Origin of the sequence: Tangfeifania diversioriginum (assembly GCF_900141875.1) — a bacterium.
GTDB lineage: Bacteria > Bacteroidota > Bacteroidia > Bacteroidales > Prolixibacteraceae > Tangfeifania > Tangfeifania diversioriginum.
Genome location: NZ_FQZE01000028.1, coordinates 1 through 57,671 on the forward strand (window position 1 = coordinate 1; position 57,671 = coordinate 57,671).

Genomic DNA, 57,671 nt, shown 5'->3' on the forward strand with positions numbered 1-57,671 from the left:
CATTAAGATACTGATTATCAGGGGTTTAATCAAATATTCCGATGGTTTATTTTGCTCATTTTCAAATAGTTATCCACATTTTTAACGAAGTATTGAAAATTTCACCTGTTAAAAATATTGCAGAAATCCCTTAAAAAATGGGATGTAAAAATTACCTTTGAAAAATTTGTAAGCATCAGGAATGGAAAAAAATAATAACCCAATCTTTGTAACTCAACCCGCGTTACCTCCCTTGGAAGAATTTACAGGGTATCTGGAACAAATATGGGACAGCAAAATACTCACAAATAACGGTCCGTTTCATCAACAGTTTGAACAAGCGCTTGCTGACTACCTCGGGGTAAAACACATTTCACTTTTTGCCAACGGCACTTTGGCGCTGATGACTGCCCTTCAAGCTTTACGCATTACCGGGGAGGTAATTACAACTCCTTTTAGTTTTGCAGCCACTACCCACTCATTATGGTGGAACAAAATTCAGCCTGTATTTGTGGATATCGAACCTGAAACATTTACGCTCGACCCCGAAAAAGCGGAAGCAGCCATTACACCGCAAACTACTGCCATTATGCCGGTTCATGTTTATGGAAATCCTTGTAAACTTGAACGACTTCAGGAAATTGCCGACATTTACGGCCTGAAACTAATTTATGATTCAGCTCACACATTCGGAGTGAAAGTTAAAGATAAATCTCTTGTAAGTTTTGGCGATCTTTCCATATTGAGCTTTCATGCAACCAAAGTTTTCAATACGATTGAAGGAGGCGCTATAATTTGCCCGGATAAGAAAACAAAAAAACGTATTGATTACCTGAAAAATTTTGGATTTGCAGGAGAAACCACGGTGATAGAACCGGGTATTAATGCAAAAATGAACGAAATACAAGCAGCATACGGATTATTGCAGCTTAAGTATGTGGATGAATACATTGCAAGACGTAAAACTGTGGCTGATACGTACCGTAAACAACTGGAAGGCATTCCGGGGATTCACTTCCTCGACGACATTCAGGAAGTACACCATAATTACGCGTATTTTCCAATCCTGGTAAATGCTTCTGAATATGGAAAATCCAGAGATGAGCTTTACGAAGAACTAAAACGTAATAATATTTACGGACGCCGCTATTTCTACCCGCTTATCAGTCAATTTCCAACATACCGCGGGTTGTCTTCAGCCAAGCCAAGTAATCTGCCTGTTGCAGAGAAAATTGCCGCAGAGGTAATTTGTTTGCCAATTTATCCCGAGTTGGCGTTAACAACTATAAATAAAATTATGAATTGCATTAAAAGCTATGATTGATTTTCAAATTTCGGATAAACCTTTTAATGAAGATAAAATTGCAGAAATTCTAACCCACTACGATGATTACTTTATCCCAAAAATTAGTGATAGAAAAAATATAGTCGAATACGCCAGGAAATTATCGTCTAATGCAACTTTTATTTTAGCAAAGAACAAAAGAAAAATTGTAGGTTTTACAGCTTTTTATTTTAATCCTGTCCCAAAAACTACATATCTTACTTTAATAGCCACTGATAGAAATCTCCAGGGAACAGGAATCGGAAAATCAATGATTTACAAATTGATAGAATTTTGCACTACGCATAATTCCGCCGGCATTTTGTTGGAAATGAGAGCAAATAATTTAAAACTATTTAATTTTTACGATAGTTTGGGGTTTGAAGTAAAAGAAAAATTTTCCAGTTCACTTAATGGAGAAACAAGGTACCACATGTATTTGCCAATAACAAAATAATTGACCATGAATGGAACACCAATAAACTTTATTTATAATATCAGTAAAATCCTTGGAATTAATATTTGGGTAAAACACGATGACTTTTATCCATTCCCCGGCGGCGGAAGCAAAGCAAGAAAACTGAATTATATTCTTAATGAAGACATACAAAAGAAATTCAATGCAATAGTTACCGCCGGAGGCAATCAGTCAAATCATTTACGTTCAACTGCTCTTTTTGCGGCGAAATTGGGATGGAAATTGATCTGTATAATACATGACGATGAACCGGAAAAGTATGAGGGCAATTTGAAAATCGTAAAATTAACCGGGGCAGAATTAAGGTTTGTACAAAAAGCTGGAGTTAAAGAAGCAATGGACAAGGCAATGGCTGATTTAAGCAATGAAGGCTATAACCCATTTTATATATGGGGCGGCGGCCATTGTGTAGAGGGTACACTGGCCTATTACGATGCAGCTAAAGAACTTAAAGCCCAGTTAAAGGAAGTTAAACCTGATTATCTGTTTGTTGCAAGTGGAACCGGTACCACACAGGCCGGGATTGAAATTGGCATCCGTGAATTTTTACCTGATTGCCAGGTAATTGGTATCTCAGTAGCCCGGGAGGAAAAGCGAGGAAAGGAAGTAATACTGGACAGTATGAAGAAACTTAATAATCATTTGGGTAATCCTATTGTAATGCCTGCTGATATTCAATTTGATGATCGCTGGACCGGTGGAAGATATGAAGCAACCTTCCCGGAATTATTAAATACCATTAAATGGGTAGTCCAACACGAAGCGCTTGTCTTAGATCCCACATATACCGGTAAAGCTTTCCATGCTCTTAAAATTTATGCACAAAATGGAAAAATTGCTCCCGGAGCCAATGTAATTTTTTGGCACACCGGCGGACTTCTTAATTTAATGGCATCAAAAGATTTGTAAAACGATGAATATTCTGCTTACATCCGTTGGCCGGAGAACTTACATGGTCAATTATTTCAAAGAAGCTTTGTCTGGTATGGGAAGGGTTCATGCGGCAAACAGTGTGGAAACCTATTCGATGAAAATAGCTGATAAATCAGTATTAACCCCTTTGATTTATGACAGTAACTATATTGATTTTCTACTCGATTATTGTTTGGAAAATAATATTACAGCTGTAATTTCTTTATTTGATATCGATTTACCCATATTAGCCAGGAATAAAATAAAATTCGCAGAAAAAGGAATTACTGTAATTGTCAGTGATTTAGAATTAACTCAAATATGCAACGATAAGTGGCTAACTTATAATTTTCTTATTGAGAATGAATTTCAAGCTCCTGCCTCATTTCTGACAATTGAAGATACACTAACTTCAGTTAAAAACAAGGCAGTAAAATATCCGTTAATTATTAAACCTCGCTGGGGTATGGGCTCAATTGGAATCTTTCAGGCCGAAAGTAACAAAGAGCTACAGCTTTTTTTCAAAAAAACACAGGAAAAAATTGCTAAAAGTTACCTAAAATACGAATCACAAAATGCCCCAACTGAAAATGTAATTATCCAGGAAAAGTTACCGGGAGATGAATTTGGATTGGATGTATTCAATGATTTAAAAGGAAACCTTCTCGCCTGTATCCCTAAAAAGAAATTGGCTATGCGTGCGGGAGAAACTGATGCAGCCGAAATAATCAATAATACAGAACTGGTTGAGTTAGGAAAAAAACTTTCAAAAAAAACAAAACACATAGGAAACCTCGATGTGGATTGTTTCTACAAAAACAATCAGGTTTATATTCTGGAAATGAATTGCCGTTTTGGAGGACAATACCCCTTTGCGCATCTTGCTGGTGTCAATTTCCCTAAAGCAATCGTACAAATGCTGACGGGAGCCAGAGTTGAAAAAAAACTACTGCGTGCAAAAGCCGGAACCATTGGAATAAAAGACTTATTGCCTGTGAAGTTAGTTTAAGATTCAAATACAACTCAATTCGTTTCAAATTTCAATAAATTTTAAGCAGATGCTATGACACAAGCCATAAAAACAATTCATATTTACACTGGGCACACTTTTATGGGAAACTCAGATAGATTTGAGGGAAATCTTTTTGAAAACACGATAGTTATTTTTTCTAAAGAAAGAAAAGAATACAAGCCCGGAAAAAAAATTATTCAACTTAACGGTTCTAAAAAAGATATTGAAAAAGTTATCGGCATCTGCCAAAAAGCAGAGTTGGTTGTTTTATATGATTTGGATCAGGTGAAAATAAAAATTGCATTAAGCCTGCCCAATCACATTAAAATTGCCTGGCGTTTTTTTGGTCATGAATTATATGATCGCCAAAGACTTAAATATTTAAGCAAAACAACTCAAAGAACATTGGGTGTTAAACTTATTCTTGAAAAATTTTGGGAAAAGAAAAATATAACACAGTTTACAAAAGCACTAAACCGTATCAACTTTTTTCTCGGACTAAGTGAAGCAGAATACCACCTATTAGTAAATAACTGGAGAAGATTACCAAAATTTATACAGCTTTCATTTCCCTCACTCGATCTGAATCCAAGCTCCATTAATTTTAAATTAAAAATTAATGAACCTTCTCCTCTTATTCTAATAGGAAATAGTATGGCCATGTATAACAACCATATAGATATCATAAAATTAATTGAACAGCAGCCCAACCGCCAACAATTTAATTTCACACTGCTTTTTAATTATGGATTGGAAAAATACTATACAAAAAAAATAAGAAAACTAACCAGAGGGAAAAACTATTTTCATTTGATTGAAGATTTTATGTCTTTAGATGAATTCAATAGTCTATATGAAAGGACAAGTGCTTTAGTAGTCAACAGCCATCGTCAAATGGCAATGGGGAATATTTTTACGGCTTTCAAGAAAGGAGTAAAAGTATATTTAAACGAAAAAAATTTAATGTTGCATTGGCTTAAAAAGGAAGGTTTTAGGGTATTTAGCATTAAAAATTTTCAAAATGACTTACAAAATAATAATGCCTCGTTAACACAAAACCTAGCCATCAATAATTTTCAACAACTAAAAAAACTTTCAGGGAAATATTCCGATGAAAAATTCCAGGAAAATTTATATGCTGAATGTACTTTAAACAAAAAATGAATAAATAGATTTTAGACAGATAAGTAGTTATTTCAATCATTCTAAATAGAAATTGCTTCACTTATTATTTTATAATATTCCTTATTTTTTGATATCGTTCTTTTAACACTCTCCTTTTCTTCTGTTGTCAATTGCTTCTTCCACTTTTCCAGAGGTTCACCTTTAGTTGTGGCGTTTATAATATTCACCTTGCTTTTTGCAATTTTTTCAATATGATGTTCATGTTTTTCATCCAATTTGAGGAATTGGAATATGCGCTTAATGGTATTCTCCTGGTCATTGACCAGATTTTCGTAAGAAACAATTAAAACTTGTTCTTCGGCTAAAGTTTTTACAGTTTCTAATGCAAGAATATTTAATTTGAACCACATTTCAGGGATAAGCTCAAAATTTTCAGGATAATATTTCACCCCGGTAATAGTATTTTTATTTGAGGTATTGCTCCAACAAGCGTGTTTTTCATTTGGCACATAGTAAAGTAATGACTTTGTTCTATGCAATTTTAAAAAATGGTGCTTCATACTTGCCGAATGCCCATATATATCGCGAATAATTATAATAAATTTCGATTGTGGAAATAAACTTCTAACATAGCCTATTTTATTCATCAGATGAGGTGATTTATTTACCGGAATGATGTTCGGCCAGTCATAAAAAACCCTACCTGTTTTGTAATTTAATCTTGAATTGGCACGCATTAGATGCCTTTTTAATGTTTTACTTTCATGGATAAAATCCGAAAAATAATTTGTCATCTGATACGTATAATATCCACTGGCATCAGTTGCATTTTTATAATCGCAATGCCCCTTTATACTTGCACCACCTATTTTAGTCCATACATCATTTAGTTCAACTCCAATCTTGAGAAGTTGGGGGTGAGTTGATAATTTATCAACCAACAAAGTTGTACCACTTCGCATGCAACCAGTAACAAATAGTGGCATATTATATTCTTTTGGTGCAGGTTCACCATAAGTTTTAAAAACTCTTCTCAAAAAAGGATTCAGCTTAATCATGAAATGTTTCAATTTTTATCCACTAACTTTTTCAGTGAATTAAGAATTTTTGTAATATCTTCTGAAACCGGGAAAAATAATATAAAAACCAATGTTAATAACACTATCAACCCGCCCCGCACAAATAAATCGATTATTAATGGAAATTCCGGAATTAATTGCAATACAAAATATACCAAAACATTGAACCCAATAATTGCCGAAAACTTCCAGTTAAATGGCTGCATTTTATATTTCCAGAACAGAAAAATATAACGCATCAAATTATTTAACATTAACGATGAGGCGATTGCGACAGCTGCTCCTGAAATGCCCCAAATGGGTATCAGTAAATACATTAAAGTAATTACCAAAGCAATAAGTAATGAAATAAAAACCAAATTAACACGGTAATATTTAGAGAAAGCTATAATTTGGCCATTCGACCCGGTACTCATATCAAACAAATACCCCAACCCAATAAAAAATATTACCCATTTGGCTCCCGAATAATCATCACCAAGTATGATCAGGATATTGTCAATATTGGCCCAGATTCCTAAAAACAAAAAACCACCAATAATTAATTGGTTCAAACAGCTTTTGTAATAAATTTCCTCAATAGTTTTTATGTCATCTTTCCTCCATGCATCGGCAATGAGTGCTCCTGAAATTCTCAACAATGTTCTTGAAGGCATTACAACCAGTGAACCAAAATAAAATGCAATTGTATAAACTCCGGTGTTTGTCAAATCGAGCATCTGGTTGATTATAATTTTATCAATATTGAATACAATCATTGACCCCAAACCAGTTATTAACGAAAACAAAGCAACATTAACAATTTCCTTTTGCATACTTTTCCCAACGCGCCGGGTGGGTGGCTTCATCTTTATTTCCTTTTTTCTGAGCAGAAAAAAAGTTATTATCAGTGCTTTTAGTGAAATTGCCACAGCATAACTAATAATTAATTGTTCGAGGCTGATGAGCTTAAAAACAAACAACAGAGTAACTCCAAATACCAAAACCCGTTGAAAAAATTCCTGCAAAAAGGTGCCAAAAACTGCATCATAAAGCATTTTATTAAATGCATCGAGAAAGGTGAAAACCATCGTGGCAATGGTTAGTGGAACCAGCAAGTAAAGGTATTCAACAAATAAAGGGGAATCCTCTATATTTGTTTCAACCAGATGAGGTTTTAAAAGCACAAAAGCACTAAGAAAAAGAATCAGACCAACAATATGGAAAAGCAAAGCAATACGTAAAAAACCATTATGTCCGTTTTCTGAGTCTCTGAAATATGAAAATAAACGGTTAGTAACACCTGGTAATCCCAATAACGACAATCGTCCCATTAGTGTTGACCAGGAAACCAGCAATCCAAACAAACCAACAACCTCCGGGGTCAAATAATTAGGAAAAAGGTAAGCCGTAGTCACAAACCCAACACCTACACCCAAATACGACCAGATGCTGCCTTTAATACTTTGTTTAATGATTATCCCCATTTATTTGCTGAAAGTGTTGTTAATTATACCTAGAAAAATCGTTTAATTCACTGGCAAAGATAAGCGGCTTCTGTTAAAAATCCATTTATCACGCAATTATCCTGAACAAAATTATCAACCAGAAAAATTGCTTTGAATCCAAAAATTATCCAATTTCCAAAAAAAATTCATTTTTTCCCTAATATTAACAAACAACAAACCCACTCATTACTACTGTTTTAAATATTGTTCGAAAAAATAATTTAAAAAATATGGTACTATGTGTTGCATGGTACTTATATTTTTATATATATTTGTATAGCCAATAACAATGTAATTAAAAGTAGTTTTTTAAAAAAAGTTCTATTCATTTTGTAACGATTAGTAAAAAGCAACGTCTTAAAGTCAGAAAAACAGAAAACAGAAAAACAGAAAGCCATGAAAACGAACAAAGCCATGAAAACAAATTCAACATCCCGGAGGGGGCACAAGTCCCCCCGGGAAAACAATGTTCAGAGAGCAGTTTTACGCTCAGTTGCTGTCATTATTAGTTTCGTGCTGGTGAGCTACACCGTTAGCGCCCAGGAATTCTGGAAAAAATTAATTACAAACAGCAGCTTTAACGAAATTGCAATTGCCATGATTGAAACAAACGGAAAAATTTCTGCCACGAACCATGCCCCAGGGGCAAAGCTGAATTTCTTCTACCTCGAAGAAGCAAATGACCCGGCTTTGGAGGTGGAAAACTGGATGACAAACAGCAAGCTTTTTGAAACCTTCAGCTTACCTTTGCAAAACGAAACAGAAGTTCCGCTTGCACTTGAAAACTGGATGCTTGACGATACGGGTTTTGAAGCCGGTGACAACAATTAAGAAACTGATAGCTGAATGCTGAGTGACTGCTGAAGGTTGCGGGGAGTTCAATAAGGCAACACGGAAAAGTGAGGATAAACACGGATAAATACAAACCATTTAGAGAGAGGGAGAAAATAAAATGAAACTAGAAAACACAAAGGCGCAAATGCGGAAAGGGGTACTGGAGTACTGCATCCTGCTGGTACTGGATGGCAAGCCACTTTATGCCAGCGACATCATTAAGGCGCTCAAGGAAGCTAAAATGATTGTGGTGGAAGGCACCCTTTACCCGTTGCTTACGCGCTTAAAAAATGCCGGGTTGCTGGCCTACCGCTGGGAGGAATCAACCCAGGGGCCCCCGCGTAAATATTATGAGTTGACCGACACCGGACGAAAATTTCTTACCGAGCTCGAAGGTTCATGGTCGGAGTTGGTAAAGGCAGTTGAAAAAATTAAAACAAACAAAGCTTAAACAGAAAACGAAATGAAAAAGACATTCACTATCAATATAAGCGGTACAGTTTTTCATATTGAAGAAGATGCCTACGAAATTCTGCAAAAATACCTTGTTAACCTGAAAAACCATTTTGGTGCCAATGAAGAAGGCAAAGAAATATTATCGGATATTGAAGCACGAATTGCTGAAATTTTTACAGAAAAATCGGATGATGAAAAAAAAGTGGTGACCATCGATTGGGTAAACCAGGTAATAGAAACCATGGGCACTCCCGAAGATTTTGCTGAAGAAGAAGGCGAAGAGGAAGAAGTTTATGTAACCTCACCCAAACGCAAAAGAAGACTTTACCGCGACCCCGAACGCCGTGTGTTGGGCGGAGTTTCTGGCGGACTGGGTGCTTATTTCAACATGGACCCGGTTATTTTGCGAATTATTTTTGTGGTGCTGTTTTTTGTCACAACCGGTGCAGCACTGCTGGCCTACATAGTGCTGTGGATTGCAGTGCCCAAAGCCCGCACCACTGCCCAACGGCTCGAAATGCGCGGCGAGGAAGCCACAGTGAAAAATATTGAAAAATCGATTCGCGAAGAAGTAAACGAAGTAAAAAAAAGCTATCACAAATTTAAAAATTCGGACACCTACGCCAAGGGCAAAAAATCAATGGAAGGCGCCGGCGACGTAACATACAATGTTTTTAAATTAATATTGAAAGTGGCCGTTGTCATAATTGGTGTCATATTAATTTTGTCCGGTTTCTTCGGATTGCTTGGTATGATTTCTTCACTTGCCATCGGACAATCATTTGTTCAGGGATGGCCGCTGGTCTGGGGACCGGAAATTCATTTCCCCGACTTCTTCAACTATTTTGTTGAACCCGGAACCGTAACCTTCGGAATGATTGCGGTTGGCCTGCTCGCCGGTATCCCGCTGCTGGCCATGCTCTACATCGGGTCCAAGCTGGTTTTCCGCTACAAATCAAACAATACTGCAATCGGTTTATCAATGGTTGGTGTGTGGCTCATCGCACTGGTTTCCCTGGTTGTAGTTTCAGCCAGCCAGTTAGGGAACTTTAAAGACCAGGGCTCCGCAGTAATCAGCAATACGCTTCCGTGTGACAGCTGCCAAACATATACGCTCGACATGGCGGAAGACAAATACGAAAACTACGCCGAACTCGATTGGGATTTGAACAACCTGAAAGCAGTAGTTGTAAACGGTGATGAAGTAATCCTGGGCAAACCAAAATTAGATGTTGAAAAATCAGGTGGCGACTCCTTTGTAGTGTCTGTAAAAAAATCCTCACGTGGACGAACCCGCGGCGAAGCCAGGGAATACGCCTCAGACATCATCTATAATTACCAGGTTAACGATTCCACACTACTTTTCGATCCATGGTTTTTGCTTGAAGAAGACGGCAAGTGGCGCGATCAGGAAGTGCAGATTACCATTAAAGTTCCTGAAGGAAAAGCCATCCACCTGAGTGAGGAAATGATAGAAATTATCTACGATATCGAAAATGTATCGAATACTTGGGATGGCGACATGGTAGGAAAAACCTGGGAAATGAAACCCGAAGGACTCACCATGAAAGAGTTGTCAGAAAGCACAGAAGACAGGAAAGAATTACCCGAAAATACTGAAGAATTGTAATCCTTAAAAAATTCAATCTCATGGATTTCATCACGAAAGTAATATTTATCATCGGCTTTTTACTGGCATCCCTGCTGCTGTCGGCACAAAGCAAGTCAGACAAAATCTACGATACCTTTTCAGGAAAAGAAGGTGTAACCAATTTTTCATTCAATAAAAATATGATTGATGCGGTTGACATCGATTTGAATGATGAAAACCAACATGTTTCAGGCGATCTGCATGAAATTCGATTCCTCTCGTACAATCCCGAAAAAGGCGAATTGAGCGGTCCCGAATTTCTTGAAAAAGCCATAGCGCTCCTGCCATCCTCTTATAAAAAATACGAAGATCCGGAAGACGACGATTCCGATGCAGAAATCTGGCTGCGTGGCAGGGGAAAGAAGTATTCGGAATGCCATGTGTTTATCAAAAACGAAGACCCGGAAGGCAACCGGTTTGTGATTTCATTTTACGGCGATTTTAATGTGGACGACCTCGACGGACTAAAAAAAGTAGGTAAAGATTTTTCCGAAAAATGATTTATCAACCTGTCAGAAACTTTAATAATAATCCGGGGCAAACAAGCTACCGGATTTTTTATTTCATTACCCTGCTGGATTGAGGATATTTCAAAAACCAAAACATTTTTCACTGATTTTGGTTGTATTGATTATTAATCAAATACAATAATAAAATGAATCAAAAAAATAGTTTTAGCAAATTAATGGCGGCCTTGTTGGTGGTTTTTGTTTTCACATCCTGCCAGGCAACTGGTCAGCAAAATAGAAACCTGAAAGTTTACGAAAGCAGTGAACAAATGTTAGCTGCCGCCAAAGAAGTTATCACCGAAATAACGGTTGAAGATTTCAAAAATACCTACACTCAAGCTGATATTTTTATCATTGATGTTCGCACAGCCGGCGAACACAAATCAGGTGCAATTCCCGGTGCTGTGAATATTCCACGGGGTGTGCTTGAATTCAAAATTGACATGCCCGGAATTTGGGAGAACACAGGGAAAAATCCACCTCAAAAAGATGACCGTATTTTCGTTTATTGCAGTACAGGTGGCCGCGGAGCATTGTCGGCAAAAGCGTTAATGCAGCTTGGGTACGAAAATGTTCAGTCGTTGCAGGGTGGTTTTGGCGCCTGGAATGCGGCTTATCCCAACATCAGGGAATAACTTCCTGCAACAACTGAACATTTCTCCAACACAAATTTCTTATTGGCGGTTAACCGGTGCATTTACCGGTTTTACCGTTTCTAATTTTTGTATCATTTCAGGTTTTACTTCAAGCGATTTCATCATCATATTGTAATCGCTTACATCCAGGTTCTTTTGGGCCACAAAATCGGCCGGCAGCACAACAATCCTGAAAATCTGATCCTGGGCTTCCGCAGGCAGCAGCGTGTTAAAATCAATGGTTCCTTCCAGAAAAACCTGCACATCGGCAAATGTATGGTCGTAATTGTATTGTAATACCTCGTTATTTCCTGTATTATCATCATACAAAACAACCGTTTGTGGCAGCAGGCGCCAAACATCCAGCCATTCGCCGTTGTTGTCTTCTGCCTGTTCCCAAAGAATGTAAACCAGCACCACATCGCTTTCGTAAACTGTTATACTTGAAGGGAATTCAAAGTACAACGAGTAATCGTTTTGCGAAGTAAAATCGCCTTCAATTTCAAAAACGGAACCTAAAAAAGATTCTCCGTCTTCCCCCGGAGGTCCGGGAGGTCCTTCTTCACCAATGCAACTGGTCAAAAATGCAAGTGCAAACATTAAAAAAATTCCTGTAATTGTTTTCATGGCTTTTAAATTTAAAGTTATGACTTATGGTTTCTGTAAAACAATATTAATGCCAACTCGGCTACCACCTGTAAAATTAGCTTCAGGATTATTCAGTAATTAACCTGTAAATTCAATCCATTGTTTTTGCTGTGTCCGAAAATAGCAGCGTTTTAATATTTCAACCCGCCATTGGAAAAATCGGACCGGGTACTTCCATAACGTTCCATAATAATGCTGTCGAGAATTGCCAACACTTCTCCATTAGTTTTAGATTACCAAAACAGTGTTTACCACTATTTTCTGAAATACGGAGATAAAAGGAGCCCGTCGAAAAAGCTGGTGGTGCAATGAATTAGCAGGAATATTATCTGTGAAAATTCGTGTAATCTGTGGCAAAAATCCTCTTCAAGAAAATATTCCGGGAAATTATTCCTCATAAACCGGTCGCACACTGCCATACCTTTCCACAATCTCATCCAAAATTCCGGTGACTTCGGTATTGGTTTCAGCACGCAGAAGTTTGATTTTCAGTTCGCGAAAGTTGGGCAATCCCGGAAAATATTTGGCAAAATGACGACGCATCATCAGAATAGCCGATCGCTCGTTGTCTTTCCATTCGAGGTTGAGCTGCATTTGTTCCTTTACATTTTCCACCACTTCGGCAACAGTTGGCGAGGGAAGTGTTTCGCCGGTTTGCAGGTAGTGTTTCACTTCCCGGAAAATCCAGGGGCGGCCAATTGCCGGGCGGCCAATCATCAGCGCATCCACACCGGTTTGCTCCAACAGATTTTTGGCCTTTTCGCCACCGGTAATATCGCCATTCCCAATGATTGGGATTTGAATTTGCGGGTGGTTTTTCACTTCGCCAATCAGCGTCCAGTCGGCCACGCCGGTGTACAATTGCTCGCGGGTACGTCCGTGAATGGCCAGTGCGGCAATGCCGGCATCCTGAAGGCGCAGTGCAGCTTCCACAATAGGTTTGTCGTTTTTGTCCCAGCCCAACCGGGTTTTGGCGGTTACCGGAACTTTCACCGCCTTAACAATTTCAGCAGCCATTTGCTGCATCTTAGGCAGGTCGCGCAGCATGGCCGCCCCGGCACCGTGACGAATTATTTTTTTCATGGGGCAACCGAAGTTGATGTCTATAAAATCGGGCTGCAGCTCTTCGGCAACCTGTGCCGCACGTACCATAGAATCAATGTTGTGCCCGTAAATCTGAATGGCTACCGGGCGGTCGAAATCGAACAAAACCATTTTTTGTTTCGACTTTTTCACGTCGCGAACCAGCGCCTCTGACGACACAAACTCGGTGTACATCACATCGGCGCCGTATTTTTTACACATCCAGCGGAAGGACTTGTAAGTCACGTCTTCCATGGGTGCCAAAAACAGTGGGGTTCCTTCCAGTATAAGCTTTCCGATTTTCATTCCGGGTACAAAATTAAAAATTGCCGGAATATATATTTATAGTTCCTTGTTTTCAGCAAGAAATAATTTTCAAAAAGAAAACTATTGAAAAGCTGTCATTTCACAAAAAAATGGCATTGCCCAAAAGACAATACCACTTTTTAGAATCATTTAGCCTGAAAAGAATTTCAGTATTCTTACCCTGAAATTCTATTTCTGCATGTGTACATCCATTTGCGGGAACGGAATGTTGATACCTTCCTTGTCGAATGTTTTATATACTTTTTCATGCATGTCGAAGAAAATTGCCCAGTAATCTGAAGCTTCGGCCCAGGCACGAACCACAATATTTACCGAGCTGTCGCCAAGTTCCTTAACGGCAATAAATGGTTCAGGATCCTGCAAAATTCGTTTGTCATCGTCAATTAATTTTCTCAACACAGCTTTGGCTTTGTCCACATCGTCGCCATAACCAATTCCAAAAAGAAAATCTACCCGGCGGCGTTGTTCAGTGGAATAATTTACCATTGAGTTGGTTGCAAGCCCACCATTAGGAATTATGATGGTAACATTATCAGGCGTTTTTAATATCGTGTTGAAAATCTGGATTTCGTTAACTGTACCTGAATGTCCCTGCGCTGTTATATAGTCGCCGGCTTTAAAGGGTTTAAAAAGCAGCAGCATTACACCTCCTGCAAAATTTTGCAAAGTTCCTGAAAGTGCCATGCCAATGGCAAGGCCGGCAGCACCAAGTACCGCGATAAAAGAAGTCATTGCAACTCCAAGCATTCCCACAACACTAATCAGCAGCATGATTTTCAACAGAATGCCTATCATGCTGTTCAGAAAACCCCGCAACGAGGGTTCCATGTTACTTTTCTCAAATTTTTTCCGGAGAACATTCAGGATAATGTTGATTATCCACCAACCGATAATAAGCGTAAGCAGAGCGCCTATCAAACGGGGACCAAAAGTCACTATTGCATCATAAAACTTTTGCCAAAGTGCGTCAATTGATTCCATAATATAAATTTTTTATTGATTAATGTTGAAAGTTACAAATTCTGTTGCAATATGTTCAAATAAAAAGGGATCAAAAATTTTGATCCCTTTTAAACTATAATTCAATAATCACCCAAAAAATACTAAGCTGTATTTTTTAAATATCGCAATGTGTCATTTACACTACTCTGCCTTACCAGTTCTTCGTCGCGTATTGAGATATTAAAAATCCCTTCGAGGTAAAAAGTGAATATTTTCCAGTCAACTGAATCGAATCTCAAATCGCGCTGATAGAACGCAGTCGGCTGTATATCACTTTTTTGAACTCCTGTTTTACGAAGCACACGGTATAGGTTTCTTCTGATTTTCTTGTCTTCCATAGCTTCCATTTTCCTAAAATCATTACCTCTGTTTCAGTTATTCAATTGTTGAAAAACCGAACAAACGAATTTACGGGTCAAATATATGAATAAACATTAGAACACAAATTACTATTAACACAAATTAACCTGTAATTAACGAATAAGTAATTAATGATCAGATGAATGAACAAAAGTTATATATGGTGTTTCCGGTCGGATTTCAGCAAACTGTACACTTCCAAATCAAAAATTTTATTGCGATGTAACTCTCCTGCCCGCTCTGTGCCCTCGTATTGAAATCCGAGTTTTATCGGGATAGCCGAACTTTTGGAGTTGCCTTTTGCCACCTTTATTTGAATGCGGTTCATCTTTAATTTTTTAAACGCATAACCAATCAGTTTTTCAACGCTTGAGGTTATAATACCTTTTCCTTGCATATTTTGGGCCAACCAGTAACCCAATTCGGTTTTGCGGTTCACCCAATCGGTGTCTTTAAAACCTATAAGCCCTGCAAATTCGTTCTTATACCAAATGGCAAAAACCTTATCCCGTTTTTTCCCGGGTTGGGTTACAAGGCTATTTATAAAATTTTCAGTGTCAGATAATTTTTGGGTGTATTCAACAAATGGGAGCCATTGTATTAAAAAATCGCGGTCCCGATCTATTGTTTCAAATATAACCGGAGCCATCGACAAGTTAACTGCTTCCAGACGAACTTTCGGGTTTACACGCAAGTGGTCCATTTTTAAATTTCTTTAAGCAACAAAATAACTACTTTACGCGAAAGCATTAACGTCATTTTTTACAACTTTTTATCTTTACAGCGATTTTTTAATTATAAAGGTCAATTTATACAAAATTCAGAAGAATGAAGAAACGGGTATTATTTATTTCAGCAGCATTAATAACTTTGCTGGGGTCCTGCTCCAATGCAACCCAAAACGATGATGAAACACTGGCAGTAATACAAACTGAATTTGGCGATATAAAAGTGAAACTCTACGAAAAAACAGCAGAACACAAAAAGAATTTTGTAAAGCTCGTGGAAGAAGGATTTTACGACGATCTCCTGTTTCACCGGGTTATCGAAAATTTTATGATCCAGGGAGGCGATCCCGAGTCGAAAAATGCTGAGCCGGGAAAAATGCTGGGAGGTGGTTCGCTCGATTACACTGTTCCGGCAGAATTTGTACCGGAATATTACCACAAACGAGGAGCGCTGGCAGCGGCCCGCCGGGGTGGTCCTTCCAATCCGGAGAAACGATCGAGTGCCACACAATTCTACATTATACAGGGCGAAATTTTCACGCACGGAAAACTCGATACACTGGAAATGATGAAAAATTCGCGCCTGAAAAAGGAACTATTACAGCAACAATTGCAATCCATTGAAAACGAACTCAATGAATTTCAACAAAACAACGACCGCGAAGGCTTTGAAATAAAAGTAGCTCAGGTAAGGGAGGAAGTTGACAGCCTGATAGAAGCACAGGGCTTAAAATTTGAACTCACCGACGAGCAACGCGATATTTATACTACCATTGGCGGTTATCCATCGCTCGATGGCGATTACACAGTCTTTGGAGAAGTAGTGGAAGGAATGGAAGTGGTGGATAAAATTGCCGCTATGGAAACCGACAAAAACAACCGCCCGCTGAAAAATATTAAAATGGAAATTGAGTTGATGAAATAAAATATGGTCAGATTTTTCACAATATTAATAACTTTCCTTTTGGCAGCCAACGCAGGTTTTTCGCAGTCCACGGTTGTTCAGGTTTCGACCAACATGGGAAATATGAAATTCCGGTTGTACGACGACACGCCCAAACACCGCGATGCTTTTATTGAACTGGCGAAAGAGGGCTACTACAACGAAACACTGTTCTACCGTGTCATTCAGAATTTTCTGATTCAGGGAGGCTCAAAAAGTTCGAAAAATGCGGCACCGGGCAAACGAATCGGCTACGGCGACCCGGATAAAACAGTTGACGATGAAATTCTGCCGCACCACTTTCATAAAAAAGGTGCCCTTTGCGCACCCCGCCAGCCCGATGAAGTAAATCCCTGGCAGCAGTCCGATATTTCGCAGTTTTATATTGTGAAAGGAAGGGTCCATTCTGAAGGCGAACTTGACACGATGGAAATGGCTGTGAACCGCCCTATCCGAAAAAAAATTGTAGCAAAATACCTGACAGACGATGTAAGAAACGAACTACAAATGTTGCGGGAAGAAAAAATGGTGGATGAATTCCGGGAAATTGCCGACAGGGTAAAACAGCAAATTGAAACAGAATACAACCTGCAAACCGGAACCCTGGAATTTTCGGATGCTCAGCGCGAAGCCTATACAACCATTGGCGGCTATCCCGATTTGGACGGGAAATACACCGTTTTCGGCGAATGCATTTCAGGGTTCAAAACCATCGACAAAATTGCGGCACTTAAAACCGATGAAAACCACCGGCCTTTTACCGATGTAAAAATTAAAGTTTCCATTCTGAATGAATAAATTAAAACATATTATCATTTTCTTTTTGCTTTCAGCACTGGCTTTATCGTGTGGCAACAACGCACAGAAAAAGGATATTGAAACCGAACCTGAAGCAAAAGAAAAAACGGCCCAAAATCAGGAAACCGGCTGGGAAGATATTATGCCTTCCATTGTCACCATCGATTCGTACGATGACAACCGGATTCTGGAATCGGGGCAGGGATTTTTTATTGCTGAACACCTGGTGGTTACCAAGTATTCTTTAGTAAACGCTTCCAACAATGTGCTGATTTCCCCGTTCGACACCGATGAAAAATTTAAAACCACCAAATACGTGGCAGTTGACCGGATCAACGATTTAATCATCCTTCAGATTGACAACCTGAAACGGAAACCCATCGAACTCTTCGACGGCACAGCGCCAAACTCCGCCAAAACATCTTACATCGCTGAATCTCCGGGAAAAACAATACAGATTTTTACCGGCAAATTATTGAACCAGACAAATGTTAAAGGAAGCCGGCTCTACCGCATTACCAACCGAATCCGAAAAGCCACTTTTGGCACGCCCGTTTTTGTATCGAACAAAAAAACCATTGGCATTGCATTTTCCGATGTAGCCAATTACCAAACGCAAAGTTTCGCCATTCCTTCCACATTTATCGCGCAATTGCTCAGCAATAAAAACAGCGAACCTCAAACGCTTGAATCGCTGCGTTCGTTTACCAATGAGGAAGTGGCCGCCGAAAACAAAAAAATTAAAGGACTGATCCTGGAAACCGATATGGGCGACATTACCATTCGCCTGTTTAACGAAACCCCGCAATACCGCGACAATTTCATCCGGCTGGTAAAAGAAAATTATTACGACAGCCTGCTGATTCACCGCGTAATTACCAATTTTGGCATCCAAACCGGGGCTGCCGATACACGTTATGCCGAAAAAGGCGACATTGTGGGTTACAAAGGACCGGGCTACACATTGCCGGCACACATTGTTCCGGGGTTGTTTCATAAACGCGGGATGATTGGCTCACCACGAAAACCCGACACAAAAAACCGGCGCCGCCGGGCCGACGGATCACAGTTTTATATTGTTTCGGGCCGAAAATATTTCGATAAAGAACTGGATGGAATCGAGGAAGAAAACGATTACACTTTTTCGTCCGAGCAGCGCCGGGCCTACAAAACAGTTGGCGGAGCGCCTCATCTCGACGGTTCGTACACCATCTTTGGCGAAGTGATTTCGGGAATGGATGTGGTAGATGAAATTGAAAAAGTGGAAACCGACCGGCAATGGAGGCCCGTGGAAGATATCCGGCTGAAAAATATTCGGATTTTAAAGTGACCCGTTGAATACTTTTGTCATTTCCATCCCCTTTTTTAGCCAGAATGTTTTCAGGCCTGCCTCGTGGGCTGCATCAATATTATTCTCCAAATCATCAACAAAAAGGGTTTCTTCCGGCTGCACTCCCGAAAGACGGATAACCTTCTGATAAGCACTCAAATCGGGTTTCCGTTCACCTATTTCATGCGAATAAAAATCATTCACAAACAGCGAAGGGAAATCGATACCATGATCGTTTTTAAACTCCGCATGAAGCCGGTTAATGTGAATCTCGTTGGTATTACTGAACAGATAAATATTGAATTTCTCCCGTAGTTTTTTTACCACCTCCACCCTTTCGGCCGGGATGTCGAGAACCATGGCACACCAAGCATCGTCAATCTGTTCATCCGGGATTTCCGGATTATTCAGTATCTCACGTATTCTTTCCCGGAAACCTTCCGCTGAAACTTGTCCCGTTTCCAGTTCATAAAAAACCGGGTCGGAGTAAGCCTGCCCGCTGTCCACCACTTCATCTGCCAGTCCCAGTTTCCGGAAAGCTTCAATGGATGCATTAAAATCGAGATTCAGCAAAACATTGCCCAAATCAAAAATGATATTTTTTACAGCAGCTAAATCAATTGGCATTTTATTTATTTTAGCCTTCGAAGATATAGATTTTATATGAATGAAAATAAAAGGCAAACATTACCATACTATCTGGCTGAAAAAAGATGACCCACAAACCGTGCAGGTAATCGATCAGCGTAAAATTCCATTTCAGTTTGAGGTATTTAACCTGAGAACTGTTGACGACACCTACTTTGCCATTAAAGAAATGGTGGTGCGCGGGGCACCGTTAATTGGCATTACAGCTGCCTTCGGCATGTACCTTGCGTTGTTAAACACGAAACAGAAAAACCTGGAAGAACACCTTCAAAAAACAGCAGATTACCTGAAATCCTCGCGGCCCACTGCGGTTAACCTGGCATTTGCCATTGACGAAATGCTGGAATTCATTCTGAAGGAAAAAGAAAATCCGCAACTCATACAGGAAACGCTTGAGAAAGTCCATTCATTTAAAGAAAAAGAGATTCATTACAGCGAAAAAATTGGCGAGTACGGGCTGCAAATTATCGAAGAAATTTACGCCAAAAAGCAAGATACTGTAAATATCCTGACGCACTGCAATGCCGGCTGGCTGGCCTGCATCGACTGGGGAACTGCCACCGCACCCATTTACAAAGCCCACCGCAAAGGAATTCCGGTGCATGTGTGGGTGGATGAAACCCGTCCGCGCAACCAGGGTGCCCGGCTTACCGCGTATGAGCTGGGAGAAGAAGGTGTGCAGCATACCGTGATTGCCGACAATACCGGCGGCCATTTGATGCAACACGGCAAAGTGGATTTGGTGCTGGTTGGCAGCGACCGCACAACCGTTACCGGCGATGTGGCCAATAAAATAGGCACCTATTTGAAGGCGCTGGCAGCCCGCGACAACGGAATTCCATTTTACGCCGCCCTGCCCTCTTCCACTTTCGACTGGAAAATGGAAAACGGACTGGCTGAAATTCCGGTAGAAGAACGCGGGACTGAGGAAGTAGCCGAAATTGAAGGCTGGACAGGAACAAAAATCCGGCGGGTGCGGTTAATTCCTGAAAACAGCCCGGTAGCCAATTACGGTTTCGATGTTACACCAGCCCGGTTGGTAACGGGGCTTATTACAGAACGTGGAGTTTGTAAAGCAAACAAAAAAAGCATTTTAAAACTGTTTCCTGAAAAAATACAGCTATGAATAAAATTGCAATTATAGGCGGATCGGGATTAGAAGATCCGGGCATTTTGAAAAATCCGGGCAAAACTGAAGTTGAAACGCCCTACGGAAAACCCTCTTCTTCTTTTAAAACCGGAAAGATTGAAGGTGTTGACGTTGTGCTGCTTTCACGCCACGGGCGCGATCATTCCATTCCGCCATCGCAGGTAAACAACCGGGCCAACATCTGGGCAATTCGTAAACTGGGCTGCACCCACATTTTAACAACCACTGCATGTGGCAGCCTGCGCGAAGAGATCCAACGAGGTGATTTGGTAATCCTCGACCAATTTATCGATTTTACGCGGCACCGCGAGATCACATTTCACGATACATTTGAAAACGGAAATCTTCAGCACGCGGCCATGGCCGAACCGTTTAACCAACTGCTGCGCGATAAACTTATTAAAAATGCTGATGATTTAAAATTGAACTTCCACCCGCGCGGAACAGTAATTACCATTGAAGGGCCGCGGTTTTCAACACGTGCCGAATCGAACATGTTCCGGATGTGGGAAGCCGATGTGATAAACATGTCCATTGCCCCGGAGTGCATCCTGGCCAACGAACTGGAAATTCCTTATGCGTCCGTTGCCCTCAGTACAGATTATGATTGCTGGAAAACCGATGAAGAGCCGGTTACCTGGGAAGCGGTGCTGAAAGTATTCAACCACAATGTGAAAAATGTAATTGAATTGCTCTCGAAAACCATTGCATCTTTCCGGTGAAAAATATTCCGTCAGCGAGATTACTTGATTTCCGAACCGTTTTTCACTTTCTGGTCAGGCGAAACAATCGACAGTTTACCGTCGGCATCTTCGGCGCACAAAATCATTCCCTGCGACATGATTCCACGCAACTTTTTGGGTTCCAGGTTCACCAAAATGGAAACCTGTTTGCCAATCAAATCTTCGGGTTTGTAAAACTCTGCTATTCCCGAAACAATGGTTCGTTTATCAATTCCGGTATCCACTTTCAGTTTCAGTAGCTTTTTGGTTTTCGCTACTTTCTCTGCCTCCAGAACCGTGGCCGAGCGGATGTCCATTTTCCCAAAATCGTCGAATTCAATGCTCTCTTTTGCCGGTTTGGCTTTTGCTTCAGCCAGTTCGTTGGCTTTGCGGGCATCGAGCAGTTTTTGCAACTGCGCCTCAATCACCTTGTCGTCAACTTTTTCGAAAAGCAATTCCGGCTTGTTGGTTTTGTGTCCGGGTCGCAGCAAATCGGTTGCGCCCAGTTTTTCCCAGTTCATTTTGTCGAAATTGAGGAATCCGCGCAGTTTCTCCATGCTAAACGGAAGGAACGGTTCCAGGATGATGGTGAGGTTGGCCGAAATCTGCAGGCAAACATTCAAAACGGTTTTTACCCGTTCTGGATCCGTTTTGAACACTTTCCAGGGTTCTTCGTCGGCGAGGTACTTGTTGCCGAGGCGAGCCAAATCCATGGCATATTTGAGCGCTTCACGGATCCGGAAATTACCGAGACTTTTATCCACCTCAGCTTTTATGGCAGAAATTGATAAAAGTGTCTCCTTGTCGTAATTCGAAAGTTCGCCTGCTGCCGGCACTTCACCATTGAAATATTTATTGGTGAGCACCAGCGCGCGGTTTACAAAGTTGCCGAGGATGGCCACCAGCTCGTTGTTATTCCGGTTCTGGAAATCTTTCCAGGTAAAATCGTTGTCCTTGGTTTCCGGGGCGTTGGCGGTAAGCACGTATTTCAGCACATCCTCTTTCCCCGGGAAATCTTCTAAGTATTCATGCAGCCAAACCGCCCAGTTACGCGAGGTGGAAATTTTATCGTTTTCGAGGTTTAGAAATTCGTTGGCCGGCACATTGTCGGGCAAATTATAGGTTCCCTCTGCTTTCAGCATGCTTGGGAAAATGATGCAGTGAAAAACAATATTGTCTTTCCCGATGAAATGCAATAGCCGTGTTTCCGGGTCTTTCCAGTATTTTTCCCAGTCGTCGGTGAGCTCTTTTGTGGCCGAAATATAACCAATGGGTGCATCAAACCAAACGTACAGCACTTTTCCATCGGCCTCTTTCAGCGGAACAGGCACCCCCCATTTCAGGTCGCGGGTAACGGCACGGGGCTGCAGCCCGCTGTCGATCCACGATTTGCACTGCCCGTAAACATTGGGTTTCCACTCTTTGTGTTCCCCGAGGATCCATTCCTTCAGCCACGGTTCGTACTGGTCGAGTGGCAGGTACCAGTGTTTGGTTTCTTTCAGCACCGGCTTGTTGCCGCTAATCATAGAAGTGGGGTTAATCAATTCAGTCGGACTCAGCGAAGTGCCGCAGCTTTCGCACTGGTCGCCGTAAGCTTTTTCAAACCCACATTTCGGGCAGGTGCCGATGATGTACCGGTCGGCCAGGAATTGTTTGTTTTCTTCGTCGTAATATTGCTCGGACGTTTTTTCAACAAATTTGCCTCCGTCGTATAATTTTTTAAAAAATTCAGAAGCCGTTTCATGATGCACTTTCGCGCTGGTGCGCGAATACACATCGAACGAAATGCCGAATTTCTCAAACGATTCTTTAATGATTTTATGAAATTTATCCACCACATCCTGTGGTGTCACGCCTTCGTTTTTCGCTTTTAAAGTAATGGGTACACCATGTTCGTCCGAGCCGCCAATCAGCAGCACATCTTCATTTTTCAGCCGCAGGTAGCGGGCATAAATATCGGCCGGAACATAAACGCCTGCCAGGTGGCCAATGTGAATCGGGCCGTTGGCATAAGGCAGTGCAGTGGTTATCAGTGTACGTTTAAAATTACCCATGTTTAAATATTTTACTTGAAAATGGTTCTTTTTTATTAAGGGCACAAAGATAAGGGAATTGAGGGAAAACGGATTTTACAATAACATTTTTTAGCTATATAGGATCGGGATTTGCCGTTTGCAGCTATGCATTTATAAAATGTTGACTTGGTTCTAACAGTTAGAAATCTTTGCATTCATGAAAATTTTACTCAACAGAATACGAAATGAAACTGTTAAGAGTTCAACTTTGAATGAAAAGGTTGTTCAAATAGAATTCACAATACTATTGAATTCACTGTACTTAACTACATTCGTATTTTGTATCTTAACCAGATCAAGCAAATCGTAATCACCAGTAAGCAAATAATCAGCTTGAGAATCAATGGCTAAAGCAATCAGATAATCATCTTTACTGTCCCTGCAAATTTTTACTTTAGTCTGTAGTGTCACTTTTTCTGAGGCCTCATCAAGTAATTCAAAAAAATCCAGAATTTGTTCTTTGCTGAAATATTTTCTGATTTTGGGTTTATTAAATACTTCGCGAAGTTCATGCAATTGTTCTTCACAAGTTACAATGCTAATCAAATTTGAATTAATATGAATTTGCAATCCCTGTAGGCTTCCTCCAATCAGGAAAGATATCCAAACGTTACTGTCAACAATTATTTTAATAGATTTGTCTGCCATTTTCAAATCTTTCCTTTCTTACTGATTCAACCTCCCTGGTTATTTCGCCAAAAGTTAAATCATCAGTTTTGGCAGATTTTAAAAGTTTATTAAATCGTTTGAGGAACAGTGATTTCTTTAGTTCGTTGTATAATTGAAATCTATCATTTTCATCTAATTCTTTTATGATTTTTATGAATTGTTTTTTATTTAATTCTATTTGTACTGTTTTCATAATTGCCATTATTTATTAAACAAATCAAGTCAAAATTTCAAATTGATTACTCTCTCAAAAATACAAAATGTAAATACAAAACGGCCTTTTTCAAATGATTATTTTTCAAACACATACTGTATTGAAATGAGAAATGCACCAATTATTCAGGACGAATAAAATCGGTATATAATATGTTATATTTGTCAAAAAATTATTGAGATGCCATACTTTTCCCACATTATTTTCGACCTCGATGGAACGCTGACCGACAACACCCGCGGAATTGGCAGTTCCATAAAATATGCACTGGATAAAATACAACTGGATGGTTTTAACGGCGTGGTACCCGATGAATTTATCGGTCCGCCACTACAACAGGGTTTCAAAAAACTGTTTGGGCTGAATGAACGCAACACGGAACTGGCCGTGGAGTATTTCAGAGAGTATTACTCTGTGCACGGTTTGCTGGAAAACGATCCGTATCCGGGCATTTTTGAAATGCTGGAAGAATTGCATTTTGCCGGAAAACACTTATACATTGCCACATCGAAACTCGAAAAGTTTGCCCTGCAAATCAGCGATCATTTCGGGTTCAACAAATACATTGTTCAGCTCAAAGGGGCCGATTACAAAGGGGAACATGCCACCAAAGCCACCATTGTTTCTCACCTCTTGGAATCGCGTCAACTGCAGTCGTCAAAAAAAATTGTGATGATTGGTGACACGCTTTTCGATATTGAAGGTGGCATAGAAAACGGTTTATCAACGATTGCGCTCACCTACGGTTTTGGGAAAAAGGAAGACCTTGAAAAAGCCGGCCCTGATTATTTGATTGACAGCGTGGAGGAGTTGTACGAGGTGTTGGTGTGATCCTTTCAAAATTTTAGGAACTCAGAAACTTTCTAAAAAAATTTCAGGATTATGGCAAATCCCTAATTTTGTTGCCATTCAAGTTAATTCATAAAAATGACAAAAACCATCCTGTTTATATTTATCGCAGCACTGTTTTTAGTAAGCTGCCAAACTGAATCCGTTAATAATTCAAAAGAAATAATATCACTCAAAACCTGGCTGGCGGAAGCCTCCGGAAAGGGAAGTAATTTGCCCGCACAGCCTTTTGCGCAAAAAGCAATTTCGGAAGAAGAAGCCGATACGGCGGTTCAAATGATTCATCAGTTCCTAAATAAAAAGCTAAAAGAAAAATACGCGGGCCTTTGGCAAGACAGTACATTGAAAATCGGTAACCGAGAACTTCAGTTCCGATACAAAAAATTTGGCAAAAAACCTGTAAAAGGCTGGAGCCTTTACATTTCGATGCACGGGGGTGGTGGCACAACAAAAGAGATGAACGATCAGCAATGGAGAAACCAAATCGGTTTGTACGAGCCGGAAGAAGGAATTTACATGGCGCCGCGCGCGCCCACCAACTCGTGGAACATGTGGCACCAGGCGCATGTCGATTCTCTTTTCAGCCTGTTTATTGAACTGGCCGATGTGTTTGAAGACATCAACACCAACCGGGTTTACCTCACCGGCTACTCCGCAGGCGGCGACGGCACTTACCAGCTTGCTCCGCGCATGGCCGATCAGTTGGCGGCGGCAGCCATGATGGCCGGCCACCCAAATGATGCTTCGCCGCTGGGATTGCGCAACCTGCCGTTTGCACTCCACATGGGTGCCGAAGATGCGGCTTACGACCGCAATAAAATTGCTGCCGAGTGGAAAAAAAAGCTGGATAAACTTCACCAGAATGATCCGGAAGGTTACATGCACGATGTCCAGATTCATGAAAATATGGGCCATTGGATGGAGCAAAAAGACACGGTTGCCATCGGCTGGATGGCTCAATTCAACCGAAATCCGTACCCTGAAAAGGTAGTTTGGAAACAAAGCAGCGTAATTCACAACCGATTCTACTGGCTAGGTGTGCCTGAAAATGAAGCTGTAAAAGATGCGCTGGTGGTAGCCAATAGAGATGGCCAAACTATTACCATTGAAAAAGCTGAACTGGTAGATACGTTCCTTATCAACCTGAATGATAAAATGGTTGATCTGGACGAGAAAGTAAAAGTGGAATACAACGGCGAAATAATTTACAACAATACACCGAAACGTGACATCGCACAAATTTGGCAGTCGCTCACCCAAAGGAATGATCCGCAGCAGGTATTTTCTGCAAAAATTGAAGTAACTTTGAATTAAAACAGAGGTATGATTGTTCCACCTGCATTGAAAAAAGGAGATAAAATCCGCATCGTTTCACCTGCCGGAAAGGTAAAGGAGAAATATGTTTTGCCAGCTGTTGACTGGCTGCGCAAACAGGGATACCGCGTAGAATTAGGGAATCATGTTTTTACCACTCATTACCAGTTTGCCGGAACCGATCATCAACGATTGGAAGATTTACAAACAGCACTCGACGACCCCGAAACTTCGGCCATAATTTGTTCTCGCGGTGGCTACGGAACCGTGCGCATCATCAGCAAACTCAATTACGATAGATTACTGAAAAATCCAAAATGGGTTGTGGGTTTCAGTGACATCACCATTTTGCACACCTGCCTGAACAGCCAGGGAATTGCCACTATCCACGGAGCAATGCCGCGCTATTTTTTCGAAAAAAACGGGCAGCCCAACGAAAATTTAAAGTCGTTGATGCAACTGCTCACCGGGGGCAGTGCCTCGTACAACATACCCGCAGCCAAAGGTGATCATCACGGCAAAACAACCGCTGAACTGGTGGGCGGAAATCTTTCCATTGTATCCAGCATGCAGGGAACCAGTTGTGAGTTGAATACCGATGGTAAAATTCTTTTTCTCGAAGATATCGATGAATACCTTTACCACACCGACCGAATGATTCATCAACTGAAACTGAGCGGGAAACTCGACAACCTGGCAGGGCTGGTACTGGGAAATTTTACCGACATGAAAGACAACGAATCGCCTTTCGGTAAAACAGTCCATGAAATTATTGCCGAAGCAGTTGATGAATACGATTATCCTGTTTGTTACGATTTCCCGGCGGGCCACAACGGTAAAAACCTGGCCCTGCTTTTTGGCAAAAAATGGGAATTGGAAGTAACAGAAAAACAATCACAACTAAAACTACTTTGAACTTTGAACCTTAAACTTTGAACTAAATAATGGTTTCACAACGCGAAATAGGAGAACTGGCAGAATTGCATGCAAAAAACTATTTGCAAAGTCAGGGTTACGAAATCCGGGACACCAACTGGTACCACGGCCACCTTGAGCTGGATATTATTGCCCGCGACGGCGATGAACTGGTAATTGTGGAAGTAAAATCGCGGAACGGACTGCGCTACGAACATCCCTCGGAAGCAGTTACCAATGCCAAAATGAAACGGATTGTGGAGGCTGCCGATGCCTATATTCTCGAAAAAGATCTGGAATATGAGACCCGGTTCGATGTGGTGACTGTCATTTTTTTTGGACAGGATTTTGAACTCGAGCATTTTAAAGATGCGTTTTATCCGACACTCTGAAGTCATTTCCACACATTCTCAAAAAAATTCTATTTTTAAGAAAAATTTATCCAATGAACATTGAAGAACTCAGGGAATATTGCATTGCCAAAAAAGGAGTAACCGAGGAGTTTCCTTTTGATGAAACCACACTGGTTTTTAAAGTAGCGGGAAAGATGTTCTGTTTAACCGACCTGGAAGACGATTTTCATGTGGCCCTGAAAAACCTTCCTGAAAAAAACATGGAGCTGCGTGAGCAGTTTCCGGCTGTAAAACCCGGCTACCATATGAACAAAAAGCACTGGAATACCATTGATATTGATGGTTCAATTCCTGATGATTTGATTTATGAATTCATTGACACATCCTATGAACTGGTGGCAAAAAGCCTCCCCAAAAAGAAAAAAGAAGAGTTTAACTTAAATATTTGACATGAAAAATTTTGCATTGATATTCATTTCTCTGGTTTTAGTGGCAACCTCCGCACAAGCCACAAAAAAACCGGGTTCGTTTACCATTGAAAAAGAGTTGGGACACACCCCGGTAATCAGCCAGGGAAGCACCGGAACCTGCTGGAGTTTTGCCACCACCAGTTTCCTCGAGTCGGAAATTCTGCGAAAAGGTTTTCCACAAACCAATTTGTCGGAAATGTTTTTTGTGTATTACGCTTACAAAAACAAAGCAAAAAAATACCTGCTATACCATGGGAACAACAATTTCGGACAGGGCGGACAGGCTCACGATGTAATCGATGTGTTGCACGAACACGGCATGATTTCGCAGGAAGCATTTCCGGGAAAAACCGACGACGGCCGATACCGCCATCGCGACCTGGTAAATGAACTTGAGACGGAGGTTGCTAACCTGAATAAAAAAAGAAAAAATTTTGACCTTGCCGGTTTAAAATCGTACGAATCAATACTGAAAGAACACATTGGCCGTGTGCCCAACAAGTTTAAGTCAGAAAAAGGCCGGCTTTCTCCTTTGAAATTCCGTGATGAATTTGAAATTGATCCGGACGATTACGTAGAGCTGACCTCTTATTCACATCACCCGTTTTACCAGCCTATTGTGCTGGAAATACCCGACAACTGGTCGCACGCACTTTATTACAACCTGCCCATCGATGATTTGATGGAAGTGATGTACAATTCTGTTGAAAACGGCTACACCTTTTGCTGGGACGGCGATACCAGCGAAAAAACATTTTCCCACAACAAAGGAACAGCCGATTTGCCTGAAAAGCAAAAAGGGAAAGTGGATCAGCTGCTTCGGCAGAAAACATTTTTTAACCGCTCCACCACCGACGATCATCTGATGCATGTTGTCGGCATCTCGAAAAACGATGAAGGCGAAACGGCTTTCTACACCAAAAATTCGTGGGGGCCGGAAAGCAACGATTTTGGCGGCTACCTGCACATGACCGAAGATTATGTGAAGCTGAAAACCATTGCCATTTTGGTGCACAAAGATGCCATCCCGAGAAAAATTAAAAGAAAACTCAATTTATAATGCAGGAATTTCAACTTAAAACAGAATATATTGAACTGCTCAAATTGCTCAAACGGCTTGGCTTTGCCGAAACCGGCGGCCATGCAAAAGTTTTGGTCGAGGAAGGCGAAATTTCCCTGAACGGACAACCAGAATTCAGGAAACGGGCAAAACTCCGCGATGGTGACGAGGTGGAAATAATGGGTGAAAAAATTATTATCCGGGGAGCAGCAGAAAAATAAAATTTAATCAGTTAGAATAAACCTCCAGGGCTTGCTGGCCCAATGCTTCCCTGCGTAATCAACTCCCACTCGCGGTGCTGTTTTGTATTGTTCTTTGTTGTCTGCATCTTCAATCCAAATCCGGGTTGAATCAGCCAAATCTTCCCCGTAAAACGATTTGTTGAGCTGAAGCTTTTTCCCTACTCTGCCCGGTCCGGGAACGCCTTCAATTCCGCGGACTAAAACGGCTGAAGCATCACCTTGTTTGCCGGTAACAATATTCAGCAGCCAGTGAATCCCGTAAACCAAATAAACATACACCAGCCCTCCTTCGCGGAACATCACTTCGGTGCGCGAGGTTTTCCCCCGGCTGGCGTGGCATGCCCGGTCGCCGTTGCCACTGTAAGCTTCCACCTCGGTTATGGCAAACCGCTCAATAGTTCCGTCACTGAATTTACGCACGAGGATTTTTCCCAACATGTCAGGAGCTACCTGCAATACATCGCGCTGAAAAAATTCATTTGGCAGCCTGTTGTTTTTCATTAAAAAAATAATTTTTCAATTCCACGGATTATGCTGTTTTAGTTTTTCTTTTCCGAAACCGGGCAAATCCATATCCTGCTATGGCCAGAATCAACAAGATTGAACTGGCCAGCGAAACTTTATTGCCCACATAATACGATTTTGGCTCAAACTTAAACTCAATGGTATGATTTCCGGCCGGAATTAGCATTGCCCTCAACACATAATTTACCCGGAAATGAGGAACAGGCTCGCCATCGATAAAGGCGTTCCACCCATTTTCATAATAAATTTCGGAAAACACCGTGAATTGCTCACTGGCTGCAGTGTAGTCATATTTCAGATAATTGGGCTGGTATTCCGTGAGTTCAATATGGCCGTTGTTATCTTTGCTGAATGATTTTCCGGCCACGTAATCAGAAAACCGCTGATCGACAATAGCTGTTTCTGCCGGGTCAAAATTTTCCATGGCTTTAATCTCATCATCAGCATTTCCCACCACCTTAAATTCGGGTACAAACCATGCATTTCCCAATGGCATTGGGTTACGAACCGGCGCCTGGTTTAAATCGTAAATCACGTAGCGGGTATTGAGCATGTTTATTGCCGGAAGCTCCATGAAAACAGAATCCATGGCAGTTCCGCCCTGAAAACCACTTACCATTTGCTGAATTTCCGGCTGCAGGTGATGGTCGATCAGATCCTGGTAACGGCGCAGTTTGGCCGCGTGGTAACCTCCCACATTTTTATGGAAATACGAACTCCTTGCATCCTGAAAAGGATTCTGCAACGGCAGTACCCTAAAATACAAATCATCATCCTGGAGAATGGCCTGGTCGGCTGGCATTTGCTGAAACGGATTTTCAGCCTGCCTCTTCGGCACAAAATGATCGTTGTTCAGGTAGCGCTTATCCACAGCCCACAAGTCGATTAGAATTAAAATCCCGACTGCTGCTATCAATGGTGTAGTTTTAATTTTTTTGATGTGCCACAGGTAGATTGCTCCGGCTGCCAGTGCAATAAAAATAAATGAACGAAATGCATCGGAACGCAACATATTTTTCCGGTCGGCAATCACACTGTCCATTAACCAGTCGGGGAAACGCATGGCATCGGTGGCATTGGTAAAATTACCTGAAATGCCCGGCAAAATAGCCAGCAGCAACGAAAGTCCTCCGGCAATAATAACCGACCATTTCAGCCCGTTTAACCACTCTTTTTTATCCACTTTGCCCGAAATGATATCGTTTAAGGCAATAAAACCGAGCAGCGGCATGGTAAACTCGGCAATAACAAGTGTCATACTTGGTGCCCTGAATTTATTGTAAAAAGGCAGATAATCGAGCAAAAAGCTGGTGAGCCACATAATATTTCCGCCCCACGAAAGCACAATAGACAAGACCGTTGCCGATGCCAGCCACCATTTTATGGGACCTTTCACTACAAATAATCCCAAAAGGAAAAGCAAAACCACAATTGCGCCCACGTAAACCGGCCCCGATGTGCCGGGTTGTTCGCCGTGATACATGCTGACAGCCTGAATGGTTTGTCGCGGATTTTGAACGTTCTGGCTTCTCAAAGCCTGAAAACTTTCGGAGTCAGTGCCGGGGTTAATCTGGCTGCCTCCTCCTTTAAAATTTGGGATGAGCAAGGTGAGGGTTTCATCAATCCCGTAGCTCCACTGCACCACGTAATCTTTGTCGAGACCGCTGGTTTTGTTCTCATTGTTGGAAGTCAGTTCCGACGGTCCGCGAATAGTATCTTTTGAATATTCCCAGGAAGTGTAGAGCCTTGAAAAATTCATTCCAATTGCCACAACAGCTCCTGCCAGCAAGAACAAAAAGGCTTTGAAAAATGAAGGCAAAGTTTTTTCACGAATGGCAAAAATCAATTCTACCAAACCATAAACAGCAATTAATAAAAATCCGTAGTAAGTTATTTGCAGGTGCCCACTCAGTAGTTCAAACGAAAAAGCGGCTGCAAACAGCAGCGTTCCGGCAACAGGCTTCCCCCTGAAAGCAAGCAAAACCCCGGCAACAACCGGTGCCAGCCAGGCAATGGCATTGGCTTTTGACATGTGTCCTGCCCCGAGAATTATCAAAAAATAGGATGAAAAAGCAAAAGCAATGGCACCGGCCACGCTTAGCCAGCGGTTAATTTTTAAACTTCTTAATAAAATGAAAAAACCAATAAGGTACAGTATCAGAAATGAGGCAGTAGAAAAAACCTGCCGAATGGGCCTTGAAATATAACGGGATAAATTGCCGGGATAGATTACCGAAATCATGTAACCGGGCATTCCGCTAAACATACTGTTGGTCCAAATGGCTTCTTCGCCGGTTTCTTCACGGTAATCGGCCAGTTCTTTTGCCATGCCCTTGTGGTGTTCAATGTCGGGCATTTGCAGAACCTTTCCTTCAATCAGGGGCGACAGGTACGCATAGGCCAAAACAATAAAGAACAGAATTATTCCCAGGGTTACTAAAATATTGCGGGAGCCGGTCATTTTTGCCATAACAAACGAGTTTTCTTGTATTTCTTAATCTGAACAAAAATAGATATTAACCTGAACTATTCATAAATTTTCAAAAAAATGAAAAAAATGGAGATTAGACTTTGGGAATTTTGAATCCGATTCCAATAAAATGAATTGAAATCAGGAATGCGGCAGATGAAAATAAAAAAGGGCTTTGAAAAAAATCAAAACCCTCTTTTTTTGGTAGATTATGAAAAATTAATGATCGTGACTATGAAAATACAGGTTTTCAAAATTATGAACTTTTGCACGCAGCGTGTCAATTACATCTAAATCCGTAGATTGCTTGCTCTTCATGGCAAATACCAGGATATGGTGAAGTGTTTCAAGCTGTTTCTGATACTTCTTGTAAGCTTCTTCATTATTTGCTTCAACAGGTTTAATCCGCTGGTGAAGGAAATACTGGCTCACAATGTCCTGGATTTTTTTGGCGTGCTCTTCTTTATTCACCACCCAGCGAACCAGCTGGTTATAATCCGGGTTTTCCTGTTCCGACAGCTCGTTAATCATATTCATCGATTTTTCCACTGTCTCAATATGTTCGTAGATCAGAGCAACGCGCACGGAGTCGCCATAAATTCCACAAGGTATTTCGCAATGCGCTTTCGATTCAAATGCTGAAAAACTCAGCACACTTATAAATAGTGCCGTTGTTAGAAGTTTTGATATTTTTTTCATACTCATTTAAATTTATTGTTTCTGTGTACATAACAATGAACCCCGCATTTGGTTTGGAAATATTTTAGGTGGTAAAAACCGGCCTGCCAGATACACCAACTATTGAAAATTGTATTTACATTTTAACACAATCCCAGATTGCCCTTAAAACACTAATAATCAATCCGTTTACTCACATCAACTTTCATAAAAAATTTTCAGTGTTGAATTTTATTACAGTGCTTAATTTTTATACACTGCAATCAATGACCTGAATACAAACACATTAACCATATTTCCTGAAGCGGGTGTATATATTTTCAACAATAATTTATGTTTAACCAAAAGGCTAAAACCACACAAGACGCTCATTATAAATATCTTACAACAATTGGCACTTTGTTTGAATTACTCCAAACAAAAAAAACGAAATTGAAAACAAATGAAATTTTTAAAAACTAATATCAGCATCATGAAAAATTTATTATCCACTCTGTCAGCGTTATCGTTTTTACTTTTCTTCACTGTTGCATCAGGCAGCATAGCAAACGACAACAACCCCGGCGAACAACAAGCTTCTGCCAAAAAGCAAAACCTTGAAATTGTATGCTCTCCCGAATTAATGTCAGTTACATCAAACTGGGTGCACAACTTCAGATCATCGCACCCCGATGTGGAAATTGTGGTTAATGAAAGCACAGATGAGATGGCGGTTGAAAATGGCAAACTCTATTTTTTAACCGGAGACCAAAAGGAAAAGATTCAAAACAACTCGTTATGGGAAATAACCATTGGCCACGATGTAATTGTACCCATTATCAATTCAAACAATCCATTAAAGGATAAACTTTTTGAAAAAGGAATTACACCAGCTTGTTTTTCAAATATTGTTTCTGAAAACGGGAATTGGTCAGAAATAATTGGAGAGGGTGACAATTCAGCCTTCCGGTGTTATCTGCTTGACCATCCGCAGGTAATTTCAAAAGTTTCTGCGTGTGCCAAAATCAGCCCTTCCAATATCAGCGCACAAAAAGTAACTACTGTTGAAAACCTGATTTCGGCCATTCAGAATGATGAATCGGCTGTTGGTTTCTGCCGGTTGATTGATGTTATAGATGCTGATAAAAATTCATTTGCATCAAACATCAGCATTCTTCCGTTTGATAAAAACCAGAACGGCAGAATAGATGGCTTTGAAAAAATTTACAGCAGCCCCAAAGATTTGAGCAGAGGCGTTTGGATTGGCAAATATCCCAAAGAGCTTAGTGGTGAAATTTATGCTGCAGCAGCTTTTAAACCAACCGAAGGTGCAGCCCATGATTTTTTGGAGTGGGCAATTACCGACGGGCAGGAAGCTTTGGCAGAATCAGGATTCAGCAATCTGTCAAGTGTTGAAAAAACGGCAGGGTTGCTTGCCATGCGCAGTTCCGTTTCACAATCAGGCGGTGCAGAAAATGCTTCAGGAATATCGTCAGGCTGGAGATATATTTTAGGGATGTTGGCAGTAATTTTACTAATTGTGGCACTTGTCCGTACCAATGTAAAAAACACAAAAACCCCCGGCGAAACAAGGGAAGCACCACAGGCTGCATTAAACGAAAACTCAATTCTGGTTCCGGGTGGTTTGTTTTACGACAAAACCCACACCTGGGCATTTATGGAAGAAAACGGGCAGGTTAAAATTGGCATCAACGATTTTCTGCAACATGTAACCGGTAAAGTAACCCAGCTAAAAATGAAGGCTGCCGGCCAAAAAATTCGCAAAGGCGAAAAAATTCTCACGCTTATGCACAAGGGAAAACAGCTTTCAATTTATTCCCCTGTAACCGGAGTAATAAAACAGCAGAATGAAGAGTTACTCACCAATCCTTCACAGCTTAATTCAGCTCCCTATACCAATGGATGGGTTTATCAAATTGAACCCGCAAACTGGGTCAGGGAAATCAGTTTCATGTTCATGGCCGATAGATTCAGAGACTGGATGAAAGATGAATTTACCCGGCTCAAAGATTTTATGGCCATTGTGGTTAATGCCAGCCAGTTGAAGCTGGCCCAGCCTGTTTTGCAGGATGGAGGAGAACTTACCGACAATGTACTGGCCAACCTTGATCCGGAAGTTTGGGAAGAATTTCAGAATCAGTTTATCGACACCTCAAAATAAAAACGAAATCTAAACCTTAATTACTACTAAATAAAAAATAAAATTATGAGTATTAACCGACGAGATTTTTTTAAAGCCCTCGGGGCAACCGGCATGACCATAATCGGACTCAATGCCGCCGGTTCTCCCGGATCCAATTCAGACGATGATACCGAATTTTACGGAATTTTGTACGATTCGAGTATCTGCATCGGTTGCAGGGCCTGCGAAAAAGCCTGTGCCGAAACACACGGGCTTCCTGAACCGGAAGATGAAATGGAAGCCGGCGTTCAGCGAAAAACAAGTGTAACCCAGCGTTGTACCGTTAATGCCTTCGACACAGAAGAAGGCGAAGTGTATGTAAGAAACCAGTGTATGCACTGCAACGAACCAGCGTGTGCAACCGCCTGTTTAACGCAGGCCATGTACAAAACTAAAGAAGGCCCCGTTATATGGCGCGAAGAAAAATGCATGGGTTGCCGCTACTGCATGGTTTCCTGCCCTTTTGATGTTCCGAAATTTGAGTACGAAAGTGCCAATCCTATAATTCAGAAGTGTGACATGTGTTACGACCGTATTAAAGAAGGCGAACTGCCGGTGTGCGTTGAAACATGCGGCGATGCGCTCTATTTTGGAACACGGCGCGAACTCATTGCCGAAGCACGCCGGCGTATTGCTGAATGGCCCGAAATGTATATCGATTCTATTTATGGCGAGCATACAGTTGGAGGAACCGGTTATTTGTACCTGTCGCCTGTGCCACACAATGAACTGGGGTTCGATATCAAACTTCAAAAAGAGTCCTACCCTTCGTTAACCAAAAGTTTTCTTTACAGTGTTCCCGCTGTAGACGTCCTGGTTCCCTCATTGCTACTCGGACTTCATGCAGCTACTAAAAACAAACAAAACAAAACCGAAAATCATGACTAGTCCAGCATATCCAATTACAGAAAAGAAGCAAAATCAAACCATCTGGCGGTTTTTGCTGAAAGAATTAAAGCCCAGTGGCAAATGGCTCACTCCTTTTAACATTATTTCCATTCCGATTATCCTTGTGGGGCTTGCCCTTATCGTTATTCGTTTTACCCACGGTCTTGGTGCCGTATCAAATGTTACGCAGGAAGTTCCGTGGGGATTATGGAAAGGATTTAATGTGGTAACCGGCGTAGCTTTTGCCGGCGGTGCTTATGTGCTGACTTTCATTGTTTATATTCTGAAGGTCGATAAATTCCATTCCATCGTCCGGGTTACCGTTTTGAATGGATTCCTGGCTTATCTTTTTTATACCGGCGCACTGGTTCTCGATTTGGGGAAACCATGGAATATTTTCAATCCGGTAATTGGCAATAACTACGGTGTAAGCTCCGTGCTTTTCCTGGTAGCCTGGCATTTCATCCTCTACATTCTGGGCCTTCTCATTGAATTTTCGCCGGCAGTGGCCGAATGGCTGGGTGCCAAACGTGCCCATAAAATTTTGTCGGGAATGACCATTGGAGCCGTTATTTTTGGTATCACCCTTTCTGTTTTGCACCAGTCGGGATTGGGGGCTTTGTTCCTCATGGCAAAAGAAAAGATACACCCGCTGTGGTACTCTGAATTTATTCCCATTCTGTTTCTCGTATCCAGCGTTTTTGCCGGCCTTTCCATGATTATTTTTGAAGGCTCCATCAGCCAGCAGGTATTTTCAGATCAAATTGATGAAAAAAGCCGGACCAGGAGAAAAGAGATGCTACAAATCCTGTCGCGTATTTGTGGTTGCAGCATGTTTATTTACCTGTTTTTGCAGCTGCTGGTGTTTATTCACGGACAGCGCGGAAGTTACATCAACTCATCAATGGGCTACTGGTTTTTGGTTGAAATGGTTGGCTTTGTGCTCGTTCCCATGGTTTTGTTTATACTCAGCTACCGCAAGCCCAACATTCTACTCATAAGAATTGCAGCTATTATGACCATCATCGGTATTATCCTAAACCGGCTCAATGTTTCCATCATTGCTTTCCGGTGGGATGCAGCTGTGCGTTACGTTCCCTCGTGGATGGAAATTGTTATCAGCATAACCATCATTCTCATCCAAATCTGGATTTTCAGGTGGATTATCAACCGGATGCCGGTTTTCAAAGGCTCACCTTCATGGGCAAAACATAAAAACGATTAATCATGTTGCCGCAAGATTCTGCCGGTAACTTAAAACTATAAATTATGGATGGATTTAGCTACACAAATATTTTTGAAACAAAAGGAATCGAATACATCACCATCATTTTCTTTTTCCTTATCCTTATTCCTTTTTGGTTGTTCATCAACAGAAAAGTAAAGCAACCTGCATTTATCGAAAAAGCAAAGGGTTTTATTACTGCCAGTTCTCTTCGGATACCTCAGGGTGTATTTTTCAGTAAGTATCATACCTGGGCACATCTTGAAAAAAACGGCGAAGCACGTGTTGGCCTCGACGATTTACTGATTCACATCACGGGCGATGTAAAGATCACACAGGTAAAGCAACCTGGCGAAAAAATCAAAAAAGGTGAACTGCTTGCCCGGATTGGTTACAACGGAAACACCCTGAAAATTCTTTCTCCGGTTTCAGGAATCGTTCAGGAAACCAATGCGGCCCTTTCTGAAAATCCGGGCGTAATAAAAGACGACCCGTACAATTTGGGATGGATTTACTCCTTGCAGCCAACCAACTGGAAAGAAGATACCAATTCGTGTTACCTGGCTGAAGATGCCTCCAACTGGGCTGTTCGGGAGCTGGAACGTTTCAAGGATTTCCTGGCGGTTTCAACTGCAAAATTAACCCCCGAACCCATGGGCGTTATGCTGCAGGATGGTGGAGAAATAGTTGAAAAACCGCTGGAAAAATTTCCGAAAGAGATTTGGGACGATTTTCAGAAGAATTTTCTTTCCTGATTTTTCAGAGGAAAAATTTTAAGTCCTTAACGGACTTATTTTAAAATTTGGAAGCGATGTGCATAATGCATCGCTTCTTTTTTTCAAATATTAAACCTTCAACCAACTCAATTTAAGCACTTTAATTACCAGCGGACTGAAATGGTATGGCTTTTGCATTTTACGGGTGAAGAAATGACTCTTCACTAAAAATTAAAAGTCATGAAAAATTTAGTAATCACATTAATCATCTCACTGCTTACAGCAGGCTGGAGCATAGCCGGGGCACAAAATTATCCGGATGAATATCTGGGTTTGCCAGGTGATAATTTAAATCTCTATGCAGTAATGAAACTCTTCCAGGAATCAGAAACCCTTGAAGATTTTGAAAAAAACCTGAATGATGAAAACACTATGGTGAATAACCTCGACCTGAATGGCGACAACCTGGTCGATTACATTATGGTGTATGATTATGTTGACAGAAACGTTCACAACATTGTTTTGCGCGTTGCAATCAATCAGAATGAAACACAAGACGTTGCTGTTTTTACTGTTCAGCAATTTGACAACGGTTCCGTTCAGTTACAACTGATTGGCGACGAGCTGCTTTATGGCGAAAACTACATCGTTGAGCCGTATTATGCCGAAAACGGGGCAACTCCAAATCCGGGTTACGTAGGTAATACCCGGGCTGGCAAAAATGTTACAGTAGTTCATACCAACACTTACCACGTTGCAGAGTGGCCGGTAATCAGGTATATCTACCTCCCTTCATACACTGTCTGGCGTTCATCATGGTACTGGGGTTACAGGCCCGTTTACTGGAACCCGTGGCGTCCGTTCTACTGGCACACCTACTACGGATACCACTCTCACTACCATCATCATTACCATGCACATTACCGCCACTGGAATCATTACCGTTATTCGCGGTATAAAAATCATTACTACACCAGCATCAGGACTTATTCGCCAAGGATAACCGTAAACATTAACAAAGGCGTTTACAAAAAAACCTATTCCCGTCCCGATCTGAAGGAAAGGGGAGAAGTGCTTTACGCCCGAAAAAATTCAGGCAGAAATTCCACTTCATACAGAAATTCTGCAAATGGAAGAACCAGGGCAGCCAGCACCTCCACGGCCAGAAGGGTACGTACAAATACTCAGAACAATTCCGGAAACCGTTCGGCTGTCAGGGCTTCGGCCAGACAAAGAAGCAATACGGCCGTTAATCAGCGGAACAGTGCTGCACGAAAATCTGCTAACGTCAGAAGCAACAGAAACAACACGAATCCTTCGGTTAGGCAGAATTCAGGAGCAACGCGAAATACATCAGTTACCAGGGTGCGCAAAGCAACCGAAGCCAGGTCAGCCAGAAAAAGCACCGGCACAGCTGTAAGACAGGGAAGTTCAAATAACGACAGGGCAGTGAACATAAAAAACTCAACTGTCAGAAGCACCAACAGAGCTGTTCGTAGTTCATCGGCAAATACTTCAAAACGGCCGGCAGTTACACGACAGGCAAGAAGCAGCACACCCAGGAAGTCTGCCACGATTTCCTCAGGGAACACTACGAGACGTTCGGCTGTGAGCCGGTCCACCAACAATGTTTCCAGAAGATCGGCACCTTCGGTTTCGAGGCAGCGTGCACCAAAAACCAAATCGGCATCCAAAGTGAGTAGTTCAAGGAGTTCGCGCCGGTCAGCTCCTAAAGTGAGTACCTCACGGAGTACTTCCCGCAAGTCTGCTCCATCTGTAAGCAGAAGTTCTTCATCCAGAAGCTCTTCTCCTTCAGTAAAAAGCAGCAGATCCAGCAGCTCTTCAAGAGGAAGCTCACGGCGCAGATAACAACAATGTGATTACTAATCAAAATATGGATATACAATTCTTACAGCCTTCTCTGGTCATTCAGAGCGGGCTTTTTTTTGAAATGAAACTTTATTTTTCGAAATACCTTTCAGCAAACTCTATGAACCACGGCCAGTTGGGTTTATTGGTGTGGCCGCCTTCGTGCTGCCGGAAAGCCACATCGCCGTCAACCAGTGTTTCCTGCGGAGGGAACAACATGGTGCGCATGCTTCTTTTACCCAAAAGTTCGTAAACCGGACCGGCCATCGCGCCACCCAAAAACATCCCTTTAGCATCCACCCACTGGCCTTCGACAGCCGCCGAACCTGAGCTGATAAAAACCGGGCGGGGAGCACACAATGCGACCAAATGGTGCGCATCCACCGGTAAATCTTCCTGCGTAAGCGGGCCGGCATATTTTATAGAGTTCCCGGCAAACCAGTGGTATTCTGCGGAACTTGCGAGATTTTCAACCTGTTCACCAAAAACCCGGTGCAAAATTTTTGCGCCGCCGGCTCCCGATGAGCCAATAAAACCAATTGCAATGCGCGGTTCGTATGCCATTGCAACCAGTGCCGCTTTCCCGTACCGCGAAAGTCCTTCAATCCCGACGCGGGTTTCATCCACCTCTTTATCAGTTTCAAAATAGTCAATCGCCCGGCTGGCTCCCCATGCCCAGGCGCGGAGTGCTCCCCAGTCGTCCACATTACGCGGTTTTCCTTTGTTCACCAAACCAATAATTCCCTGCCGCAAACCGGCGCCGTTATCGGCCTGTACACTTACCGGAACAAGTACGGCGTAGCCCCACCCTTTTTGCAGCAACTGCTGTTTCCAGGTGAGTTCATCATCATTCTGGATTCTTCCAAATCCAGCAGGCCAGTTAAACCCAAATTCCATAATCACCGGAACCGCTTCCCCGGATTCTGGCGGGATTCCCAGTGTCAAATCAATTTCAACATCAATTTCGGGATAAGAGGAATTATCCACCACACCTTTCAGTTGCTTAATTTTTACCGGAAAGTCGCCATCCATCGTATCATTTTCGCTCACAATTTCCCATTTCACACCGGGAATACTTTCAGGGAGACGGCCGTAAATTTCGCGGTCAAACAGTTCGAAAATTTCGGCGCGGCGTTTCTCCCACTGCTCGCGTGTAATTACTTTGGTTCCATTGTTAAAAACCAATGGATTGGGCAAAAAATAGGGCTGGACTTTGGCTTCGTCAGAAATGGCTGCATTGGGTGCTTCGGGATTTCCCGACGGACCGGGGCGCAATTCCGAAATGCCCAGTTTTTCCATCATTAGTTTGTGATCTTCGTAACTGAGACGGTTTATACTGTCGCGGTATTGCTGCGAAAATTGAGCAGATACAAAGGAAGAAACGAAAACTCCCAGAAGTAAAAAAAATCCCGATTTATTCATTATTCAGTTTGTTTAAGTACCTATTCCTGCGCAAGTTAATTTATTTCAGTCAGATTGTCCAAATACACATAAATTTAGGTTTTTTCTTTTAAGGTGATAAATTTTTTGATTAGAGTATTTCCGTGAGTTTGCCACATGTTTTTAAATAGGTTGAAAAAATTTCTTTTTAACAGTATTTTTTACTTTTTTTAAAGTTTGGTAAGACAGCTGATTTAGCGTATTTTTAATGTGAATGTATTTAATTGCAGGTTATGAAGGATTTTCTGTTTTCTATATTGGTTTTCATAACATGTATTGGGAATTCAGCCATTTCAAATGGACAAAACTACTCCAATACATTTCCGCCGGCCGATGTGGTTTTGCTGGATGGCCCTTTCAAACATGCCCGCGATCTCAACATACAGTATCTCCTGCAATATGATGTTGACCGGCTACTGGCGCCCTACCGCAAAGTAGCCGGCCTGAAACCAAAGGCCGAAAGTTACGAAAACTGGATTGGCCTGGATGGTCACATTGGCGGGCACTATCTTTCGGCTATGGCTATGAATTACGCAGCAACTGGCAACCCGGAATGTAAAAAAAGAATGGATTACATGCTGGCCGAATTAAAAGCCTGCCAGAATGCCAATGTCAAAAATAACCCGGAATGGGGAGTTGGTTATGTGGGTGGAGTTCCCGGAAGCGATGAAATCTGGTCTGCTTTTCAAAAAAATAACCTCGGTGCATTTCGCCGTTCGTGGGTGCCGTGGTACAACCTGCATAAAATGTATGCCGGCTTGCGCGATGCCTGGTGGTACGGGAAAAGCGAAGTAGCCAGAAATATGTTCCTGAAATTTTGCGACTGGGAAATTGAAATCACTTCAGGTTTTTCTGATGACGAAATGGAGGCTATGCTGGGAACAGAGCACGGCGGCATGAATGAAGTTTTTGCCGATGCGTATGCCATTTCGGGCGATGAAAAATATTTAACTGCTGCCAAACGTTTTTCGCACAAATTTTTACTGGAGCCAATGGCCGAAGGCCACGACAATCTGGATAATTTACATGCCAATACACAAGTTCCCAAAGCAGTCGGATTTCAACGAATTGCGGAACTAAGCAGCGATGAAAAATATGCAAAAGCCGGACAGTTTTTCTGGGAAACGGTTACCAGAAACCGCAGTTTGGCTTTTGGCGGTAACAGCCGGCGCGAACATTTTCCGGCAGCATCGGCATGCACCGATTATGTGGAGGATGTGGAAGGACCGGAGTCGTGCAACACCCACAATATGCTCAAATTAACGGAAGGTTTGTTCCGAGCTCAACCGCAGGCCAGATATGCCGATTATTACGAAAGGGCGATGTTTAATCACATACTGTCAACCCAGCATCCCGAACATGGTGGCTACGTTTATTTTACACCGGCAAGGCCGCGTCACTACCGGGTGTATTCTGCGCCTAATGAGGCCATGTGGTGTTGTGTGGGCACGGGAATGGAAAACCACGGAAAGTACAATGAATTCATTTACACACATCAGGATAACTCACTGTATTTAAACCTGTTTATCGCATCGGAACTGAATTGGAAAGAAAAAGGAATTCAAATCAGGCAGGAAACAAATTTTCCGTTTGAAGAGAAAACCAGGTTACAGGTAATTGATGGTTCGGCACATTTTGAATTGAAAATTCGTTATCCGGGGTGGGTTGCTGGAAACAAATTGAAAATTACTGTGAATGGCAAGGAATTTCAGGTTAAAACAAATCCATCTTCTTACGTTTCGCTCGATCGTACCTGGAAAGAAGGGGATGAAATTGAGATTTTATTGCCCATGGCTCACCGGCTCGAGCAGTTGCCCAACGTTTCCAACTATTACGCATTTATGTACGGGCCGGTGCTTCTTGCAGCCAAAACCGGCACTCAGAATTTAGCCGGACTGGTGGCCGACGACAGCCGCTGGGGCCATATCGCTCACGGGGAAAGACTCCCGGTGGATATGGCACCGGTGATCATTGGAAATAGTATTGCTGAAATTACTGAAAAACTGAATCCTGTAGAAAATAAACCGCTGACCTTTTCAATTTCAAATCTCAACCTGTTAAATCCGCAGGAGATTGAACTGGAACCCTTTTTTCAAATCCACGATGCCCGTTATATGATGTACTGGATGGTTTTGTCTGAATCCGGTTATGAAGCCTATCTCGATTCTGTTGCCCGGGCCGAAGAAACAATGCTGGAACTGCAAAAACAAACCATCGATTATGTGGCCACCGGCGAACAGCAGCCGGAAGCAGACCATGCCATGGAAACAAAAAATTCACATTCAGGAACCAATTTAAATGAATTTTACCGGGATGCCGGAGATGGCGGCTATTTCAGCTACCGGTTTGAAACCGATGGTGAAGAAAATTTGTCGCTCATGGTACGTTACTGGGGATACGAATGGGGCAGCCGGAAATTCGATATTTTAATCGATGATGAGAAGCTTGTAACGGAAGATAACACCGGAAGATGGCACGAGTCAAAATTTCAGGTTGTCGTTTATGATATCCCAAAGGATATGGTGGAAGGAAAAGAATCGGTACGGGTAAAATTTCAGGCGCATGAAGGCAGCACTGCAGGCGGTGTTCACTACATCAGGTTGCTTCGAAAATAATAATTTACTGAGTCATCAAAATATTTTTTGAGATAATGTGTTGTAACATTTTCGTTTAACAGTATTTTTTACTTTTTTTATGCTTTGTTCTGAAACCAATAATGACCTGATATGAAAAAATTGATTTTTTTTGTCTTTTCCCTTTCCATTGGCGCTGCCTGCTTTTCGCAGGAAATAACAAACCCCGCCCCACAGGGTTTCGATGTTGTTCGTGCTGACATTGCCCGTGGTAATCTCGACACCATTACCTATTTTTCAGAAACCGTTGGCAACAACCGAAATGCAGTAATTTACACCCCACCCGGATATTCCAATGAGGAAAAATATCCGGTGCTGTATCTCTTGCACGGAATTGGCGGTGATGAGTTTGAGTGGTTAAATGGCGGTCAGCCGCAGGTTATTTTCGATAATCTGTATGCTGATGACAAACTGGAACCCATGATTGCGGTGATGCCCAACGGCAGGGCCATGAAAGACGACCGGGCCACCGGGAATGTTTTTGCTCCTGAGAAACAGAAAGCATTTGCCACTTTTGAAAAGGATTTGCTGAACGACTTGATTCCTTTCATAGAGAAAAACTATCCGGTTAAAAGCAAACGCGAACACCGGGCCATTGCCGGTTTGTCGATGGGAGGCGGGCAGTCGCTCAACTTCGGGCTGGGCAACCTGGATAAATTTGCCTGGGTTGGCGGTTTTTCATCGGCGCCCAATACCAAATCGCCGGAGGAACTAATTCCCAACCCCAAAGTCGCAAAAGAACAACTGAAGCTGCTCTGGCTGTCGTGTGGCGATAAAGACGGGCTTATCGATATCAGCAACCGAACAAGCAATTACCTGAAAGAAAACGACGTTCCTCATCGCTATGAAATTTATGACGGAAACCACGATTTCGGGGTTTGGAAAACAAGTCTCTACAAATTTTCACAACTACTATTTAAACCAAAAGATTTATAATCTAATAGAATTTCAGACAAATGAATCGATTTAACTCAGTGCTTTTAGTAATATGTATTCTGCTGTTCAACAACCCGTTGCATGCAGAAAAGGGAGGCAAGCTGAAACTGTGGTACGATAAGCCGGCCAGCAACTGGAACGAAGCCCTTCCGGTTGGCAACGGCCGATTGGGCGCCATGATTTACGGTGACCCGGCCAACGAAAAAATTCAGCTAAATGAAGAAACGTTCTGGTCGGGAGGTCCTTCACGCAACGACAATCCGGATGCACTGAAAGCCCTGCCGGAAGTACGCCAACTTATTTTCGACGGCAAATACCACGAAGCAGAAAAAATGGTGAATGAAAATATGGTCACCGACTTGCACGGCTCCATGTACCAGGTAGTTGGAAACCTCAACCTCTCTTTCCCCGGACATGAAAACTATACCGGTTATTATCGCGAGCTGGATATTGAGAAGGCCGTTTTTACCACTACTTACCAGGTTGATGGCGTAACATACACACGGGAAATTTTTGCATCGCAACCCGACCAGGTGATTGCCATTCGGTTAACTGCCGACCAACCGGGTAAAATAACACTCAGGGCAGGAATGGATGGCGCATTGCAAAAATCAATAAAAACGCTCGACAACCACACCATTGAAATGACAGGTCTTTCGGGAACGCACGAGGGTGTAACCGGGCAGGTAAAATTCAACGCCCGAAGTAAATTCATCGCCAAAGGTGGTTCAACTTCAACAGAAGCAAATAAAATTAAAGTTGAGGATGCCAACGAGGTGGTCATTCTCATTTCAATAGCTACCAACTTTTTGGATTACAAAACACTAACCGCCGATGAGGCTGAGAAATGTGCCGGTTTTCTGCAAAAAGCCGAAAACAAATCTTTCGAAGAAATAAAAGGAAGTCATATTGCAGCCTATCAAAACTATTTCAAACGGGTAAGCCTCGATTTAGGCACATCTGAAGCAGCTAACCAGCCTACCGATGTGCGGATCCGGGATTTCTCACAAAACCATGATCCGGAGCTCGTTTCATTGTATTTTCAGTTTGGTCGTTACCTGCTCATTTCGAGTTCGCAGCCCGGTGGCCAGCCCGCCAATTTGCAGGGAATCTGGAACGAGAGTACCCATCCGGCATGGGACAGCAAATACACCATCAATATCAACACCGAAATGAATTACTGGCCGGCCGAAAAATGCAACCTCCCGGAGATGCACGAACCGTTGATTCAAATGGTGAAAGAACTTTCTGAATCGGGCCGGCAAACCGCCCAAACAATGTACGGCGCACGTGGCTGGGGCACCCATCACAATACTGATATCTGGCGTATTTCAGGTGTGGTGGACGGTGCTTTCTGGGGCATGTGGCCCATGGGGGGCGCCTGGTTGTCGCAGCATTTGTGGGAAAAATACCTGTACAACGGCGACACGGAATACCTCGAAACAGTTTATCCGGTGCTGAAATCGGCATGCCTGTTTTACCAGGATTTTCTCATTGAAGAGCCAACCAACAACTGGCTGGTGGTGAGTCCATCTGTTTCTCCGGAAAACGCACCCGCGGGTCGCCCGTCGATATGCGCCGGGGCAACAATGGACAACCAAATTCTCTTCGATCTGTTCACAAATACCATAAAAGCAGCAGAGTTACTTGGAAAAGACAAAGCTTTAACGAAAGAATTCCGGAAAATAAAAGACCGATTGCCGCCTATGCAAATTGGAAAGCATGGCCAGCTACAGGAATGGATGGAAGATTTGGACAGTCCCGACGACAAACATCGCCACGTTTCGCATTTGTACGGACTGCACCCCAGCAACCAGATATCACCCTACTCTTCGCCTGAACTGTTCGATGCCGCGCGCACTACACTCAACCACCGGGGCGATGTGTCAACCGGCTGGTCGATGGGCTGGAAAGTAAATTTCTGGGCACGGCTGCTCGACGGCAACCACGCCATGAAACTGATAAAAGACCAACTCACATTGGTTGGCGGGGAAAGCAATCGTGGTGGAGGTGGCACATATCCCAACTTTTTGGATGCCCATCCACCGTTTCAAATCGACGGTAATTTTGGCTGCACCGCGGGAATTGCCGAAATGCTGTTGCAAAGCCATGACGGGGCTATTCATTTTCTGCCTGCCCTGCCCGATGACTGGGAGAATGGAAAAATTTCAGGATTGAGAACTCCGGGTGGTTTCGAAGTCAGTTTCAACTGGAAAAATGGTGAGGTTCAGCAGATTGAAATTAACTCGAACCTTGGCGGAAATTGCAGGATTCGTGTTCCCAACGCAATGGAATTTGCTGACAACAATTCTCTGAGTCCAGCAACCGGGGAAAACAACAACCCGTTTTTTGATACTCCCGACATTAAAGAACCTTTGATTTCAGAGCGGGCAAATCTAAACCCGGTAAACCTGACTCCAACAAATTTGTACGACATTCAAACCGAAAAAGGAAAAACATACACCTTGATAAAAAGGAAATAATAACAATTAACTATTTGAATATGAAAAGAAATAAGTTGAATCGAACAATTGCCAAGCCAGTTTACACATTTTTACTGGTTACCTTTTTTGCACTGCTCTCATTTTCAGGCTTCGGTGGGCAAAAAAATTCAGTCGATCAAAATCAGCCGGGACACACACCGGTATTCACCCAATTTGTTTACCAGGGAAACGACGAGGTTTACAATAACCACCCGCTTGAAGAAGATGAATTTTACAACCCCATTTTGCAGGGTTGCTATCCCGATCCGTCCATCGTCCGCAAAGGCGACGACTATTTCATGGTCCACTCGTCGTTTGCCATGTTCCCGGGAGTGCCTATTTTTCATTCGAAAAATTTGGTGAACTGGACACAAATCGGGCATGTGCTCGACCGAAAATCGCAGCTAAAAGTGCAAGACGCAGGAATCGCTGCCGGTGTGTATGCACCGGCCATTAAATACAACCCGAACAACGACACCTTTTACATGATTACAACCCAGTTTGCAGGCGGTTTTGGAAATATTGTGGTGAAAACGAAAGATCCATTCAAAGGCTGGAGCGACCCGTACAAACTCAAATTCAACGGAATCGATCCCTCCATGTTTTTTGACGATGATGGAAAAGCTTACGTCGTGCATAACGATGCGCCGGATCAAGGAAAAGAATTATATAACGGCCACCGGGTCATAAAAATATGGAATTACGATGTGGAAAGCGACCAGGTGATTGCCGGCACCGACAAAATAATTGTGGACGGCGGGGTGGACCTTTCGGAAAAACCAATTTGGATTGAAGCGCCGCATATTTACAAGAAAAACGACCGCTACTATTTAATGTGTGCCGAAGGAGGTACCGGCGGCTGGCACAGCGAAGTGATTTTTGTGAGCGAAAATCCGCGCGGGCCTTACAAACCGGCAGCCAACAATCCCATTCTTTCGCAGCGGTATTTGAATCCCAACCGCGCCAACAAAGTAGATTGGGCCGGCCATGCCGATTTGGTGAAAGGCCCCAACGGAGAACAATATTACGGTGTATTTCTCGGAGTTCGGCCCAACGAAAAAGAAAGGGTAAATACCGGCCGCGAAACATTTATTTTGCCAGTGGACTGGAGCGGCGAATTCCCGGTTTTTGAAAACGGTTTAATTCCGATGGAACCCAAACTGAAAATGCCTGAAGGAGTAGTAAACAATACCGGAGAAGACGGATTTTTCCCCAACGGGAATTTCACGTTTACCGAAAATTTTTCATCGGATAAGCTCGATTACCGCTGGATTGGAATGAGAGGGCCGCGTGAAGATTTTATTTCGGTGACTTCAAACGGACTGGAAATAACTCCGTTCGATACAAACATAAAAGCTGTTGCGCCCATTTCATCGCTGTTTCAACGGCAGATGCACAAAAAGTTTACAGCAACCACAACAGTAAACTACAAACCGGAATCGGAAAACGATTTGGCCGGATTGGCGTGCTACCAAAGCGAACAGTTCAACTATGTTTTCGGAATCACAAAAAAGAATAATGCGTATTATCTTCTTCTCGAAAGAACCGAAAGAGGAAAATCTGAAATAATTGCAAGCACCCGGATTGATATCACCCAACCAGTTCAGTTACAGGTAAAAGCCGATGGGGATGATTACCGTTTCAACTTTGCAGTTAATGGTGGCAATTTCCAAAACCTTGGAGGAACCGTCTCAGGCGATATCCTTTCCACCAATGTGGCCGGTGGTTTTACCGGAGCTTTAATCGGATTGTATGCCACTTCAGCCAACGACACTCAACCTGAATAGTTATGAAAGTACCTGTTTTAATTCTGTTTAGTTTTTTTACCCTCATTTACGGTAATTCAGTGTTTGCACAAAACGGTGCGAAAAACCCCATCATCCATGCCGACGTGCCCGACATGTCGATGATTCGCGTGGGCGACACGTATTACATGAGCAGCACCACCATGCACATGACCCCGGGTGTGCCTATCATGAAATCGAATGACCTAACCAATTGGAAAATTGTCAGTTATTGTTACGATACGCTTGATGATGTGGACGCACTGAACCTCGAAAACGGGAAAGATGCTTATGGAAGCGGTTCGTGGGCAAGTTGCATCCGTTATCACAACGATACTTACTATGTGAGCACGTTTGCCGGAACCACCAACAAAACGTACATCTATTCAACCAAAGACATTGAAAACGGACCGTGGAAGAGGATTACATTTAGTCCAAGCTATCACGACCACACCCTATTTTTTGATGACAACGGCAAAATTTACATGATTTGGGGCGTTGGCCGGTTGATGATGGTGGAGTTGAAAGAAGACCTGTCGGGTGTGAAAGAAGGAACCGAGCGGGTTCTGATTGAAAATGCCAGCAAACCGGCGGGCGACAACATGATGCTGCCGGCCGAAGGGTCGCAGCTTTTTAAGGTGAACGGAAAATACTACCTGTTCAACATTACCTGGCCGCGAGGCGGTATGCGCACGGTGATTGTTCACCGCGCTGATAAAATTACCGGTCCGTGGGAGAGCCGGCTGGCTTTGCAGGACCGGGGCATCGCACAGGGCGGCTTAATCGATACGCCCGATGGCGACTGGTATGCCTACCTTTTCCGCGATTACGGCTCGGTGGGTCGCATTCCCTACCTCGCTCCGGTTACATGGGAAGACGGCTGGCCGGTACTGGGAATAAACGGCAAAGTGCCGGATGTACTGGAAGAATTGCCGGCAAGCAAAAGTTTAATACCCGGAATTGTGGCATCCGACGATTTCAAACGCAAAAAAGGGGAACCTGATTTGCCTTTGGTGTGGCAATGGAACCACAATCCCGACAATGAATTTTGGTCAGTGAACGGCAAGAAAGGGTACCTGCGTCTGAAAACCGGTCGTGTGGACGACAACTTTCTTCAGGCCAAAAATACACTTACCCAGCGCACCATTGGCCCGGAGTGTTCAGGAACAACAGCAATCGATGTTTCGAACATGAAAGAGGGCGATTTTGCCGGATTGGCTTTGCTGCAAAAAAAATATGGCCTTGTTGGGGTAAAATTTGAAAACGGGACCAAAAAAATTGTAATGGTGAGCGCCCAAAATGAAGAGCCGGTTGAAGTGGAAAGCCTGCCGCTGAAACAGGATAAAATTTACCTGAAAGCGGAAGGCGATTTCAGCAACCGCAAAGATGTGGCCGATTTCTATTACAGCCTCAACGGAAAAAAATGGATAAAAATCGGCTCGCAACTAAAAATGGAATATACGCTTCCGCATTTTATGGGCTACCGGTTTGGGTTGTTCAACTATGCTACAGAAGAACCGGGAGGGTATGTGGATTTCGATTATTTCAGGATAAAAGACAGTATATCAGGAATGAATTGAAATTTTTCATTGATTAATCACACACCACAAACCCGGCTGACCATTCCTGCCTGGGTGTTTTACCTCGGTAAAATACTCAGGCAAGAAATTCAGCCCCTCTCTTAAATACTTTATTGAATGCGGACTTAAGATCATGGCGATCAATCCTTCCATTTTCCGGGAAAGGTGATTCGTGGGAGTATTCAAACGGAAAATCCATCACCTCAAAACATTCCTCTGCCCTTTGTTTTCCCATGCAGGCTTCAACTCCACTAAAAGGCATCACTTTATCTTTTAAAAGTGAAATACCCGAAATCCTGTGTTTTTGACTTTCAAAAAATGTTTCCCGCTCATTTTGGTTTATATCAGGCTTTATCATTGAATTAAAAGCCTGGAACAAGAAATCATTCGTATTTCTTTTCGATAGCTGCCGGTTGAATCCCGTTTCGATCCAATTTTCACAATAAAATCTCAATAACAGGTTATAGGCCTGTCTATCCATGATATATTTCGATTCTCCATACATATTGCCGAAAATTGCACCACCACAAAAAATGAAAAGGCGTGACGCAGAAAACAGTTTTCCCGGATTGGCCATCAAAAGTATTTCGGCCAAAAATGAGCCAATGGAATAGCCAAAAAAATCCATAGTTGTTCCTTTCCCGAAAAGCGGGTGCCTGCCATTTGAAATTTGTGAAGCCAACCGGGAAATATCCTCAACCGTCTGAATTCCTGAATTATAGAAACGAAGAGGCTCTTCCGTCAATCGCTCACTCATTGCCACGTTGGCAAAACTTAATGAGCTGAAATCCCCTTCCGTTCTTTTTCGTTTTTCAATTAACCTGGTCATCTTTCTCGGATCGCTCCATGCTGAAGGCCTTCTGTTAATATGAAATGCAATAGGAAAAAGAATAACCGGCTTGCGTGTTGAGGCAGCCAGGTATTCGGCCCAGGAAATATATTTGTCCCAACTCTGCTCATTTAGTCCGTGCAGCAACATAATACACGAGTTGTTAATACTGTTAACCGGAACAATTACAGAATAATGAAAATACCGGTTTTCTGATATAGCAGAATCAAAAGACAGAAATTCATTTTCCCGGGCTACATCAGTGGTTGAAAATTCAGAGCGAAACGAAAAATTCAATGTTTTCAATGCGGGTTTCCTTATAAAATTTTGCATCAGCACCCGCTTTGAATATTTATTTTGAACCACTGGATGTTGTTTTGTTTGCATAGTTTTTCTTTTTGAGCGAACAAAAACAGATTGTTCTGTTACAAATAAAAGCCAGCAAAACTCCTTGTGCAAAATAATGGGTCATACCCCTGTGAAAGGGGAAAAAATCGGTTCTACAGGGACAAAATGTATTTATTTGGGGTGAAATCCGATAAAAGAACATTGAAAATGATTGCACAATGGACCCGAATGGGCTACCTTTACAATGCCATAAAACACTTTTTGCATTTTGCAGGATAACAACAATTTTTCAAAAAAGAATGAATCAAAAAATTCCGGAATACTTGTATGAAAAAGGGAATATCACAAGGTTGATAATCTACACCGCTTTGTTTGCCCTTATTTTTATAAATATTTATCAGCCTTTTGATTCGCGCAACTGGTTTCCGGTATCAGAAGTAATGTATCTGGTTTTTTCGAGCCTGGTAATTCTTACCGGCGTTTTGGTCGTACTTGTAAGCAGGATTATCATGTACCACTATGCCCGTCGCAACGGGCTCTTTTTTTGGCAATATGCATTATGGATCCTGACCGAAATATTTGCCATGGCCATGTTTTATACGCTTTTCCAAAATATTGTTCTCGATGATCAACGGCTTTTCAGCGATATGTTGCGGCAATCTATTATAAACACATCACTTGTGTTGTTACTTCCCTATTCCATTTTATGGCTCTATTTTACCCTTAAGGACAGAAACAAAAAACTGGCGATACTTAGCAATAAAGTACCTGATAAAGAACAGCATGGTAAACAAATGTTTAATTTCAGAGATGAAAAGAGAGAACTCAGGTTTTCAGTTGTTGAAAACGAAGTACTTTGGATTGATGCAGCCGACAATTATGCAAAAATCCATTACCAAAACAAAGGCAGAATTGCCACTTTTATGATCCGGAATACGTTAAAAAAAATTGAGAATGATTTTGCCTCCACTTCTCTTGTGCGCTGCAACCGTTCGGTCATTGTTAATTTCGATCGGGTTAAAATTCTCCGCAAAGAACAGGAAGGTATTTTTCTGAGCCTCGATTATGAATCAGCACCCGACATCCTTGTTTCCAAAACTTATGCCGACAAAGTTTTGGCGCGGTTCTCAGAACAGTACTCCGGTTAGCTGGCGGGGCCAACATTCCCGCCCGTTTTGTAAATCACGAATGCTTTAAAATTTATTTTTCCACTGCAACAAAACATTTTGAGATGTTAAATGCATCAGGAAAATGCATGAGCCGCAGACATCAAAATCGGCATTCGTTTTGAACTCCGGATATCGTTGCAAAAGGTGCAGATTCAAAAACTTCTATTCTGTTTTTTCAAGTTCGTACCGGGCCAAAACAGCGTATTCGGCAGCAAAAGCAAAACTGAACATGGCTTCTGTTGTATTTTTGGCTTCATCTGAATCCCAGCCATTCAACAGATCAGAAGGAAGAAATCCATCATGCAGAAAATGCCCGTAGCCATAATCGAGGTTTCGCTGAAAACTATCGATATAATCAGCCACACCTTTGTAAAAAGGGAATATATCAACATATCCGCGCATCAGCACGCCGTTAAACCAGTTTCTGAACCCGCTGGTATCGAAAGTATAATAACCTGGCATGTCAGTAGCGGGGGTGGCAAAAAAGCTGAAACTTGCATCCGACAACTGCGTTGCGTCATCAAGATACTTATCATTTCCGGTTGCCCGGTAAAGGTCGGCAGCGCCTGAAAGCATTGTTCCGCTGTTGTATGTAATGGCCGGTCCTACCCTGTCAGTGCAAACAATTCCCTTACGATAAATTTTCCCATCAACTGTTTCGGTTTGCGGTTTATCGGGCGTGCAACCACCCAACATATCGTCGTAAACCCCATCAGTACGCAGTAAGTGTTTTTTTTGCCAGTGGTATATTTTTTTGGCGAAGTTCAAATAAAAATCGCTTTTCTTTACCTGCATTGTTTTTCGGGTTTCCCTGTCGGTTGCATCAATAAAGCGGTATTCAATCTCATCATTCTTATTTTTATAGAGTTCATGCAACCACACCAGCGGACTAACCATTGGCCCGTTGCTGCAGGAATGTTTGGTTACGTACCCCGGCCCCCAGGTTATGCCGCCAGTTTCTTTTCCGTTTGCTTCGCGGGTGCAATCCCATCCGTCGAGCACATACCCGGTTAAATACTCCGCTTTTTCCAGAAACTCCGGATTCTCGGTCAGCTTATAAGATTCGAGCAATTCACGAATCAACCACATCTGGTCGTCGTACACATTTTCAATTCCCGCAACTTTTGCAGAACCTTTGGAGGTACCTCGATGTACTCCGTAAACAGTCCACTCACGGGTTTGGGTATAAGATGTCAACTCAAAAGTTCCGAGATAAAAGTTGGCGTTTTCATATAATTCCTGCAATAATTTGGCATAACGCTTAAAATGTTCGTTGTAAAGTGCGGGGTTCCCGTTTTCGTGATGTGCCTTCAGGGCATGAAGGATTGCGTTGACAGCCTCAACCGCACTGGTGTACATCCAAATACTGCCTGTTTCGTCAGAACGAATTTCGTTGTAAGGATTGTAGTACCTTGCCATTTTCATATCGTTTCCTGAGAAGTGGGCAGCAATTGTCCGGTCAGTAACATCCATTGCACGGCGTAAATTTTGCTCTGAAAGTGAATCTTCCTGCGGTTCTCCGGAAACAGTATTCGCAATTGTTTTGCTGAACCCGGCCGTGACTAACAAAATAAGGACACAAGTTAAAAACACACGTAAATACATCATATTCAAAATATTAATTAGCACTCCCAGCTCCTTCACCAAGAATTGCATTCCTCAAACAGGAATAAAAATGGTTAATCTATGGAATTATACAAATTTCGCAAGATTTTTAATTACAATAATTTCTCCAATTCACAGGTACATTCTCGTAGGTATTGTTTGTACATTTTAACACGATTCGAAAACAATAGCCCTTTTACTTTATCAAATTCTTAAACGCTGATCCAAAAATCAGATAACTGGTATTGCCGCCAATCGTGCCTTCGTTTTGTCCCCACAAGAACGGCCAGTCATCGTAATTTTCAAAATGGTCGGGTTGGCGGAATAATATGCCCGGCGCCACATTGCCCGGGATAAAGGAGAAATCGGCCCGGTTGTTTCCGTAAAAGACTTCTTTGGGACGTGCGGCGCCCAGCGTGGCCACCAGCGAATAGTTGTGGTACGGATGGCAGCCATACAGCCAGTTGGTAGCCTTAAACGCATGGCTGGCATCGATTATATCGGAGAAATGTTTATGGGCAAAACAGATGGTGGTGCCAAAGTTCACCACGGCCCCGCTTCCGGCCCAGTTGCCCAAACCGATGGGCACTCCGTAGGGATTATCCTTTTCAAGGTCGTCGATGTATTCGTTATACTGTTCAACATACGGTCGCAGCTTTTCTTTGTACGAGGCATCCATGTGCGAAATGCCGTGCAATGCCGTCAAAATAACATAACTCAGGTTCCGGTCGAGTGCAGGCCATAAAAGTTCCTGAAATTTATCGGCATATTGCTGCTCCCCGGTTGAAATGTACAACTGGAGGTTGGTGCCCACATCTGCCGCTCCGAAGCGTCTGCCGCGGCTGTTCTCCGGCTGGCTGGCCAGCAGTTCGGTGGCCTCGTTAAGCAATCGTTTCGACTGGTCCAGTGCACGTTCCGCAAGATCATCGTTGTATCCTTTCAACGCGCGGCTGACAGCGGCAAACATGGTGGCCGCCCTGAGGTCGAGACCGGGATTGCGACTTGTAAAGGCCCACATATCGTCCTTCACCCCGCTCGAAAGGCCGTCGGAAGCCGTTTCGTAAGAACCGAGAGCGGAGTTGTAAGGAAGGCCGTCGGTGATGGACGCGGCATCGCCCAGGTGATGATAATTGTACAACACCGAGTTGGAAAGCGTTTGTGCCATGTGGCCGATAATCTCTGCCTGGGCAACCAGATTCTTGGCTCCGTGCTCGATGAACTGCAAAATATCCGGCGTGCCGTCCGGGCGGTGCAAATCCACATATCGCTGCTCCTGACTGACAAACGTCTGGTCGCGTTGGGGTCTAAAATACTCCCAGGTCTGCACAAAGTTTTGCACCACGCCTATGTTCGAGCCGGTTTCAATATCAAAATCCCCGGCATCGAAAAAACCGCCGATGTTTAACCCGGGAATCCGTTCCAGCCCTTCATATTTTGTGTCGGTTGTGGGGCCCTGACGGTGGAGGTCGAAATGATCGGTATTTGGCGGCGCCTGCCGGTAACCTTCCTTAAACGGCTCGCCGTGCCACACCCGGTACCCCTCGCGCACAAACATGTGGTTCATGTGAATGGGAATCCAGATATCGCTGGTGGCATCGGTAATTTTGTCGTAAACGTCATCGTTAATGATAAAGTTATTGGTTTTCTGGTCGCCATACTGGATATAATAAATACCGGGGGTGTTCACGGAAGAGAAATCGAATTTCACATAGTGGTATTTGTAATAGTCACCCCAGGGCTCAATATTGCCGCTGAACACTTCGGCAGCCCGTCCGTTTTCATCGATTTTATAAAGCGAGGCCGTTGCCAGCAGTGTGTCTTTTTTGTCGAGTTCAATCACCGAAACCTTGGGTTGCGAAGGAAGGTAGCCAACCTGCGAGAAGCCGATGTTTGGTTCTCTTATCCAGCCGTCGATGGCATGGGGTTCCACGGTCCAGCTCAGCACCTTGCCCGTTTTTCCTGCCGGGAGCAGGCTGCGCACCACAAACCAGCCGTTTTGTGCCAGCACCCGGCCGTCGAAAAGCATGATTTCGGCATCGTGCGAGGTGATTTTCACCCTGCGTTCCGGGTCTTCGGGCGCAAGTATAAAAGTACGCCCGGTTTCAAGTGGCAGCGGATCCACAAACCGGCCGGTCCCCCGGTCGTCGGACGTGACGTACCCTTTGAATTGTTTTATTTTTTCGCTGTTGGGCCGGGTAACGGTGTTGCCCACCACATAGCGCGGAAACCGGTTGAGGCGCCCATCTGCCAGGTAGGTTTTTCCCCAGTATTTCGAGGGCAGGAACTCCAGGTTAAACCCGGCAGCCCCTTCCAGTTCCGCGGGAACGGGTTCATCCAGGTAAACTGCTATTTCAACTCCTTTGTCTTTGGCGGTAACCACCACCCGGGAAGCAAAGTCAAAATCTTCATACGTCAAAACCGATTCAATAGAATTGGATGCACGTTTTACCGTGCGAATGGGAATGGCCGGAACAAGATCCCACTGCTCCGGCGTGTTGGACAGCCGCACCGCACCGCCCTGCGCGGTTCTGACACCATGATGAATCAATTCGATGCCGGCGGTTTTTTCGTCGTTAAAACCTCCGGTAAACAGGTTGCTATATACCAGAACGTTAACGCCCTGGGTTTCGAAATACTCCAGATCGTTGAGTTGCAGCTCTTGCCCCGGAGCCTGTTGAAATGCTGCCAGCAACACGAATAGTGTTAAAAATATAAGTTTTTTCATGATGGTCAAAAAAATTAAAATCAGGTATTGGTTTAACTAAATATTTACTTGTAATTATCAACGCTATTTATACACTTAAACACAGATACTAAAATAGAAAAATATGTGCTATAACAAAACAATTAAGATTGTAGCAAAATGAGATAATTATCAATAAAATATGCATCAACCTGAGGCAAAATATTGCATTTGCTCAGGACTCACT

Annotated in this window: 51 protein-coding genes; 33 read left to right on the top strand and 18 right to left on the bottom strand. The window is 42.6% G+C overall.

Annotation, left to right across the window (positions count from 1 at the left end; translation table 11 throughout):
* Nucleotides 1–181: 181 nt before the first annotated feature.
* The 5 genes from BUC07_RS15940 to BUC07_RS15960 are packed head-to-tail and all read left to right on the top strand — an operon-like array spanning nucleotide 182 to nucleotide 4,869.
* On the top strand, nucleotides 182–1,303 hold the full coding sequence (locus BUC07_RS15940) for a DegT/DnrJ/EryC1/StrS family aminotransferase (protein WP_073171795.1): 1,122 nt from the start codon (nucleotides 182–184) through the stop codon (nucleotides 1,301–1,303).
* Entirely contained in the window at nucleotides 1,296–1,760 is a 465-nt protein-coding gene (locus BUC07_RS15945) for a GNAT family N-acetyltransferase (RefSeq protein ID WP_073171798.1), read from the top strand. The genes BUC07_RS15940 and BUC07_RS15945 overlap by 8 nt, the downstream gene beginning before the upstream one ends.
* A 6-nt stretch (nucleotides 1,761–1,766) precedes the next feature.
* Complete coding sequence (locus BUC07_RS15950) at nucleotides 1,767–2,690, top strand: 1-aminocyclopropane-1-carboxylate deaminase/D-cysteine desulfhydrase (RefSeq protein ID WP_073171802.1); 924 nt, start codon at nucleotides 1,767–1,769, stop codon at nucleotides 2,688–2,690.
* Nucleotides 2,691–2,694: 4 nt separating this feature from the next.
* Entirely contained in the window at nucleotides 2,695–3,702 is a 1,008-nt protein-coding gene (locus tag BUC07_RS15955) for an ATP-grasp domain-containing protein (RefSeq protein ID WP_073171805.1), read from the top strand.
* A 54-nt stretch (nucleotides 3,703–3,756) separates the two neighbouring features.
* Nucleotides 3,757–4,869, top strand: coding sequence for a hypothetical protein (locus BUC07_RS15960; protein ID WP_073171808.1), 1,113 nt, complete (start codon nucleotides 3,757–3,759; stop codon nucleotides 4,867–4,869).
* Between the two features lie 41 nt (nucleotides 4,870–4,910).
* On the opposite strand, the gene BUC07_RS15965 is transcribed toward BUC07_RS15960, so the two are convergent.
* Both BUC07_RS15965 and BUC07_RS15970 read right to left on the bottom strand, forming a co-directional pair.
* Entirely contained in the window at nucleotides 4,911–5,888 is a 978-nt protein-coding gene (locus tag BUC07_RS15965; protein ID WP_073171811.1) for a sulfotransferase family protein, read from the bottom strand.
* Between the two features lie 8 nt (nucleotides 5,889–5,896).
* Nucleotides 5,897–7,375: a lipopolysaccharide biosynthesis protein gene (locus tag BUC07_RS15970; RefSeq protein WP_073171814.1), complete on the bottom strand. Its 1,479-nt coding sequence runs from the start codon at nucleotides 7,373–7,375 to the stop codon at nucleotides 5,897–5,899.
* Nucleotides 7,376–7,792: 417 nt separating this feature from the next.
* On the opposite strand from BUC07_RS15970, the gene BUC07_RS15975 reads away from it, so the two are divergent.
* From BUC07_RS15975 to BUC07_RS15995, 5 genes are all read left to right on the top strand, one after another.
* Entirely contained in the window at nucleotides 7,793–8,227 is a 435-nt protein-coding gene (locus BUC07_RS15975) for a hypothetical protein (RefSeq protein ID WP_073171816.1), read from the top strand.
* A gap of 121 nt (nucleotides 8,228–8,348) precedes the next feature.
* A complete protein-coding gene (locus BUC07_RS15980) occupies nucleotides 8,349–8,681 on the top strand; it encodes a PadR family transcriptional regulator (RefSeq protein WP_073171819.1) in 333 nt (110 codons plus the stop codon).
* 12 nt (nucleotides 8,682–8,693) lie between these two features.
* Entirely contained in the window at nucleotides 8,694–10,316 is a 1,623-nt protein-coding gene (locus BUC07_RS15985; protein ID WP_073171822.1) for a PspC domain-containing protein, read from the top strand.
* A 20-nt stretch (nucleotides 10,317–10,336) separates the two neighbouring features.
* A complete protein-coding gene (locus BUC07_RS15990; protein WP_073171824.1) occupies nucleotides 10,337–10,837 on the top strand; it encodes a DUF4252 domain-containing protein in 501 nt (166 codons plus the stop codon).
* A 155-nt stretch (nucleotides 10,838–10,992) separates the two neighbouring features.
* Nucleotides 10,993–11,481: a rhodanese-like domain-containing protein gene (locus tag BUC07_RS15995; RefSeq protein WP_217652718.1), complete on the top strand. Its 489-nt coding sequence runs from the start codon at nucleotides 10,993–10,995 to the stop codon at nucleotides 11,479–11,481.
* Between the two features lie 39 nt (nucleotides 11,482–11,520).
* Here the strand turns inward: BUC07_RS15995 and BUC07_RS16000 are convergent, their stop codons facing one another.
* From BUC07_RS16000 to BUC07_RS16020, 5 genes are all read right to left on the bottom strand, one after another.
* On the bottom strand, nucleotides 11,521–12,108 hold the full coding sequence (locus BUC07_RS16000; RefSeq protein ID WP_073171827.1) for a hypothetical protein: 588 nt from the start codon (nucleotides 12,106–12,108) through the stop codon (nucleotides 11,521–11,523).
* Between the two features lie 408 nt (nucleotides 12,109–12,516).
* Entirely contained in the window at nucleotides 12,517–13,518 is a 1,002-nt protein-coding gene (gene dusB, locus BUC07_RS16005) for a tRNA dihydrouridine synthase DusB (protein WP_073171830.1), read from the bottom strand.
* A gap of 189 nt (nucleotides 13,519–13,707) precedes the next feature.
* Complete coding sequence (locus tag BUC07_RS16010; RefSeq protein WP_073171832.1) at nucleotides 13,708–14,520, bottom strand: mechanosensitive ion channel family protein; 813 nt, start codon at nucleotides 14,518–14,520, stop codon at nucleotides 13,708–13,710.
* 122 nt (nucleotides 14,521–14,642) lie between these two features.
* Nucleotides 14,643–14,879: an acyl carrier protein gene (locus tag BUC07_RS16015; RefSeq protein ID WP_073171945.1), complete on the bottom strand. Its 237-nt coding sequence runs from the start codon at nucleotides 14,877–14,879 to the stop codon at nucleotides 14,643–14,645.
* Nucleotides 14,880–15,055: 176 nt separating this feature from the next.
* Nucleotides 15,056–15,604: a GNAT family N-acetyltransferase gene (locus BUC07_RS16020; RefSeq protein ID WP_073171835.1), complete on the bottom strand. Its 549-nt coding sequence runs from the start codon at nucleotides 15,602–15,604 to the stop codon at nucleotides 15,056–15,058.
* 125 nt (nucleotides 15,605–15,729) lie between these two features.
* On the opposite strand from BUC07_RS16020, the gene BUC07_RS16025 reads away from it, so the two are divergent.
* The 3 genes from BUC07_RS16025 to BUC07_RS20585 are packed head-to-tail and all read left to right on the top strand — an operon-like array spanning nucleotide 15,730 to nucleotide 18,700.
* On the top strand, nucleotides 15,730–16,554 hold the full coding sequence (locus BUC07_RS16025) for a peptidylprolyl isomerase (protein WP_073171837.1): 825 nt from the start codon (nucleotides 15,730–15,732) through the stop codon (nucleotides 16,552–16,554).
* Between the two features lie 3 nt (nucleotides 16,555–16,557).
* Nucleotides 16,558–17,370: a peptidylprolyl isomerase gene (locus BUC07_RS16030; protein ID WP_073171840.1), complete on the top strand. Its 813-nt coding sequence runs from the start codon at nucleotides 16,558–16,560 to the stop codon at nucleotides 17,368–17,370.
* Nucleotides 17,363–18,700 carry a peptidylprolyl isomerase gene (locus BUC07_RS20585; protein ID WP_217652719.1) on the top strand — a complete coding sequence of 446 codons (1,338 nt, stop codon included), beginning with the start codon at nucleotides 17,363–17,365 and terminating at the stop codon, nucleotides 18,698–18,700. The genes BUC07_RS16030 and BUC07_RS20585 overlap by 8 nt, the downstream gene beginning before the upstream one ends.
* Here the strand turns inward: BUC07_RS20585 and BUC07_RS16040 are convergent.
* Nucleotides 18,692–19,327: an HAD family hydrolase gene (locus tag BUC07_RS16040; protein WP_073171947.1), complete on the bottom strand. Its 636-nt coding sequence runs from the start codon at nucleotides 19,325–19,327 to the stop codon at nucleotides 18,692–18,694. The genes BUC07_RS20585 and BUC07_RS16040 overlap by 9 nt on opposite strands.
* 40 nt (nucleotides 19,328–19,367) lie before the next feature.
* On the opposite strand from BUC07_RS16040, the gene mtnA reads away from it, so the two are divergent.
* Both mtnA and mtnP read left to right on the top strand, forming a co-directional pair.
* Nucleotides 19,368–20,474: an S-methyl-5-thioribose-1-phosphate isomerase gene (mtnA, locus tag BUC07_RS16045; RefSeq protein WP_073171843.1), complete on the top strand. Its 1,107-nt coding sequence runs from the start codon at nucleotides 19,368–19,370 to the stop codon at nucleotides 20,472–20,474.
* Nucleotides 20,471–21,220: an S-methyl-5'-thioadenosine phosphorylase gene (gene mtnP, locus BUC07_RS16050; protein ID WP_073171845.1), complete on the top strand. Its 750-nt coding sequence runs from the start codon at nucleotides 20,471–20,473 to the stop codon at nucleotides 21,218–21,220. Before mtnA ends, mtnP begins: the two co-directional genes overlap by 4 nt.
* Nucleotides 21,221–21,240: 20 nt before the next feature.
* On the opposite strand, the gene metG is transcribed toward mtnP, so the two are convergent.
* The 3 genes from metG to vap15 form a co-directional block, all read right to left on the bottom strand.
* Nucleotides 21,241–23,319 (bottom strand): methionine--tRNA ligase, encoded by a 2,079-nt coding sequence (metG, locus tag BUC07_RS16055; RefSeq protein ID WP_262509503.1) that lies wholly within the window; start codon nucleotides 23,317–23,319, stop codon nucleotides 21,241–21,243.
* Nucleotides 23,320–23,520: 201 nt separating this feature from the next.
* Entirely contained in the window at nucleotides 23,521–23,943 is a 423-nt protein-coding gene (locus BUC07_RS16060; protein ID WP_073171852.1) for a putative toxin-antitoxin system toxin component, PIN family, read from the bottom strand.
* Nucleotides 23,924–24,157 carry a type II toxin-antitoxin system VapB15 family antitoxin gene (gene vap15 / locus BUC07_RS16065; protein ID WP_073171954.1) on the bottom strand — a complete coding sequence of 78 codons (234 nt, stop codon included), beginning with the start codon at nucleotides 24,155–24,157 and terminating at the stop codon, nucleotides 23,924–23,926. Before vap15 ends, BUC07_RS16060 begins: the two co-directional genes overlap by 20 nt.
* A 201-nt stretch (nucleotides 24,158–24,358) precedes the next feature.
* Here vap15 and BUC07_RS16070 point away from each other — a divergent pair, with 201 nt between their 5' ends.
* The 7 genes from BUC07_RS16070 to BUC07_RS16100 all read left to right on the top strand — a co-directional run bounded on the left by BUC07_RS16070 (nucleotide 24,359) and on the right by BUC07_RS16100 (nucleotide 29,360).
* Nucleotides 24,359–25,009 (top strand): HAD hydrolase-like protein, encoded by a 651-nt coding sequence (locus BUC07_RS16070; protein WP_073171855.1) that lies wholly within the window; start codon nucleotides 24,359–24,361, stop codon nucleotides 25,007–25,009.
* A 96-nt stretch (nucleotides 25,010–25,105) separates the two neighbouring features.
* Nucleotides 25,106–26,341, top strand: coding sequence for an alpha/beta hydrolase (locus tag BUC07_RS16075; RefSeq protein WP_073171859.1), 1,236 nt, complete (start codon nucleotides 25,106–25,108; stop codon nucleotides 26,339–26,341).
* Between the two features lie 9 nt (nucleotides 26,342–26,350).
* The gene (locus tag BUC07_RS16080) at nucleotides 26,351–27,256 is read left to right on the top strand and encodes a S66 peptidase family protein (protein WP_073171862.1); all 906 of its coding nucleotides are present in this window, start codon (nucleotides 26,351–26,353) and stop codon (nucleotides 27,254–27,256) included.
* Nucleotides 27,257–27,285: 29 nt separating this feature from the next.
* Nucleotides 27,286–27,648, top strand: coding sequence for a YraN family protein (locus BUC07_RS16085; RefSeq protein WP_073171865.1), 363 nt, complete (start codon nucleotides 27,286–27,288; stop codon nucleotides 27,646–27,648).
* 53 nt (nucleotides 27,649–27,701) lie between these two features.
* Nucleotides 27,702–28,058 carry an MmcQ/YjbR family DNA-binding protein gene (locus BUC07_RS16090; RefSeq protein ID WP_073171868.1) on the top strand — a complete coding sequence of 119 codons (357 nt, stop codon included), beginning with the start codon at nucleotides 27,702–27,704 and terminating at the stop codon, nucleotides 28,056–28,058.
* 1 nt (nucleotide 28,059) lies between these two features.
* Nucleotides 28,060–29,139, top strand: a complete 1,080-nt coding sequence (locus tag BUC07_RS16095; protein WP_073171872.1) for a C1 family peptidase — start codon at nucleotides 28,060–28,062, stop codon at nucleotides 29,137–29,139.
* Nucleotides 29,139–29,360 (top strand): RNA-binding S4 domain-containing protein, encoded by a 222-nt coding sequence (locus BUC07_RS16100; protein WP_073171875.1) that lies wholly within the window; start codon nucleotides 29,139–29,141, stop codon nucleotides 29,358–29,360. Before BUC07_RS16095 ends, BUC07_RS16100 begins: the two co-directional genes overlap by 1 nt.
* A 3-nt stretch (nucleotides 29,361–29,363) precedes the next feature.
* On the opposite strand, the gene BUC07_RS16105 is transcribed toward BUC07_RS16100, so the two are convergent.
* The 3 genes from BUC07_RS16105 to BUC07_RS16115 form a co-directional block, all read right to left on the bottom strand.
* Nucleotides 29,364–29,882 (bottom strand): DNA-3-methyladenine glycosylase, encoded by a 519-nt coding sequence (locus BUC07_RS16105; protein WP_073171879.1) that lies wholly within the window; start codon nucleotides 29,880–29,882, stop codon nucleotides 29,364–29,366.
* Nucleotides 29,883–29,910: 28 nt separating this feature from the next.
* Nucleotides 29,911–32,376, bottom strand: coding sequence for a YfhO family protein (locus BUC07_RS16110; RefSeq protein ID WP_073171882.1), 2,466 nt, complete (start codon nucleotides 32,374–32,376; stop codon nucleotides 29,911–29,913).
* A 219-nt stretch (nucleotides 32,377–32,595) separates the two neighbouring features.
* Nucleotides 32,596–33,075 carry a superoxide dismutase [Ni] gene (locus BUC07_RS16115; protein WP_073171886.1) on the bottom strand — a complete coding sequence of 160 codons (480 nt, stop codon included), beginning with the start codon at nucleotides 33,073–33,075 and terminating at the stop codon, nucleotides 32,596–32,598.
* A 451-nt stretch (nucleotides 33,076–33,526) separates the two neighbouring features.
* Here BUC07_RS16115 and BUC07_RS16125 point away from each other — a divergent pair, with 451 nt between their 5' ends.
* The 5 genes from BUC07_RS16125 to BUC07_RS16145 all read left to right on the top strand — a co-directional run bounded on the left by BUC07_RS16125 (nucleotide 33,527) and on the right by BUC07_RS16145 (nucleotide 39,934).
* Nucleotides 33,527–35,215: a substrate-binding domain-containing protein gene (locus BUC07_RS16125; protein WP_175552550.1), complete on the top strand. Its 1,689-nt coding sequence runs from the start codon at nucleotides 33,527–33,529 to the stop codon at nucleotides 35,213–35,215.
* A gap of 45 nt (nucleotides 35,216–35,260) precedes the next feature.
* Nucleotides 35,261–36,124 carry a 4Fe-4S dicluster domain-containing protein gene (locus BUC07_RS16130; RefSeq protein ID WP_083578301.1) on the top strand — a complete coding sequence of 288 codons (864 nt, stop codon included), beginning with the start codon at nucleotides 35,261–35,263 and terminating at the stop codon, nucleotides 36,122–36,124.
* Complete coding sequence (gene nrfD, locus BUC07_RS16135; RefSeq protein WP_175552551.1) at nucleotides 36,117–37,349, top strand: NrfD/PsrC family molybdoenzyme membrane anchor subunit; 1,233 nt, start codon at nucleotides 36,117–36,119, stop codon at nucleotides 37,347–37,349. Before BUC07_RS16130 ends, nrfD begins: the two co-directional genes overlap by 8 nt.
* A 44-nt stretch (nucleotides 37,350–37,393) precedes the next feature.
* On the top strand, nucleotides 37,394–38,104 hold the full coding sequence (locus BUC07_RS16140; protein ID WP_073171895.1) for a glycine cleavage system protein H: 711 nt from the start codon (nucleotides 37,394–37,396) through the stop codon (nucleotides 38,102–38,104).
* 201 nt (nucleotides 38,105–38,305) lie between these two features.
* A complete protein-coding gene (locus BUC07_RS16145; RefSeq protein ID WP_073171899.1) occupies nucleotides 38,306–39,934 on the top strand; it encodes a hypothetical protein in 1,629 nt (542 codons plus the stop codon).
* Between the two features lie 90 nt (nucleotides 39,935–40,024).
* On the opposite strand, the gene BUC07_RS16150 is transcribed toward BUC07_RS16145, so the two are convergent.
* Nucleotides 40,025–41,356, bottom strand: coding sequence for an alpha/beta hydrolase family protein (locus tag BUC07_RS16150; protein ID WP_073171903.1), 1,332 nt, complete (start codon nucleotides 41,354–41,356; stop codon nucleotides 40,025–40,027).
* 251 nt (nucleotides 41,357–41,607) lie between these two features.
* Between BUC07_RS16150 and BUC07_RS16155 the strand changes: the two genes are divergently transcribed.
* From BUC07_RS16155 to BUC07_RS16175, 5 genes are all read left to right on the top strand, one after another.
* Nucleotides 41,608–43,989 (top strand): glycoside hydrolase family 127 protein, encoded by a 2,382-nt coding sequence (locus BUC07_RS16155; protein ID WP_073171906.1) that lies wholly within the window; start codon nucleotides 41,608–41,610, stop codon nucleotides 43,987–43,989.
* 111 nt (nucleotides 43,990–44,100) lie between these two features.
* Nucleotides 44,101–44,943 carry an alpha/beta hydrolase gene (locus BUC07_RS16160; RefSeq protein WP_073171909.1) on the top strand — a complete coding sequence of 281 codons (843 nt, stop codon included), beginning with the start codon at nucleotides 44,101–44,103 and terminating at the stop codon, nucleotides 44,941–44,943.
* A gap of 20 nt (nucleotides 44,944–44,963) precedes the next feature.
* A complete protein-coding gene (locus BUC07_RS16165) occupies nucleotides 44,964–47,426 on the top strand; it encodes a glycoside hydrolase family 95 protein (protein WP_073171913.1) in 2,463 nt (820 codons plus the stop codon).
* A gap of 35 nt (nucleotides 47,427–47,461) precedes the next feature.
* Complete coding sequence (locus BUC07_RS16170; protein ID WP_245792723.1) at nucleotides 47,462–49,213, top strand: glycoside hydrolase family 43 protein; 1,752 nt, start codon at nucleotides 47,462–47,464, stop codon at nucleotides 49,211–49,213.
* A 2-nt stretch (nucleotides 49,214–49,215) separates the two neighbouring features.
* Complete coding sequence (locus BUC07_RS16175) at nucleotides 49,216–50,790, top strand: glycoside hydrolase family 43 protein (RefSeq protein ID WP_073171920.1); 1,575 nt, start codon at nucleotides 49,216–49,218, stop codon at nucleotides 50,788–50,790.
* 76 nt (nucleotides 50,791–50,866) lie between these two features.
* Here the strand turns inward: BUC07_RS16175 and BUC07_RS16180 are convergent, their stop codons facing one another.
* Nucleotides 50,867–52,006, bottom strand: a complete 1,140-nt coding sequence (locus tag BUC07_RS16180) for a DUF6051 family protein (protein ID WP_139279616.1) — start codon at nucleotides 52,004–52,006, stop codon at nucleotides 50,867–50,869.
* A gap of 260 nt (nucleotides 52,007–52,266) precedes the next feature.
* On the opposite strand from BUC07_RS16180, the gene BUC07_RS16185 reads away from it, so the two are divergent.
* Nucleotides 52,267–53,115, top strand: coding sequence for a LytR/AlgR family response regulator transcription factor (locus BUC07_RS16185; protein ID WP_073171925.1), 849 nt, complete (start codon nucleotides 52,267–52,269; stop codon nucleotides 53,113–53,115).
* Between the two features lie 183 nt (nucleotides 53,116–53,298).
* On the opposite strand, the gene BUC07_RS16190 is transcribed toward BUC07_RS16185, so the two are convergent.
* Both BUC07_RS16190 and BUC07_RS16195 read right to left on the bottom strand, forming a co-directional pair.
* Nucleotides 53,299–54,744 (bottom strand): glycoside hydrolase family 76 protein, encoded by a 1,446-nt coding sequence (locus BUC07_RS16190; protein ID WP_073171962.1) that lies wholly within the window; start codon nucleotides 54,742–54,744, stop codon nucleotides 53,299–53,301.
* Between the two features lie 193 nt (nucleotides 54,745–54,937).
* A complete protein-coding gene (locus tag BUC07_RS16195) occupies nucleotides 54,938–57,466 on the bottom strand; it encodes a cellulase N-terminal Ig-like domain-containing protein (protein WP_073171928.1) in 2,529 nt (842 codons plus the stop codon).
* Nucleotides 57,467–57,671 lie beyond the last annotated feature (205 nt).

Bases quoted from the DNA above. Each gene is read 5' to 3' on its own strand.
- BUC07_RS15980 (WP_073171819.1), top strand. From the start codon at position 8,349: ATGAAACTAGAAAACACAAAGGCGCAAATGCGGAAAGGGGTACTGGAG.
- BUC07_RS20585 (WP_217652719.1), top strand. From the start codon at position 17,363: ATGAATAAATTAAAACATATTATCATTTTCTTTTTGCTTTCAGCACTG.
- BUC07_RS16060 (WP_073171852.1), bottom strand. From the start codon at position 23,943: ATGGCAGACAAATCTATTAAAATAATTGTTGACAGTAACGTTTGGATA.
- BUC07_RS15975 (WP_073171816.1), top strand. From the start codon at position 7,793: ATGAAAACGAACAAAGCCATGAAAACAAATTCAACATCCCGGAGGGGG.
- BUC07_RS16195 (WP_073171928.1), bottom strand. From the start codon at position 57,466: ATGAAAAAACTTATATTTTTAACACTATTCGTGTTGCTGGCAGCATTT.
- BUC07_RS16085 (WP_073171865.1), top strand. From the start codon at position 27,286: ATGGTTTCACAACGCGAAATAGGAGAACTGGCAGAATTGCATGCAAAA.
- BUC07_RS16075 (WP_073171859.1), top strand. From the start codon at position 25,106: ATGACAAAAACCATCCTGTTTATATTTATCGCAGCACTGTTTTTAGTA.
- BUC07_RS15990 (WP_073171824.1), top strand. From the start codon at position 10,337: ATGGATTTCATCACGAAAGTAATATTTATCATCGGCTTTTTACTGGCA.
- dusB (WP_073171830.1), bottom strand. From the start codon at position 13,518: ATGAAAATCGGAAAGCTTATACTGGAAGGAACCCCACTGTTTTTGGCA.
- vap15 (WP_073171954.1), bottom strand. From the start codon at position 24,157: ATGAAAACAGTACAAATAGAATTAAATAAAAAACAATTCATAAAAATC.
- BUC07_RS16105 (WP_073171879.1), bottom strand. From the start codon at position 29,882: ATGAAAAACAACAGGCTGCCAAATGAATTTTTTCAGCGCGATGTATTG.
- BUC07_RS16070 (WP_073171855.1), top strand. From the start codon at position 24,359: ATGCCATACTTTTCCCACATTATTTTCGACCTCGATGGAACGCTGACC.
- BUC07_RS15950 (WP_073171802.1), top strand. From the start codon at position 1,767: ATGAATGGAACACCAATAAACTTTATTTATAATATCAGTAAAATCCTT.
- mtnA (WP_073171843.1), top strand. From the start codon at position 19,368: ATGAAAATAAAAGGCAAACATTACCATACTATCTGGCTGAAAAAAGAT.
- BUC07_RS15965 (WP_073171811.1), bottom strand. From the start codon at position 5,888: ATGATTAAGCTGAATCCTTTTTTGAGAAGAGTTTTTAAAACTTATGGT.
- BUC07_RS16140 (WP_073171895.1), top strand. From the start codon at position 37,394: ATGGATGGATTTAGCTACACAAATATTTTTGAAACAAAAGGAATCGAA.
- BUC07_RS15940 (WP_073171795.1), top strand. From the start codon at position 182: ATGGAAAAAAATAATAACCCAATCTTTGTAACTCAACCCGCGTTACCT.
- BUC07_RS16100 (WP_073171875.1), top strand. From the start codon at position 29,139: ATGCAGGAATTTCAACTTAAAACAGAATATATTGAACTGCTCAAATTG.
- BUC07_RS15970 (WP_073171814.1), bottom strand. From the start codon at position 7,375: ATGGGGATAATCATTAAACAAAGTATTAAAGGCAGCATCTGGTCGTAT.
- BUC07_RS16180 (WP_139279616.1), bottom strand. From the start codon at position 52,006: ATGCAAACAAAACAACATCCAGTGGTTCAAAATAAATATTCAAAGCGG.
- BUC07_RS16040 (WP_073171947.1), bottom strand. From the start codon at position 19,327: ATGCCAATTGATTTAGCTGCTGTAAAAAATATCATTTTTGATTTGGGC.
- BUC07_RS16175 (WP_073171920.1), top strand. From the start codon at position 49,216: ATGAAAGTACCTGTTTTAATTCTGTTTAGTTTTTTTACCCTCATTTAC.
- BUC07_RS16190 (WP_073171962.1), bottom strand. From the start codon at position 54,744: ATGATGTATTTACGTGTGTTTTTAACTTGTGTCCTTATTTTGTTAGTC.
- BUC07_RS16165 (WP_073171913.1), top strand. From the start codon at position 44,964: ATGAATCGATTTAACTCAGTGCTTTTAGTAATATGTATTCTGCTGTTC.
- BUC07_RS16025 (WP_073171837.1), top strand. From the start codon at position 15,730: ATGAAGAAACGGGTATTATTTATTTCAGCAGCATTAATAACTTTGCTG.
- BUC07_RS16000 (WP_073171827.1), bottom strand. From the start codon at position 12,108: ATGAAAACAATTACAGGAATTTTTTTAATGTTTGCACTTGCATTTTTG.
- nrfD (WP_175552551.1), top strand. From the start codon at position 36,117: ATGACTAGTCCAGCATATCCAATTACAGAAAAGAAGCAAAATCAAACC.
- BUC07_RS16095 (WP_073171872.1), top strand. From the start codon at position 28,060: ATGAAAAATTTTGCATTGATATTCATTTCTCTGGTTTTAGTGGCAACC.
- BUC07_RS16160 (WP_073171909.1), top strand. From the start codon at position 44,101: ATGAAAAAATTGATTTTTTTTGTCTTTTCCCTTTCCATTGGCGCTGCC.
- BUC07_RS15955 (WP_073171805.1), top strand. From the start codon at position 2,695: ATGAATATTCTGCTTACATCCGTTGGCCGGAGAACTTACATGGTCAAT.
- BUC07_RS16185 (WP_073171925.1), top strand. From the start codon at position 52,267: ATGAATCAAAAAATTCCGGAATACTTGTATGAAAAAGGGAATATCACA.
- BUC07_RS16115 (WP_073171886.1), bottom strand. From the start codon at position 33,075: ATGAAAAAAATATCAAAACTTCTAACAACGGCACTATTTATAAGTGTG.
- BUC07_RS15945 (WP_073171798.1), top strand. From the start codon at position 1,296: ATGATTGATTTTCAAATTTCGGATAAACCTTTTAATGAAGATAAAATT.
- BUC07_RS16030 (WP_073171840.1), top strand. From the start codon at position 16,558: ATGGTCAGATTTTTCACAATATTAATAACTTTCCTTTTGGCAGCCAAC.
- BUC07_RS16110 (WP_073171882.1), bottom strand. From the start codon at position 32,376: ATGGCAAAAATGACCGGCTCCCGCAATATTTTAGTAACCCTGGGAATA.
- BUC07_RS16010 (WP_073171832.1), bottom strand. From the start codon at position 14,520: ATGGAATCAATTGACGCACTTTGGCAAAAGTTTTATGATGCAATAGTG.
- BUC07_RS16145 (WP_073171899.1), top strand. From the start codon at position 38,306: ATGAAAAATTTAGTAATCACATTAATCATCTCACTGCTTACAGCAGGC.
- BUC07_RS16080 (WP_073171862.1), top strand. From the start codon at position 26,351: ATGATTGTTCCACCTGCATTGAAAAAAGGAGATAAAATCCGCATCGTT.
- BUC07_RS15985 (WP_073171822.1), top strand. From the start codon at position 8,694: ATGAAAAAGACATTCACTATCAATATAAGCGGTACAGTTTTTCATATT.
- BUC07_RS15995 (WP_217652718.1), top strand. From the start codon at position 10,993: ATGAATCAAAAAAATAGTTTTAGCAAATTAATGGCGGCCTTGTTGGTG.
- BUC07_RS16125 (WP_175552550.1), top strand. From the start codon at position 33,527: ATGAAAAATTTATTATCCACTCTGTCAGCGTTATCGTTTTTACTTTTC.
- BUC07_RS16150 (WP_073171903.1), bottom strand. From the start codon at position 41,356: ATGAATAAATCGGGATTTTTTTTACTTCTGGGAGTTTTCGTTTCTTCC.
- BUC07_RS16090 (WP_073171868.1), top strand. From the start codon at position 27,702: ATGAACATTGAAGAACTCAGGGAATATTGCATTGCCAAAAAAGGAGTA.
- BUC07_RS15960 (WP_073171808.1), top strand. From the start codon at position 3,757: ATGACACAAGCCATAAAAACAATTCATATTTACACTGGGCACACTTTT.
- BUC07_RS16155 (WP_073171906.1), top strand. From the start codon at position 41,608: ATGAAGGATTTTCTGTTTTCTATATTGGTTTTCATAACATGTATTGGG.
- mtnP (WP_073171845.1), top strand. From the start codon at position 20,471: ATGAATAAAATTGCAATTATAGGCGGATCGGGATTAGAAGATCCGGGC.
- BUC07_RS16020 (WP_073171835.1), bottom strand. From the start codon at position 15,604: ATGGACCACTTGCGTGTAAACCCGAAAGTTCGTCTGGAAGCAGTTAAC.
- BUC07_RS16130 (WP_083578301.1), top strand. From the start codon at position 35,261: ATGAGTATTAACCGACGAGATTTTTTTAAAGCCCTCGGGGCAACCGGC.
- BUC07_RS16015 (WP_073171945.1), bottom strand. From the start codon at position 14,879: ATGGAAGACAAGAAAATCAGAAGAAACCTATACCGTGTGCTTCGTAAA.